We start from the raw sequence: 45,593 nt of genomic DNA on the forward strand, positions 1-45,593 counted from the left end.
GCTCCCATGCAGAACCTGGCCCATAGTGCATCCTTTGATTCGGACGACAATGATGAACCATCAAAGCCTGGGATCAAACATCTAGTCTCGTCCGATGTTCCAGACGCTCGTCGAATTTCAGCGCACGATCTATCTGACGCTCGGCGAACAGATCAAGCTGCTTTCGGCAGGAGGCAATTGGCTGGCGTTCGTGGCCTTCCTGCCGATGGGTGTCGTGTTCGGGGCTGCCCATGCGCTGACGCCGGGTCACAGCAAGGCCGTGCTGGCGACTTATCTTGCCGGTTCGGATGCGAAGGTCTCGCGCGGCCTGCTCGTATCTATCACGCTATCGTTCACGCATGTGACGATTGCCGTTCTGATTGCGGCTCTCTCGCTGCCACTGGTTTCCATAGCATTGGGCAGCGTCGGCCGCGCTCCGCTTCTGGAGCATATCAGTCGCGGATTGCTGGGCCTCATTGGCGTCTGGATGCTCTGGCGCGCTTTGAGCCACAGCCATCACCACAGGCACGAGGGCGAGGCTGTCGGCGTCATGGCAGGCCTGATCCCATGCCCGTTGACGCTTTTCGCGATGACTTTCGCGATCTCCAGGGGTGTTCCGGTCGCGGGCGTCCTGTTTGCCATCACCATGATGGTCGGCGTGGCGCTGACGCTGTCCTGCGTCGCGGTGTTGTCGATCCTGTTTCGGGAACGGCTTGTACAGTTTTTCGCGCGCCAGCCACGGCTGTTCGAAACCATCTCCCGGACCATCGAGGGCGCCGCCGGTCTCGCCCTTGCCGGCGTCGCTGTCTGGCAGATCACATCAACCTGAGAGAAAATATGGTTTCAGCCACTGCATGGCGTCCGGGCCGGTGCAGCGGTTGGAACGAGCCCAGGCGACGTCGGTCATGTCACATCGATGACGACCATCAGCCCGCCGCCGCCCTTTTCCTCGACATTGTTGTTCGTGGTGTGATGCGGGATGTGGCAATGGATCAGCCATTTGCCCGGACGCTGCGCCTTCCAGATCACGTCGTAGCGCTGACCAGGCCCGACGTTGATCGTATCGGCAAGGAAACGACCGGACGCAGGAATCGTTTCGCCGTCGCGGGCAACGACCTCGAACGGTCCGCCATGGATATGCATCGGATGGATGAAGCCGTTGTTGGTGCCGATGAACCGCACCTTGAGCGTCTCGCCGACCTTCATCGGGATCGTCTCGGTCGAGGGATAGGCCTTGCCGTTGATGGTGAAGAAATTCGGCATGCCGCCGTCCATCGGCATCGACGGGTAGGTCAGCCCTTCCCGCACCAGCCATTCCTGAAGCTCGATGACGTAGTCATGGTCGGCCGCGACCTCGTCGGCGGGATTGGCGGGATCGATGATCAGCGCACCGTAGAGGCCGAGTGCCTGGGTCCGGTCGGGCTTCGCATGGGGGTGGTAGAAATAGGTTCCGTGCTGGGTTGCAGTGAATTCGTATGAATAGGATTGGCCGGTTTCGATCGGCGCCTGCGTGATTTCGGCCGGCCCATCCATCTGGTTCGGCAAGATCAAGCCATGCCAATGCACCGTCGTTTCCTCGGGCAGGCCGTTGGTAACGTTGATCCTGACCCGATCGCCCTGACGAATGTGAATTCGCGGACCGGGAATCTGGCCATTATAGGCATAGGCGTCGACCGCGACGTCCGGCAGGATCTGCCAGCGGACCACTGAAGGCCTGAGCTCGAACACCTTGATGCCGTTCTCCATCCGAAAAGGCAGTTCCTGGTCGCCCCTTGCCGTCAGGCCATAAGAGGCGGCCACGAGGCGTGGATCGGTAGCGGCCATGTCGCGCATCGTATCGGCCGGCGTGTCGCGATCCATGATCATGCCTTGCGGCATGATCACCCCGCCGACGTCGCGTGCCGACAGCGTCAGGTTCAGCCAGTTCGCAGGCGCGACCATGCCGATGGCGAGCGCCAGCAGGGAGACGGCACCCAGGGCAGCGACCTGCGGCGTCGTGGCATCTGTCTCCATGTGATGGCCGCCGCCTTTGCCTTTGTGGGAAGCCATATTGTGGCGCTGTCCGCGATGGCCACTGGCGTCGGCCTGCTGCATTTGCATCTGCGCATGTTGCCTCGTTCCAGGCTGCTCTCGACCATCGATGCCGGCTGCCTGCGCGCGCTGTGTCATCAACCCATGCTTCAAGCCGCGGGCGACCAGCCAGACATTGGCCGGGTAGGCAAGCGCAAAGCCGGCGATGACGCCGATCGACATCACGCCCCAGAACAACAGCTCCGTCGGTTCCATCGCGCGCATGTCGCGGCCCATCATCAGAAAACTCATGACCGGCGCCATGCCGGCCATCATGAAGTTCATCGAGATGAACTCGGGCAGGAAGCTCTTGCGTACGTTCTCCCGATAGGTGCCGCCCATCATCGATTTCATGAACAGCGACTGGAAGATGAACAGGCCGAAGGCAAAGCCGGCGAGATATTCGACGATCAGGTCGATCCACATCGGCAGGCCAAGCGCCGCCGTGATGGCGGCGGCAAGAATGATGCCGGTGGCATCGCCTGCGACGCAGTGGATGGTGGAGCCGACGCCCTGCTTCCAGAGCGGCCGGGTGAAGAGTTCATGCTCGCCCGGCCGGGGCTCCTTGTCGGCGAGCACGTAGAGCAGCAAGCCGAGCGGACCCATATAGAGGGTGACCAGGATGAAGCCCCATTTCATCACCACCGGCTCGGGATTGTTGCGATATTGGTCGAAGCCGACATAAAGCGTCGAAGCCAGCGCCAGCGCGAACCAGACGACGAGGAAATAATCGATCGGTTGGATAAGCATCAGGATGAGCCCTTGACCTGCCGCCGCACTACGCTTCCCATCACAGGAAGGTCAAGGGCTTTTGAGCCAGCTCAAATCATCGCTGCTGTGCCGAGGCAGTACATCGAAATTTGCCTCTTGACCTTCCCATGATGGGAACCTTTATGTCGTGTGGCAACTGCCCGGTTGGAGTTGCAAACCCATGACTGCCGTCACTCCTCGAATCCCAGACGAGCCTGTTTCCGCTCCCGCGATTCAGATTGGCACCGAGGGGCATGACCTTGCGCCTCCTGTGTCGCCCGCCCGAAAAGGCGCTGAAGACGGGTGGCATGACGTGACCGAGGCCAATGTCAATCTGGCTACGGAGCGTGCCACCTGAGCTATACCGCGTGCCGACGCGCGTGACCTTAATCTCGGAGACAACACATGAATCGACGCAGTTTTCTGGCGGCAGGCGCTGCCACGGTTCTCGCTAGTCCGCGCGCCATCGCCCAGATGAAGATGGACGAGATGCCCGGCATGGATATGGGGCACGCGGGCCACGACATGGGCGCAGCGCCAAAAAGCGCAGCCATGCTGCCTGAGGGCCAGGCGTTGCGCGAGTTGCCGCTGCTAGCCAATGAAGCCGATACACCCCGCCTGTTCAGAGCGAACCTCACGGCTGAACCCGCCATGGTTCGCTTTGCAGAAGGGCTCGACACGCCAATCCTTGGGTACAATGGCATGAGCCCGGGGCCATTGATCGAGGTGACTGAAGGCGACCGTGTCGAAATTGCATTCACGAACCGAATTCCTGAAGAGACGAGCACCGTCCATTGGCATGGCATGCCGGTTCCGGCTGACCAGGATGGCAATCCGATGGACGCCGTTGCGACGGGCACGGAGCGCAACTACAGCTTCGAACTGCCCGAAGGAAGCGCGGGCTCGTACTGGTATCATCCGCATCCGCACGGCAAGACGGCCGAGCAGGTCTACCGCGGACTTGCCGGCGCGTTCGTGGTCAAGCCGAGGGCCGACCCGATCCCGGCCGAGTATGGCGACACTGTGCTGGTGTTCACAGACCTTCGCCTTGCCGCCGACGGCACCATGCCGGACAACACCATGGTCGATTTGATGAACGGGCGCGTCGGCGATCACGTGCTGGTCAACGGACAGAAAAATCCCGCGCTATCGGTCCCGTTTGGAACAAAGCGGCGATTTCGGTTCTACAACGCGACCAACGCGCGCTTTTTGCGGCTCTCCTTCGACGGCGCACCCATGACGATCATTGGCACCGATGGCGGTCTGCTGGCGGCGCCGGTGGCAGCCAAGGACGTCCTGCTCAGCCCGGCGGAACGCCTTGAACTGATCGTCTCGTTTGAGAAGCCCGGCCCCGTCACCCTGAACACGCTCGACTACGATCGCGGCTGGATGGGCGCAGGCCGCCCCGCCGATGCAGGCCTGACATTGCTTACGGTTAATGTTTCGGACACGCCTGCAGAGACGTTTCCTCCGCTGCCGGAAAGGCTTCGACCAATTGCACAACTTGGCACCCCTGCCGTCAGCCGGCGTTTCGTGTTCACCGAGACGATGACGATGAGCGCGACGGACATGCAGATGGGATTCCTGATCAACGGCGCGGCGTTCGACATGGGCCGCGTCGACGTGGTGTCAAAAACAGGACAGGTCGAGCTCTGGGAAATCGTCAACAAGGCCGACATGGACCATCCGTTCCATGTGCACGGGACGCAGTTCCAGGTGGTCGAGCACGAACGTGGTGGGCAGGTCTCGAAACCGGCCTATCTCGCCTGGAAGGACACGGTCAACGTGGCACGCGGCGAAACGGTGCGGCTTTTGCTGCGCCAGGATCGCCCCGGGCGGAGGATGTATCATTGCCACATCCTGGAGCACGAGCAGCTCGGCATGATGGGCATCGTCGACGTGCAGGCCTAGTCGGTCGTTCGACGTGGCTGCACTGGCAATCTATGGCGTCCTGTTCACCAGCGCATTCCTCGCCGCAACGATCTTGCCGTTCTCGTCGGAAGTTGTGCTCGCCGGCTTGATCGCCGGCGGCCGTGGCGATCCGGTGCTGCTTTGTGCGATCGCCACGATCGGCAACACGCTCGGCTCGGTGGTGAACTGGATGCTGGGGCGTGGCATCGACATGCTCCAGTCCAGGCGATGGTTTCCCGTCACTCGTGAACGATACGAGCGGGCGAGCCGGACCTTTCGCCGCTTTGGCGCGTGCTTGCTCCTGTTCGCCTGGTTGCCGGTCGTCGGGGACGCGTTCACCGTCGCGGCAGGCGCGGCCCGCATCCATCTCGGCGTATTCGTGATGCTTGTCGCATTGGGCAAGGCTGCACGATATGCGGTGATCGTCGCAGGGGGATTGTGGGTGCTAAGATAGTGCCCGATGCTCGCCATCGACCAAAGGGCAGATCCCCCGAGCATCACCACTCGTCGAATACGCGCGGAGCCAAGCAAGGCAGAGAGGCCGTCCGCCGGTCTTGTCCCGAACCGGCGTACAGGATCAGTGCAGGATCTGCGACAGGAACAGCTTCGTGCGCTCATGGCGCGGGTGGTCGAAGAACTCGGCCGGCGTGTTCTGCTCGACGATCTGACCCTGATCCATGAAGATCACCCGGTTGGCGACTTTGCGCGCAAAGCCCATTTCGTGGGTGACGCAGAGCATGGTCATGCCTTCCTCGGCCAGCCCGACCATCGTCTCCAGCACTTCCTTGATCATTTCCGGATCGAGAGCCGAGGTCGGCTCGTCGAAAAGCATGATGCGCGGGTTCATGCACAGCGAGCGGGCGATCGCCACGCGCTGTTGCTGGCCGCCGGAAAGCTGGCCGGGATATTTGTTGGCCTGTTCCGGGATCTTGACGCGCTTGAGGAAATGCATGGCGATTTCCTCGGCCTGCTTCCGCGGCATCTTGCGCACCCAGATCGGCGCCAGCGTGCAATTTTCCAGAATGGTCAGATGCGGGAACAGGTTGAAGTGCTGGAACACCATGCCGACCTCGCGGCGCACCTCGTCGATCTTCTTCAGATCGTTGGTCAGTTCCTTGCCGTCGACTATGATCTTGCCCTTCTGGTGTTCCTCCAGCCGGTTGATGCAGCGGATCATCGTCGATTTGCCGGAGCCCGACGGGCCGCAGATGACGATCCGCTCGCCGCGCATCACCTTTAGATTGATGTCCTTCAGCACATGGAATTCGCCGTACCATTTGTGCATGGCAATGATGTCGATGGCGACATCGGTGGTGGAAATGTGCATCTTGGCGGCATTGACCTTGATCTCTTCCGCGCTGACGGCGTTTTCTATGACCATGACAAGGTCCCCTTTTTAGCGTTTGTGGCCGGTGTCGAGACGGCGTTCCGTGTACATTGAATAACGCGACATGCCGAAGCAGAACAGCCAGAAGATGAAGGCCGCGAACACCAGGCCGGATCTGGCCGTCTGCGGCGTCGCCCAATTGGCGTCGGAGAAGTTCTGCTTGACGATGCCGAGGAGGTCGAACATCGAGATGACGATGACCAGGCTGGTGTCCTTGAACATGCCGATGAAGGTGTTGACGATGCCGGGAATGACCAGCTTCAGCGCCTGCGGCATGACGACCAGACCCATCTTCTGCCAGTAGCTGAGGCCGAGCGAATCGGCGCCCTCATACTGACCTTTGGGGATCGCCTGCAGGCCGCCGCGCACCACTTCGGCCATGTAGGCGGCGGCAAACAGCGACACGCCGATCAGCGCGCGCAGGAACTTGTCGAAGCTGACGCCGGCCGGCAGGAACAGCGGCAGCATCACGCTGGCAAAGAACAGCACGGTAATCAGCGGGATGCCGCGTACCGTCTCGATGAAGACCACGCACAGCAGCTTGACGATCGGCATGTTCGAGCGCCGGCCGAGCGCCAGCACGATGCCGATCGGCAGCGACACGGCTATGCCGACGAAGGACAGGCTGAGCGTCACCAGCAGCCCACCCCAACGCGACGTCTCGACATGCGGCAGGCCGAACATGTCGCCGACCAGCAGAACGAAGGCGACGACCGGCAGCGCCAGGAAGAGAAGAATGGCGTTCAGCCCTTTGCGCGGTACGCGCGGGATGAGCAAAGGCACCAGCAGTGCCACGAACAGGATGGCCACCACGATCGGCCGCCAACGCTCCTCGATAGGATAGGTGCCGAACATGAACTGGCCGAACTTGGCGTTGACGAATGCCCAGCAAGCACCAGTCCAGCCATCCGGCTGGATGCCTCCTTGCGCCACGGTGGCGCAGACCGAGCGGTCCGGTCCGGTCCACTGGGCGTTGATGAAGGCCCAATTGATGATTTGCGGCAGGATCATAGCGACCAGCGCGATGCCGACGATCGTGAGGATGGTGTCGCCCGTGGTGGCAATCAGGTTCTTGCGGATCCAGGCGGTGAGGCCACGCTCGCTCGACGGCGCCGGCTGCGCCAGCACCATCTCCGTCCGCACCCAGGACATGTCGTGTTCCTGCATGGCCCTACCTCTCCACCAGCGCCATCCTGGCATTGACGACGTTCATGATCGCCGACGTGATCAGGCTGAGCGCGAGATAGACAGCCATCATGATCACCACGCCTTCGACCGCCTGCCCGGTCTGGTTCAAGACAGTGCCAGCGGTCGCCGTCAGGTCCGGATAGCCGATGGCGATGGCGAGCGAAGAGTTCTTGGTTAGGTTGAGATACTGGCTGGTCAGCGGCGGGATAACGATGCGCATCGCCTGCGGCACGACGACAAGCCTGAGGATCGATCCCGAGCGCAGCCCGAGTGCCGCGGCCGCCTCGGTCTGGCCCGTGCTGACGCCCCTGATGCCGGCGCGCACAATCTCGGCGATGAAGGCGGCCGTATAGCAGGACAACGCCAGATAAAGTGACAGGAACTCCGGCCTGACCTGAAAGCCGCCGACCAGGTTGAAGGTCGATTGTTTCGGGAATTCGAAGCTCAACGGAAAGCCGCTCAGCGCGTAGGCCAGCAGCGGCAGGCCGACGATCAACGCTATGGATGTCCAGAGCACCGGGAACGGCTGACCCGTCGCCATCTGCCGCTGTCGCGCCTTGCGGGCAACGAACCAGGCCATAGCGATGCCGAGGAGCAGAGCGACCAGGATCAGCCAGGAGCCGTCGCCCCAGATAGCGCGCGGAAAATAGAAGCCGCGCTGGTTGAGAAAGGAGCCGAACAGCAAATTGATGCTCTCGCGCGGCGGCGGCAGCACCGCAAGCACGCCGGAATACCAGAAGAAGATGACCAGCAGCGGCGGGATGTTGCGAAACACCTCGACATAGACCGTGCAGATCTTCCTGATCAGCCAGTTGCGCGACAGTCGGCCGATGCCGACGATGAAACCGATGATGGTGGCGGTGATGATGCCGACGACGGCCACGATCACGGTGTTGATGAAGCCGACCAGGATGGCTCGGAAATAAGTCGAATCTGACGAATAAGCGATGGCACTTTCGCTGATGTCGAAACCGGCGCGGCCCTTGAGAAAGCCGAAGCCGGAGGCGATGTGCAAGCGTGTCAGATTGACGATGACGTTGTGGGTAACCCACCAGACTCCCGCTACCAGCAGGACGAGGACCACTGCCTGAAAGAATATACCGCGGACCCGAGGATCATTGATGAAGGAACCGCGGCTTGGCTCCTCGCGAAGAACTTCCTGCGATGCCATTCGACAGTCCCCTGGAAAGAGAGACCGGAAGGCAGACGATCTGCCTTCCGTATCCATTGTCGATCAGCGGATCGGCGGAGCGTATTGCAGGCCACCCTTGGTCCACAGCGCGTTGATGCCGCGCGCGATCTTCAGCGGGCTGCCGGAGCCGACATTGCGCTCGAACATCTCGCCGTAATTGCCGACGGCCTTGACGATGTTAACGACCCAGTCATTGGAGACACCGAGATCGGTGCCGATCTTAGTGTCGGCTTCCTGGCCGAGCACGCGCTTGATCTCGGGACTGTCCGAGTTCTTCATCTCGTCGACATTGGCCTTGGTGATGCCGAGCTCCTCGGCGTCGAGCAGCGCGAAATAGGTCCACTTGACGATGTGGTACCACTGGTCGTCGCCCTGGCGCACGGCCGGCCCAAGCGGTTCCTTGGAGATGATCTCAGGCAACACGACATGGTCGGCCGGCGCGCCGAGGGTCAGGCGGATACCATAGAGGCCCGACTGGTCGGTGGTGTAGACGTCGCAGCGGCCGGCATCATAGGCGGCGTTGACCTCTTCCAGCTTTTCGAAGACGACCGGGTTGTACTCCATCTTGTTCGACTTGAAATAGTCGGCAAGGTTGAGCTCGGTCGTGGTGCCGCTCTGCACGCACACCGCCGCGCCCGAAAGCTGCAGCGCCGAGTTCACGCCCGGAAGCTTCTTGGCGTTGATCATGAAGCCCTGGCCGTCATAATAAGTCGTGCCGATGAAGTTCAGGCCGAGTGCGGTGTCGCGATTGATGGTCCAGGTGGTGTTGCGCGACAGGATGTCGATCTCGCCCGACTGCAGAGCGGTAAACCGCTCCTTGGCGCTGAGCGGCGTAAACTTCACCTTGGTGCCATCGCCGAACACGGCGGCCGCCACAGCGCGACAGAAGTCCGCGTCGATGCCTTGCCACTCACCCTTGTCGTCCGGCGCCGAGAAGCCGGCCAGACCGGTCGAGACGCCGCATTGGATGAAGCCCTTCGCCTTGACATCGTCGAGCGTGGCCGCCGAAGCCGCCGAAGCCGCGAATCCAAACGCGGCGGCGCCCAAAACGCCGATTGCAATGTGTTTCATGACCCACAGACCCTTTTCTGTTTTTTCCAGGCGAACCTGACTTTTCCCGTGTGAACGCAGCTATGTATCCCGGCCCATTACCGGAATCCCGCATCGTAATCGACGCGCTGCCTCCCATTCACGAACAACATCGAAGGCGATTATTCCTGTGAGGTCAAGGGAAATGACCGAATTCGAAAGACTTTGAAAACCAACCGCCTGAAATGCCTGAAATTGCAGACAAACGCGCCCGCAAATTGGTCAGCGCGCCAATAAAGCCGGCAAAGTCCGACCGTGACTTGCCAAGCACAGCTGGCAGCCGTCCAGAAGAACTACGGCGCATTGCTGAATTGGCATATTCAAGAGCTTGGCCTGGCGAGTGCGCTGCGGTTGCGCGGCCAATGCCGCCGCACTATGGCTAACGACCAACCCATGGGACGAAAAGCAATGGCAAAAGACGGCAGCGAGATGGGCATCAACACGCGGCTCGCCCATTCCGGCAACAACCCGCATGACTATTTCGGCTTCGTCAATCCGCCGGTGGTGCATGCCTCGACCGTGCTCTATCCCAACGCAGCGACGATGGCTTCACGCAGCCAGAAATACACCTACGGCACGCGCGGCACGCCGACCACCGATGCGCTGAATAGCGCGATCGATGCGCTGGAAGGCTCCGCCGGCACGGTCGCGGTGCCGTCCGGCCTGGCGGCGGTGACGTTGCCGCTGCTCGCCTTCCTGTCGGCCGGCGATCATCTGCTGATCGTCGATTCCGTCTATCATCCGACCCGTAACCTCGCCGACACGATGCTGAAGCGGCTGGGCATCGAGGTCGAGTATTACGAACCGCGCATCGGCGCCGGCATCGCGGCGCTGATCAAGCCCAACACCAGGGTGGTGTTCACCGAATCGCCGGCCTCCAACACTTTCGAGGTGCAGGACATACCGGCCATCGCCAAGGCAGCGCATGCCGCCGGCGCCATCGTCATGATGGACAATACCTGGGCGACGCCGCTCTACTTTCGCCCCCTCGACCATGGCGTCGACATCTCAATCCACGCGGCGACGAAATACCCGGCCGGCCATTCCGACGTGCTGCTCGGCACGGTGTCGGCCAATGCGGACTGCTGGAAGCAGCTTTTCGAGACGTTCAACACGATGGGCTGCTGCGCCGGGCCTGACGACGTCTACCAGGTGCTGCGCGGCCTGCGCACGATGGGTGTGCGGCTGGAGCGCCATCAAAAGAGCGCGCTTGCCCTCGCCGGCTGGCTGGAGGGTCAGCCGGGCGTAGCGCAAGTGCTGCATCCGGGGCTGCCCAGCCATCCCGACCACGCCATGTGGAAGCGCGATTTCTGCGGATCGAGCGGCATCTTCTCTATCGTTCTTGCAGGCGGCGGACAGAAGCAGCAGCACGCCTTCCTCGACGCGTTGAAGTTTTTCGGCCTCGGCTATTCCTGGGGCGGCTATGAGAGCCTTGCCGTGCCGGTATTCCTGGGCGACCGCACTGTCGCCAAAGGCCCGTATGACGGGCCGCTAGTGCGTCTGCAGATCGGGCTCGAGGATGTCGAGGATTTGAAAGCCGACCTGGCGCGCGGGCTGGCGGCGGCCGCTGAGGCCTGAGCCAGCACCTTTCCAGGCTGAGTCAGGAAATCGACGTAACAGCCTGGAAAACTTGCGATCCTGAGCGATGTCATGCGACCGATCAGCCGATGAAAACGGTGTCTACAAAATAGAGGCGGCGGTGCGGTGAAGGCGGTAGAATAGCCTATGCCAGTCCTTGACACTGATTGAGGCTGGCCGCGGAATCGGTCGGGAACCTTTTGTCGGCTGATGCATCCAATGTCGCGATGAGAAGCCTATCAGGAGATCGGCCATGCCTGCTGCGTTGACGGCAACGCCCGCCGCTTCTGGCGACATGCAGCTTGTCGGCCGCGCGCTGGCACGTGATGGCGATGCATTCCGTACCATCATCAAGACGCACAACCAAAGGCTCTACCGCATCGCCCGCGGCGTCGTGCGTAACGACAGCGAGGCCGAGGACATCGTCCAGGAGGCCTATGTCAGCGCCTTTGCCCATCTCGAGTCCTTTCGCGGCGATGCCTCACTCGCCACGTGGCTGTCGCGTATCGTCATCAACGAAGCGCTCGGCCGCTTGCGCAAAAGGCGGCGAATGGTAGCGATGCCCGAAAACCCGCAAGCCGAAATCATCCGGTTTCCCCTCAACCCGAGCGACGATCCGGAGCGGACGATGGCGCAACGGCAGATCCTTGAGCTTGTCGAACGGGCAACCGACAGTCTTCCCGATGTCTACCGGATGGTGTTCGTGGCGCGAGTCATCGAGGGATTGAGCATCGAGGAGACCGCTGAACTGCTTGGCGTGCGACCAGAAACCATCAAGACCCGGCTCCACCGCGCCCGTGTGCTAGTGCGCAAAGCGCTGGACGACCAGATCGGCCCGGTGCTGCTCGACGCCTTTCCGTTCGCCGGCCGGCGCTGCGAGCGGCTGACCAATGGCGTGATGCAGCGGCTTGGTCTTTCCGGATAGGCCGCGCCGATTTTCGCGGGAACGTTTGGCGGCGACCTGCATCCAATGAGCATCACTGAAAACGAAGCCCGATGCCGTTCCGCGTCGGGGCGAAGGAGAGCATCATGTTTATTCGATCGACCGCGGCACTGACCGCATTTTTCCTGCTTAGCGCAGCACCCTTGTCGCAAGCTGCCGACAAGCCGACCGATCCGCAGATCGCACATATCGCCTACACAGCCGGCGTGCTTGACGTCGAGGCGGCCAAGCAGGCGCTGAAGAAATCGAAGAACAAGGAGGTCGTGGATTTCGCCAAGGACATGGTGCGAGATCACGAAGCGGTCAACAAACAGGCTCTCGACCTGGTCAAGAAGCTCAAGGTCACGCCTGAGGACAATCCGACCAGCAAGGCGCTGACCAAGGCGGCGGCCGAGGAACGTGCCAAGCTTGCCAAGCTCAAGGGCGCAGCGTTCGACAAGGCCTATGTCGCCAATGAAGTGGCCTACCACAAGCAGGTCGACGGCGCGCTCGAAACACTGCTGATCCCGTCGGCCAGCAATGCCGAGCTGAAGAGCCTGCTGGAAACCGGCCTGAAAATATTCCAGGGCCACGAACAGCACGCCGAACACGTCGCCGGCATGCTGAAGTGAGGATTGAGCCAATGATGTCGAGGCGGCATCTGTGGTTTGCGCTGGCGCTGACCATCGGCGCCGCGCCGGCCAAGGCCGAAACCATCGAGGTGACGATCGACAAGCTTGTGTTTTCGCCGGCAAAGATCGAGGCGAAGGTCGGCGACACAATCAGGTGGGTGAACAAGGACGTGTTCGCCCACACGGCAACCGTCAACGGCGGCTGGGAAGTGATGATCCCGCCGAAGAAGGCGGCGAGCCTGACGGTGAAGAACGCGGAATCGGTCGATTATTTCTGCCGCTTCCATCCGAACATGAAAGGCCATCTCACGGTGACGTCGCCCTGACTGGCTACTGCATGTCGCGCAAAGTGTGCAGCGGTTTTGCCATAACGACATGTATAAAAAGAGCCTGAAGCGCGTCGCATGCGGCCGATCGAATGCGACGCGCTTTTAGGCCGCCAGCCATGCCGTCCCGACAAGAAGCGTGACCAGCGTCAACGGCAGGCCGACCTTGAAGAAGGCGATGAAGTCCAGCGGTTTGCCAGAGACCCGCGCGTGCTCGGCGACAATCAGGTTGGCGACCGAGCCGAGCAGCGTGAAATTGCCGGCCAGCGTCGAGCTCATGGCGACGACCAGCCAGGCCCGGTCGGGGTTTTCCAGTCCGGGCACGAACGGCTTCAGCGCCAGCACGGCCGGGACATTGCTCATGATATTGGAAAGCACTGCGGTGAAGCCAGACAGCCGCCAGACATCATTCAGCCCAAGGTCCTTTGCCGAAGCGACGATGTCGGGCGTAAGCAATGTCTTCTCCGCCCCGGCGACCACGATGAACAGCCCGGCGAACATGAACAGCAGCGGCCCATCGATCTCGCGATAGATGCGCTCAGGCTTGATGGCGCGGGTCAGCAACAGAATCGCGCCGCCGATCAGCGCTGCCTTGGCGACCGGAACGCCGGCAAAGAAGGCGATCGCCAAACCGATACAGACGACCACCGCCTTCAGCACCTGCCCCGGCAGCATGCGGCCGCGATAGACTTCGGGGCTGAGCTCGGCCTTGCGTGAAAATTCAGTGCGGTAGACGATGCGGATGATAACGATGACGGCGACGAGGCCGAACGCCGCGACCGGCGCAAGCGCCGCCGAGAAGGCCGGATAGGAAATCCCCGACAGGGCGCCGATGACCATGTTCTGCGGATTGCCGGTGATGGTGGCGACACTGCCGCAATTGGATGCGGTCGCCGTGGCGATCAGGTAGGGAACCGGGTTGCGGTTGATGACGCGGGTGACATGGACGACGATCGGCGCCATGACCAGGCAGATGGCATCATTGACCAGGAATGCCGACAGGACGCCGGTCAACAGCGTCACCATCACCAGCAGCATGAACGGCGCATGCGCATGCTCGATGGCGAACCCGCCGAGCGCGCGAAAGGCGCCCGACACTTTCAGATGCGCCACGACGATCATCATGCCGAGCAGAAGCGTGATGGTGTCGAAGCTGATGGCGCGGTAGGCGTCTTCCATATCGAGGGCGCCGATGGCGATCATCGCCGCACCGCCGAGCAGCGCGATGCCTGCCCGGTCGAGGCGCAGCCCGGGTATCCTGCCGATGGCGACGCCGGCATAGGTCAGGACCAGGATCAGCAATGCCGCCGCGCCCATCGCTGTCATGTGTCGGAAATCCTGTGCGACTGGCGAGTGAACCTGTCCGGAATGGACCTGGAAATATTGGCGATCCCGACAGGATTCGAACCTGTGACCATCGGCTTAGAAGGCCGGTGCTCTATCCAGCTGAGCTACGGGACCGCTGGCCGGCCGCGTGACCGGCGGATTGTGCCGGCAGGGCCGGTATGGATCAATGCGTCCAGGGCGTCCTGCGGTCATAGCGGAAATTCTCCGCATAGGAAATCTGGCGGCGCTTGATTTCCTTCGGCTCCTCGACGCGGAAAGCCAGCCCTTCCTTCTCGGCATAGGCGACCGCCTCTTCTCTTGTGTCGAAGGTCAGCCTGATCTGGCTTCGCATGTCGCCGGACGTGGTGTAGCCCATCAGCGGATCGATCTTCTTGCGCTGCTCAGGATCGAATTCCAGCACCCAATAGCCGGTCTTGGCCTTGCCGGACTGCATCGCGGTTTTGGCTGGGCTGAAAATGCGGACTGACATGACCACCTCATTGCTGGTTGCAAGCACACGACCCCGAGACCGGATTACTGTTCTCTGGCCATGCACTAGCCCGTCATTACTGCGCAATGCCGCCGGCAGCAAGGCCGATGGCTTTTTACGCTTGCTTTGGCGGGCTGAAATCACTAGGCAACAGACCGTTCGGAGTGTAGCGCAGCCTGGTAGCGCATCTGGTTTGGGACCAGAGGGTCGGGAGTTCGAATCTCTCCACTCCGACCATTCATCAAGCAAATCTCGTCGGCAGGGCAAGCGGATCGCGCTCTAGCGTGTCTCCATCGCCGGTCATGGTTAAGCGACGGACGGACAGCACGAGCCCGCGCTGCCCGTCCGACATGTAAGCCGTCAGCCCTGGATGAAGGCCAGCAGATCCGGATTGATGATCTCCGGGTGGGTGGTGCACATGCCGTGCGGCAGGCCCTTGTAGACCTTGAGCGTGCCGTGCTTCACCAGCTTGGCCGCAAGCAGCGCGGAATCGGCGATCGGTACGATCTGGTCGTCGTCGCCATGCATGATCAGGACGGGAACCTCGATCTTTTTGAGGTCGTCGGTGAAATCGGTCTCCGAGAATGCCTTGATGCAGTCGTAATGGGCCTTGGCTCCGCCCATCATGCCCTGGCGCCACCAATTGTCGACGGCGCCTTGCGAGACCTTGGCGCCCTCGCGGTTGAAGCCATAGAACGGGCCGGCCGGCACATCCCTGTAGAACTGGGCGCGGTTAGCGGCCAGAGCCGCGCGAAAGCCGTCGAAGACTTCGATCGGCAAGCCGCCGGGGTTGCTGTCGGACTCGACCATGATCGGCGGCACCGCGCCGATCAGCACCGCCTTGGCAACACGGCCTCCGCCGCCGTAATGCGCGACGTAACGCGCCACCTCGCCGCCACCGGTCGAGTGGCCGATGTGGATCGCGTCCCTGAGATCGAGGTGCGCCACCAGCGCCGCGACGTCGGCGGCGTAAGTGTCCATCTCGTTGCCGGTCGCGGTCTGCGACGAGCGGCCGTGGCCGCGGCGGTCATGGGCAATGACGCGGTACCCCTTTTCGAGGAAGAACAGCATCTGGTTGTCCCAATCATCGGCGCTCAGCGGCCAGCCGTGATGGAACACGATCGGCTGGCCTTTGCCCCAATCCTTGTAGAAAATCTCGGTGCCGTCATGGGTGGTGAATGTGCTCATTTTCGTAGTCCTTGATCCGAAAATTGGAGTTGCCGTTGGAGGTTTTGGTCCTTCGGCTGGACAAATATTGAAGCACGGTCATTATGGGGATTGGCAAAACGGACATCGGGCATGGCAAAACTGACAAATGAGCGTCGCACGTAAATCGGTCGAGATCGGCCTTGTCCTGTACCCGGGCGTGCAGGAAGCAGCCGTGCTCGGCCTGACCGATCTTTTCATGCTGGCCAACCGGCTGGCAGCCGATCGGTCGCTGGACGCGTTGAGGCTTCGCGTCAGCCATTGGCAATTGGAGAACGCCGGCCAGACCGTAGTCCGCACCTTCGACAGCGACCCCGGCGCCGACAATGAACCAGCCATGGCTATCGTCCCGCCGACCTTGGGAGATCCGATCGCTCGGGAAGCAGCCGCGCCCTATGCCGGCTGGCTCAGGGACCGTCATGCGGCAGGGGCGACGCTCGGTTCGGTCTGCGCCGGCGCCTTCGTGCTTGCCGAGACCGGCCTGTTGTCCGGTCGCGCGGCGACAACGCACTGGGCCTATCGCGACGCGCTGGCGCTACGCTTTCCAGACATCCTGCTCGACGCCGACAGGCTGGTCATCGACGATGGCGACATCATCACCGCGGGCGGCTACATGGCCTGGACCGACCTCGGCCTGAAGCTGGTGGACAGGGTGCTCGGGCCGACCGTTATGATGGACACGGCGCGTTTCATGCTGGTCGATCCGCCGGGCCGCGAGCAACGTTTTTACAGCCCGTTCGCGCCACGGCTGACCCATGGCGACGAAGCGATCCTCAAGGTGCAGCACTGGCTGCAGGCGAACGGCGCGCGTGACGTGACGCTCGGCGCCATGGCAGAGCAAGCCGGGCTGGAGGAGCGGACTTTCCTGCGGCGCTTCCGCAACGCCACCGGCCTCAAGCCGACCGAATATTGCCAGCACCTGCGCGTCGGCAAGGCGCGCGAGATGCTGGAAACCACGATGCGATCGATCGACCAGATCGCCTGGGAGGTCGGCTATGACGATCCCGGCTCCTTCCGCAAAGTATTCGCCAGGATAACCGGGCTTGTGCCCGGCGACTATCGCAAGCGCTTCGGCACGGAACGCGCCGCCCTGTCGGACGGCGGGAACTGAACGTGGCAGCGGTGGCGGCTCGACCCGGGCAGCAAAGCAAAATCGCGCCTATGGTCCTTGCCTTGCTTCCTTAGAGAGCGCTTTCGATATCGGTCCTCGAAAAATCGTCGCCGACATAAAGCAGGCGGCAGGCATGTTCCTTCGCCACTTCATAGGCGAAGCAGTCACCGAAATTGAGCGCGGCCGAGTGAATGCCCTTACCCCATTTTGCGTAGGCCTCGGCAATGCGACGCGCAGAGGCCGGCGTCACTGCCGCGATTTCGAAACCAAGCCCGTCGATCAGGCCGGACAGCTCTTCGCCGACATTTCGCCGCGACGCGACGATCAGCGCTTCTGCCACGGTGCCGGCGGAAATCAGAATTTCGTCTTCGGCCTCGAGCGCCGCGATGCAGACATCAGCCTCCGGCTCGTCAAGAACGATCGCCATCAGCGCCGAGGTATCGACCACGATCATTCAGGCAGGCCATCATCGCCGTAGAGGAAATCCTGGCTTCGCGCGGCAGATGGCCCGGCCTTCGCCCTCGCGGCGCCGGATGCGCGCATCGCCTCCAGCAACGCCCGACGGCTTTTCCTGTCCGGCACTGCCTTGACGGGAACTAGGCGCACGGCCGCATGACCGTGACGGGTCAGAATGATCTCGTCACCTGCCTCGGCACGACGCACCAGTTCGGTCAACTGCCCCTTGGCGTCTGTAACGGATACCTGCATGAGCCGCTCCTCTATGGACCATCCTCTGGTCCATATTTCAGCGAAAATAGACCATTCAACGGTCCATTACAACGGCCACAGGTAAGCTCGCCGGGAAGAGAACCCCAACCGCCTCAACTCCCGGCGAGCCTACTACCTGATTTGATACGCAATCAGGACCGGGATTAGCCGGCAAGCTGTCAGGTGCAAGACAGATGCCAGGTTTGTTTCCCGAAATGAGACACCGGCCGAGGTAAGAACTAGGTATATGCACCTTCCCCGGCCCAGCCAAAAACCATTGGCCGTAGTTCTTCAAGGGCGGCTTGCAGCATTTCGGGAGATGCGTGGCGTTCCTCTCTGTAGCGCTTTTAGGATCCAGCACCGACGCCACAATGGTTACGTTGCCGTTGGCGTCAGGCAAATCGAGCCACAACTGAGCACGACGATTGCCATTCTTGTCGTAAACCCAGATAGAACGGACATCGTCGTCGCGATATTTAGTGGCGACCCGTATTCCGTGCCGATTTGCCCACGACATTAGAAACGGATCAATGATGTCGTATGAACTGAATTCAGATGCCATTTTGTATGCCGTCCCCTAAATCTCGAACTCGCCCTGCCCTTCGTCCATGGCGCTGACGGTCTCGGCGGCGAGCGCCCGCGTGATCGGCGTCTTGCGCTCGAGCGCGGTACGGTCGAGCCGTTCGACCACCCGCATGGCAGTGGCCAGCGAGCGCTCGATGCGGCGCACCAGATATTGCACGACATGCGGCTCGACCTCGACCTGTCGATCGGCGAACAGCTTTGTGATGACGCCGGCCAGCAGAAGATCGTCGGGCTCGTGGATCTCGACGGTCGCCGCGGCCTTGAGCCGCGACGCCAGGTCGGGCAGCCTGACGCCCCAGGCGGAGGGAAAGCGGCGCGCCGTCAACAGCAAGGTCGAGCCGGCGCCGCGCACCGCATTGATCAGGTGGAACAGGCCATGTTCGTCGACCGGGCCGGCATCGACATCGTCGATCAGGGCCGGGCGCGCGCCGAGATTTTCGATGCAGTCGCCGATGCGGCCCGCCTCCACTTTCACCGCACCGGCGCGGGTCCGCCAGATCGAGGCCAGGTGGGTTTTCCCCGAGCCGGCCGGCCCGGCCAGCACAACGACCGGCGAGGGCCAGTCCGGCCAGCGGTCGACAAGCGCAGCGGCCTGGCTGTTGGTGCTGGAGACGACGAGTTCGTCGCGCGAATAGCCGGTGCCGTGGCCTAGATCGAGCGGCAATTGACGCGGCGGATCGATCTTGTCCGGCATATGGCTCAACCGCGCGCGCCCCCGCGGCGCCGCACCTGCAGCGGCGGCACCGGCTCGTCGGAATGGCCCTTGTAGAGCGGCGATTCGAGGTAGCGCGCGATGGCGAAACGCACCAGAACGGCAACGGCGGCGGAAGCCGGTACGGCGATCAGCAGGCCGACGAAGCCGAACAGCGCGCCGAAGGCAAACAGCGCAAACATTAGCCACACCGGATGCAGGCCGACGCTTTTGCCGACCAGCCTGGGCTGCAGGATGTTGCCCTCGATGAACTGGCCGACGAAGAACACGCCGGCCACCGCCGCGATCATGGTCCAGTCCGGCCAGAACTGGACGAAGGCGACGCCGACGGCCAGCACCAGGCCGGTCAGCGAGCCGACATACGGGATGAAGGAGATCAGCCCGGCGAACAGGCCGATGAGGATGCCGAAATTCAGTCCGGTCAGCGTCAGGCCGGTGGCATACATGGCGCCGAGCACCAGGCAGAGCGTGCCTTGGCCGCGCACGAAGCCGGCGGTCGCCGTGTTGATGTCCCTGGCGATCGTCCTGACGGTCTTGACATAGTCGCGCGGCACCCAGCTGTCGACGATTGCCACCATGCGGTCCCAGTCGAGCAGCATGTAGAAGGCGACGACCGGCGTCACCACGAACAGGCTGACGACCGAGACCAGCGCCACGCCGGAGCTCCAGATCGAGGTGAAGACGGTGGTCAGCAGGCCGAAGCCGGAGGTCAGCAGCGAGTTCAAGCCCTCGCGCAGGCCGTTGGCGTCGACGCCGAATTTCTCTTCCAGCCATTTCGGGTCGAAGCTGGTGATCAGGCCCTGCAGACGGGTCAGATAGTCCGGCAGCTTGCTGGCGAAATCGGCCATCTGCGAGGCGAGCACCGGAACCAGGATGACGACGGCCAGCACCAGGACGACGATGAAGGCGATGAGGATGACCACCGTCGCCATCAGCCTGGACAGGCCGAGACGCTCCAGCCGGTCGGCGACGGGGTCGAGGAAATAGGCGAGCACCATGCCGGCGACGAAGGGCAGAAGGATGCCGCTGAAGACATAGAGGAAGACGGCAAGAATGATGGCGCTGACCAGCCAGAAGCGGATCTGCCGTCGAAACGACGCCGATGCCGAAGCCTCCGCCGCCGCGGCTTCAGCCTCGGCGTCGATGGACCGTTCGTCAGGTGCCCGGTGTTCAGGTGCCCGGTGTTCGGGTGCCCGGTGTTCAGGTGCCCCGCGTTCAGGTGCCGGGTGTGGAGCCTTCGCCATAGCCGCTCATATGCCTCAGCCAAGCCACGAGATAGGCCGCGGCCGAAGCCACGGTCAAGACCCCGGACAGCAATATGAGGGCCGGCCTCAGGGGATCGAGACGGATGTCGAAGGCGAGTTCGCCCAACACCACTGCCGCCAGCACGATCTGGATCGCGGTGTTGGCCTTCGACACCAGGAGCGGCTTCATCTCGACGGGATGCGCCATGACGGTGGACAAAAGCACGGCGCAGACGATCAGTGCGTCGCGCGACACCATGGTAACGACCAGCCACAGCGGCAGTTCGCCGCTGAAGCCCAGGACCACGAAAACCGAGACCAGCAGCAGCTTGTCGGCCATCGGATCGAGATAGGCGCCGAGGCGGGAAAACTGATTGAAATGGCGGGCGATGAAGCCGTCGACCCCGTCGGAAATGCCGGCAACGAGGAAGCCGGCAAAGGCCCAGTCCCAGCGTTCCTGCAGCATGGCTAGCACCACGGCCGGCACCAGCACGAAGCGCATGATCGTGATCATGTTGGGGATGGTCAAACGCATATCCCGTCGCTCTTGTTTGTCGATACATGATGGAGATGGAGGGTTACGGCAAGTGAGAAGCGACACACAAGCTGCCAATCTCCCCACAATGAAATAGGTCAAGACCGACGTCGATTTCGGTGAGGCTCATTCGTCTCACGATAGGAAGCCGAAGAAATTCGCCCAGGCAAGGAAACGGACGCGATGACAATCACTATCACAGCATTTGAACGATCGCCTGATGGCGGCAAAGGACTGGCGCGCGATACGCGTGTTCGCTGGGCGCTCGAAGAAGTGGGGCAGCCTTATGAAGTTCGTCTTGTTTCCTTCGCAGACATGAAGGCGCCCGACCATCTGGCCATCCATCCCTTCGGCCAGATCCCCACCTATGAGGAAGGTTCTCTCTCGCTGTTCGAGACCGGCTCGATCGTCTTCCATCTTGCTGAGCAGCATGCGGGCCTGCTGCCGAAGGATCGCAATGCCCGCGCGCGTGCGATCACGTGGATGTTTGCTGCACTTAACACCGTCGAGCCGCCGATCCTCGAATTAACGACGGCAAGAATATTCGAACGCGACAAGCCTTGGAGCCAGGAGCGCTTGCCGTTGGTAAAGGACCGTGTTCGCGCTCGGCTGGACAAACTCTCGGCCCACTTAGGCGTCGCCGACTGGCTCGATGATACGTTCAGCGCGGGCGATTTATTGATGGTATCTGTGCTGCTGCGACTAAGAATGTCCGGGATTTTGGACGAATATCAAAACGTGGCTGCCTATGTAGCGCGCGGGGAAGCTCGGCCGGCTTATATCCGGGCTTTCGCCGCGCAATTTGCGATCAACGCAGAGGGGGCGTGAAGGATAGCCAGCATTGAACTAACCAAATGGAAGCGAGCCCGAAGCTCGCGCGCTCTCCTTTGGCGACGCCGGTCAAGAAAGCTGGTACGTCTCCCGTGTTCGAGGGGCACTATGTCGATCAACATCCATGTCTACTGGGGGCCGAGGAGAAAGGACGCCGAAGAGCTGGTCCCGCAGCTCCAAGGGCATTTCCGGGCCTTGGACGAAGCCGACGACAGGTTCGCGAGGTGGGCCCCGCTCGGCAGATCGCTCAAAAAAGCAATCGCCTCCGAGCCGGTCAACACCTCGTCGCGCGAGGTTCTCCATCGCTGGCTGTTAAAGGGCCAGAACAAGACGGACATGCCTCCGAGACAGCCCGTTCCTGAACTGGGATACAATGTGTCGCTGTGGAACCAGCGCGAGGCAAACACAGAGGCGTCCACATCAGTCCATTGCGGTTCCTTTTCCAAATATCTGTCCGAAGACAGCCAGAACAATGCTTCGCTGGAGTTTAGCTACATAGCTGGAGCCGAACCGGTGAATACAAAGGTTTTGCTCGGCCTATTTCTCAAGTTCATTGACATCTGGGAACCCAGTTGGGGTTCGATCTGGCGGCACGTTCATGAGGGACATCCAGCCGGGACGCCTTGGAACCCAAGACATGTCCAATATGCCTTCTTCCAGTCACCGGGGGACGCGGGCACGATGAACGGTTTATAGGACAGCAGCAGACCCTCCCCAAGGGAGGTCGCCTCTGGACGGACGAAACGGCAGTGCCTTTCCTGGAGGAGACGTAGAGCCCGGTATTCCGCTGCCGTCCTTGCGAGGCGCTGCCGCCCGTGCGAAGAACCACTGAAAGCAATAGCTTATTTCCCCGCTGCCGAACGATGATGGCGCAGAGAATCACAATCGCTTGGCGAGTAACGCTTTGCTATCTGGCCGGACTGACGGAAAGTCTCTTGGTCTTCGCATCGTTCGGAGCTCCGCACCGTAACGTGGCAGCGCAAGATCTTCTGTGGGCCTTCGCTCTTGAGCTGGCCGTGGGCGTGGTCGTCTCTTGGCCCCTCTGGCTGACGGCCGCTGTCGTGGCGTTCGTTTTCGCGAGGTCGGTCGCTGCAAATCCGGGTCTGTGGGCTGCCGCGGCGGCTTTGGTCGCCGCCGGCTTCTCGTATGGAATGCTGCCCTTCGACGGCGAAATCATGTCTCTTGCCACCGTCGGTGGCCTCGCCGCAATTCTGGCAGGGACTTCTTTTTACTGTTGGAGTGTATCGTGCCCGGTTCCGCCGGTATCCAACTGAAAACACCATCATCGCGCGCTTGCCTTGCGGGGCAAAACCGTTCATGCGAAGAGCCCGCAAGCGAATGAAACCAGCGACAGGCAAGCGCAACAGATGAGCAGGCGCCGGAAATGAGCAAGCGCAAGAACGGGCTCACCTATGCCGAAGCGGGCGTCGACATCGATGCCGGCAATCTCATGGTCGAGAAGATCAAGCCGCTGGTGCGCGCCACCCGCCGGCCGGGCGCCAATGGCGAGATCGGCGGCTTCGGCGGCCTGTTCGACCTCAAGGCCGCCGGCTTCAGCGATCCGGTGCTGGTGGCCGCCAATGACGGCGTCGGCACCAAGCTGAAGATCGCCATAGACGCGGGCAAGCACGACACGATCGGCATCGACCTCGTCGCCATGTGCGTCAACGACATCGTCGTGCAAGGCGCGGAGCCGCTATTCTTCCTCGACTATTTCGCCACCGGCAGGCTCGATCCCGACCAGGGCGCTTCGATCGTCGGTGGCATCGCCGAAGGCTGCCGACAGGCCGGCTGCGCGCTGATCGGCGGCGAGACGGCAGAAATGCCCGGCATGTATCACGACAAGGATTACGACCTTGCCGGCTTTGCAGTTGGTGCCGCCGAACGCGGCCAGCTGTTGCCGACCGACGACATCGTCGAGGGCGATGTGCTGCTCGGCCTCGCCTCGTCGGGCCTGCATTCGAACGGCTTTTCGCTGGTCCGCCGCATCGTCGCCGTCAGCGGCCTTGGCTGGAGCGATCCGGCGCCGTTCAATGACGAGGCGACGCTGGCCGAGGCGCTGCTCGAGCCGACGCGCATCTACGTCAAGTCGATCCTCAAGGCGATCCGCAACACGCATGGCATTAAGGCGCTGGCCCATATCACCGGCGGCGGCTTTCCCGAAAACATCCCGCGCGTTCTGCCCAAGGATTTTTCGGCCGAGCTCGATCTCGGCGCCATCGAGGTGCCGCAGGTGTTTTCGTGGCTGGCCAAGACCGGCGGCGTCGCGCCGGAAGAGATGATGCGCACCTTCAATTGCGGTATCGGCATGATCCTGGTCGTCGCCTCCGGCCAGGCGGCGCAGGTCGCCGCCGTGCTGCAGGAGGCCGGCGAGACGGTGACGCCGATCGGCCAGATCGTACCGCGCCGCGATGCCGGCGTCATCTATCGGGGCTCGATCGGCCTATGAGCAGGAAACGCACCGTAGTGCTTATTTCGGGGCGCGGCTCCAATATGACGGCGCTGATCGCGGCGGCGAGCAACCCGGCCTATCCGGCCGAGATCGTCGGCGTCGTCTCCGACCGCGCCAATGCCGCCGGCCTGGGCATCGCCGCGGCGCGCGGCATCGCCACCAGAGTGATTTCGCGGTCCGACCATGCCACCAAGCAAGCGCATGATGAGGCGATCGATGCGGCCCTTGTCTCTTTCAGCGCCGAGATCGTCGCGCTGGCCGGCTATATGCGCATCCTCGGCGCGCGTTTCGTCGAGAAGTGGCAGGGCCGCATGGTCAACATCCACCCTGCCCTGCTGCCTGCCTTCAAGGGGCTGGATACGCACGCGCGGGCCATCCGCGCGGGCCTGCGCATCCATGGCTGCACAGTGCATTTCGTCACGCTCGACATGGATGACGGGCCGATCATCGCCCAGGCCGCCGTGCCTGTGATGGTCGGCGACAACGAGGATACGCTGGCCGCGCGCGTGCTCAAGGCCGAGCACCAGCTCTATCCGCTGGCGCTGGGGCTGGTCGCCGAAGGCAAGGCGCGAATGGAAGGCGGCCGCACGGTCTTTTCGCGCTTCGCCGACGATGCCGACAACGCCACGTCGGTGGTGATCGCGCCCGACCCGATGCGCGAAGAGACCGATCTCGAGCACCTGGCGCGGATCACGCCGTAAGAGTCAGTTCTTGAATCGGGTAGCAAATTTGCTACCGTCTTCGCGAGGAGACGGCTTGATGGCGACAGTCGAAAAAGTCAGCGTAGCGCTTTCCCCGGAACTGCTGGACATGGTCAAAGGCGCGGTGGCCAGCGGGCAGTACGGTTCGGCAAGTGAAGTGATCCGCGAGGCACTGCGCGAATGGCGGCGTCGCCAGCCCTTGCGCGAGGCCGAAGCGGAGCGGTTGCGGAAAGCCTGGACGCAAGGGCTGGAGAACGGTCCGTTTGCGCCGTTCGACATCGAGGACATAAAACAGAAGGCCCGCAGCCGGTTGGGCAACACTAGCAAAAACCGGCGGAATGGCTGACATCCGCGTTGTCCGCAGCCCGGCGGCAGAAGACGATCTGATCGATATTTGGATAGCCCGCTTGCCGCGGACCGCTTTTTGGATGCTATTGCCGAGCGCGTCGTGCAATTGGGGACATTCCCGGAATCCGGTCCCAAGAGGCCCAACATCGCTGCCGATGTGCGGGCGTTGACGATCGGCAATTATCTCGTGCTTTATCGGCTGGCCGAACAGCGCGTCGAGATTGTCCGCATCGTACATGGCGCACGCGATGTCTCGGCGTTGTTTTGATGGATTGCGGACAAGCAAATGGACGTTTTCGACAGCGCGATCCGGACAAAGCGTGATCTCGCCGGCGTCTTCGAGTACGACGAGGCGGACGATCCGAAAAGTGCCACGGCATATTTTTATCTCTGTCGGATCGAGGACGGGCGAGTAGGTCCCGTCGTCGGTGCAATTCACGTTCGATCGGGCGATTGGGCCATTACTGAAGCAGACATTTCGGTCAGTTGGGATAAAGATGAACGGCGTGTAGGCCTGTTCATCTTTGGTACGCTTTGGGCGAGTTTTGATACCGTCACGGGTGCAAGACATGGCGGCGGATATGGGAAAGACTTTCAGCCCGGCATCCCTTGGACTTGAGTTGAATCCATGAAGCAACTGCTGCTCCTGCGTCACGCCAAGTCGAGTTGGGACGATCCCGATCTCATCGACTTCGACCGGCCGCTGTCCGGGCGCGGGCTGAAGGCAGCGCCGCTGGTCGGACGCGAACTGGCCCGGCGCGGCTGGCTGCCGGAGCTGGCGCTGGTATCGCCGGCGCTGCGCACCCGCGACACGTGGCGGCTGCTCTCGGCGGAATTGCCGGCGAAGGTGCAGGCCAAATTTGCCCAGGCGCTCTACGAGGCAGCAGCGGCGGACATCCTCGCCAAGGTGCGGCAAGTAAAGGCGGGAACCGGAACGCTGCTGGTGCTTGGCCACAATCCCGGGTTGGAGGAGTTCGCGCGCGGGCTTGCCGGGGCTGGATCGGATGAAGCGGCGCTGAAGAAGCTGGCGGAAAAATTTCCGACCGCGGCCCTGGCCCGTTTCGACGTCGATGGCGATTGGGCCGGTCTCAGCTTCGGCAGCGCCCGGCTGACGCACTGCATTTGGCCGAAGGATCTTCGCTAAGGAATACCTGGCAGGCCGGGGGATCGCCGACCTTTCGGCCAACCCGGCTTCGCACAAACAAGAGCGGCGGGCCAAGCCCGCCGCTCTTTGTGCTCCGGGATTTGAGGAACTATCGGCCCTAGTTGCCCCGGCCAGATTGCGGCACTACGGGTTGATCCGTGCCGAACCGGGTCGTCGCCCCGGTGTCGACGGCGTTGTGCTCAGCCGTCAGCGGCTTGCGGATGGAACCGGTAAACCCGCTGTCGATAGTGCCGACAGGCGCATTGCCAACAGGCGTGGCCGGCTGGTTGACGCCGTCCGAACCATAATGATCGCTGCCGGCAAAGGCGCTGCCCGTGGCGATGAGGACGATGGTGGCGACGGTAAGAGCAATCTTGGTCATTTCAGGTACTCCAGTGTACTGGTCATTCGTGAGTTGTCGTTGCTTTCGACGCATTCGAGATGAGAGCGCTGTCCGCGCCGACGAATACGCACCCGGCTTTTTTCCGAAGTGCACGTTGCTGGACGATTTCAGCAACCGAGATTGTGGCTACAGATGAAACCTGCAATTCAAAGTATTCGATTGGCGCAGGATGCTATCCGGCGCGCACCCCGTTGACAGGTGAAAGCAAGAGTAGCGGGCCAGGCCCGCCGCTCTTGTATTCCGGGGCCGTGATAATCAGCGGCCCCAGATGCCTTGGCCGGATTCAGGCGCCACCGACTCGGAAGTCGTCTTGGCACCGGTATGCTCGGAAGTAACCGGCCTGCGGATCGAGCCGGTAAACGTGTTGTCGACGTTGGCAGCAGCAGCAGCGGCCGGCTGGTTGACGTTGTCCGAGCCATAGTGGTCGCTGCCGGCAAAAGCAGTGCCGGTGGCAACAAGGAGGGCGGCGGCGGTAAGAGCGATCTTGGTCATTTCGGGTACTCCGGTAGGTCTTTGGTCTGTCCGTCAAGTGGCGTGCCTTGGGAGGAATTCGCGTCGCTCGGACCACCCCGAGATGGGTCGGCAAGCCTGTCGTTTCCAATCACGAAAATTTTGTACGGGTGCGCTAAATTGGCCGCTTGAAATTCGACATGCGGCTCCTGTCGCCACAATGTTCTTATTTCTTTTCAATCGGTTATGCCGACAGGCGCAATTTGCAGTGCTGATCGCGCGGCGAGTAAGAGAGATCGGCACCACCGCCACATGCCGGAATGCAGACAGCGCGATGCCGAGCCTCTCGTGGCGGGAGGGGAGAGAATTTTCTGCCACTTGCGCAATATCGCGCTCTGAACGACCATAGTATTTAGCGCTTGAGGGGAATCAGAGTGGACGCGATTACTTATAACGACGTCAGATCGATTCTGAAGATGAACAGCTACGACCCTGGCGGCCAAAATTCGCGCGAGGCAACTTCTCTTTATGCTCAGCAGCAGACTGAGATTTATAAGGGAATTGTCCAGGCTTTTGCGGAAAGGATGATCCGCCTTAGAAACAATGAGACCGATCTCTATAGCAGCCTTAAGGATTTCACGGATGGCTTGATCAACCATGCCACAACCACTGCGCCTGCCACAGTGCTTGAAGTCGAAGGTCGAAGCGTTCTTTTTTCTGAAATCCCGATCGTTACCAATGACTCGCTCGACGAAGCTGTGAAGCTGAGTAAGTCTCGGCCACAAAGCCCTGAAGACATCGCTGCAGCTTTCGCTGCGGGCCTGATCTACGAGATGGGGCGATTTGTGAAACCGAGTATCACAAACACGCCATTTGCCGTCATCCGGGAGTTGGGCAGTTATTCCGCCTGGAGAGTTGTGGAAGATGCCCCGCTTGATGGAACAGGCATTATTGCTGAGAGGTTGGCTGAGATCACATCCAAATCTAACACCCTCATTGACGACGTAAGAAGCCAAGCAGCGCTGACTTCTAATAACCTTCGAGAAACCACTGAAAGTTTGACCGAGCGCGCGAACGGTGCACTGGAGGCAGCAGAAAATGCCGCGAAACAGGCAGGAGCCTTTGAGAATCGGGCCAAGGATCTCAGCGGGCAGATCGAAGCGTTCCAAGCGGCCATCGACGCTAACACGCAAGATGCAGAGAACAAGCTCTCCAGCTTCCTCGACTCGGCGAAGGCGAGATCTGCCTATCAGGGCGTAAGGATGTATTGGACCGATCGTGCAAGCGCCTCCTGGTGGGCACTTGTGACTTCTGGCTTTGTCCTATTCATTCTTTTGGTAGTACTGCCGGCATGGGCGATTTACGACAATGATGCAGTCATCGTGCTACTAAAGCATCTAACTGAGGCAGCTGGCATTGAAAACAGCGATGTAACGAATCCGTTGTCTTGACTGTCGCCACAGTTAGCCGATTGGTGGTGGTCACAATACCGCTGGCGCTTTATTTTTGGCTGATTAGACTCGTGGTCCGGTTCAATATGCGATCTATGCTGTTGATGGACGATGCGCGTCAGCGAGCCACGATCATTGAAACGTACTACAAGATGATCGAGCAGCAAGCGGCAACGAAGGAGGATCGCGCGTTGATCCTGCAAGCTCTGTGCAGGCCGCCGCCAGGACATGGCAGCGATAGTATCGAACCGCCGAACTTTACTGAGGTCATTGACAAGGCGATAGGGAAATGACGCCGCCTCGATACTGGAGCACATCGAACTGCGAGCTAGCTTGCAGCGCCTGTTGCCGAAGGCTGGCCGCACGGTAGGATCAGGCGGGAGATTTCCGAAATGGAAAGACACGAAGCATGGTTTGTGGCCATTACCTCGGCAGTCATAGGTTTCATCGTGGGAATGGCTTGGTCCGACCTCAACCATCAAGCCAGATGGCTTTACGATTATCAGACGCTTTTCGCGGGCGCTTTGGCAGTCGCTGCAGCGTTCATAACGGTCAATGCCATGAACAAGACCGAAGAGCGCCAGCAGAAACGACATGACGAGTTAATTAAACTCAATTTGCGAAGCGATAGGCTTACAGCAGAACGCGCGGGCTATCTGGCGAACTATTTTCTTGGAATTGCCAATGACGCAGAAAGCGCGGCGGGAAACTACAAAAAGTTCGAAGTCAAATCCCCTCCCCGCCCGACTAGTGAAGAGATTAACAAGCTAAAGATCTTTTGCGATCGTATCGAACTTGGACTTGAGATGAAAGCGATCGAGTCCGGCGTTCGTCTCTTTGGGCCGGAGATGACCTCGAATCTTGAAGTTATGACGCTTATGGTGAGGAATTTCAGGCCGAGATGGGTTCATATCAAGGAACTGATGGGTAAAAAAACGACCGAGGCGGGACGTTCGCTTGCCCATGAACTCAAAACGATCGCCATAGACGCCGTGATAATTCAGAAGCAGGTGCGAAATTTTGCCGAAGGACTGGGAGATCTGGCGAAAATTTACCAATAGCCTCGCCGCTTATCCTTCCCATGTGCATGCCATGGTCGCCCTGCGACTGCCATTCGGTGCGAATGCCGATGCCGCGATAGAAAGTCTCGCCGTTTGATCGAACCTTCTGGAATTGCTTCATCTGACCGTCAGGACCTTCGAAGCTGCGCTCGGCCGATTTGGCGAAGCGCTTTAGGACGTCGAGCGATTGAAGGCGAACACGCCTCCCGCCCCGGGCGAACTTTTCAAAGGCGTGATACAGGTCAATCAGCTTTTCCTTCTCGTCGGCTGCCGGTCACATGGCGGGGTCGCGTCGCTTCCTGCCCAGGCAAAGACCGCGTGGATCTCGGCGCTAGCTAGCGCAACAGTTCCCGGTCGATCGGGTCGCCGATCTGGATCGTCAGGGCACCAGCAAAAGCCGGCACCAGATGCCGTTTGAATCGCCGTCGATTTGCGGCTTCTGGTTTCCGGACAGGACGATCTGTTCTCGATTAGCTGATGCGCCATGAAATCACGCTGCCAGCTCAGTGCCAGCGGCGTCATGCTTGGGCCGCGCGCTGGCCAGAAGCACGACGGGGCAGTTGCAGGCGGCTAAGACAGCGCCGGCGGTTTCGCCGAAGAACAGGTCCTCACCCGGACGTTGGGTGACGCCCATCACGACGATCGCCGCGCCTTTGGCCGCCTCCCGGGTGATCGCCTTGTCGGGTGTGACGCGGGTATGGAACGCTGTGTCGATATGCAGGCCGTAGCGGCCCGCCAGATCGGCGATGTCTTTCAGCACGGCCTCCTCGCGGCTATGCGACACGGATGTCGACCTGCGGCCCTTGGCTGCCCTTTGCGAGACGTAGAGAACCTTGATCCGCGCCCGGTTTGGACGGGCCAGGGCCAGCGCCAAGTCGGCGGCGCGACGCGCCACCTGGGTACCGTTGACGGGGACGAGAATGCTGGTGCCGGCCTTCAGCGTCGGCATCTTTTCGGCAGCATTGCCGCCGTTCAGGACCAGGCAAAGCGGGCCGTCAAATCCTGCGGCAATGTCGTTGAGGGCCGGCGCGAAGGCGCCATCGACGGTCAGCACATTGTCAAGGCCGACCAGCAACAGGCCGTATCCCTTGCGGGCCTCCTCGGCGATCGTCTCACTCGTGGCCTCCAATTCGGTGCGGGCCGTCAGGTGGACTTTATCGACAAGCGTATCTTCGATCCGTTTCACCGCCTGAGCGCTTTTTCTTGCACCCTTCTTGATTTCCTGCAGGGCGCGCTCCTGTCCCTTGCTGTCGGTTGGCCTGTCAATTCGGCCGTCTTTCGGCTGAAGCAAGGTGGTGGGCAGGCGAAGCAAGGTGGTGGGCATGCCGCTGCCTCCACCGACCAGTCCGGCGAGATAGGCAGTGAACTTGCCGATCCTGCTGTCGTCGACCAGCACCAGCAGCCGCTCCAGCCTGGAAATGAAGCCGTATTCGTCCAACGCCTCGCGCTCGACACGCTGCTGCTCGTCATGCCCAACCGGCAGCCGGCCGAGCGCCCACCGCAGCATCGGCGGCATGGCCAATGTGGTGATCACGGCCATGGTGACGATCATGGTGAAGAGATTGTGCGATAGGATGTTCATCGACAGGCCGATGCTGGCGACGATCACTTCGGTCGAGCCGCGCGCGTTCATTGCACTGCCGACGGCGATTGCTTCCTTGAACGACATGGCGGCGAGCTTGGCGCCGATGAACGCGCCGCCAAACTTGCCGATGCTGGCGATCAGCACGAGAGCGCCCGTCAGCATGGCAAGCGTCGGATCGGCGAGCACGGTGAGATCGGCGGAAAGCCCCGCCATGCCGAAGAAGATCGGCATGAACAGCGCGGTAATGACGCCGCGCAGCTGGCCTTCGATATGGCTGGAGAGGATGGGCGATTCACCGACAAGGATGCCGGCGACGAACGCCCCCAGCACGGTATGGACGCCTATCATGTTGGTGATCAGCGCCATCACGCCCATGATGATGAGGATCATGGTGATCACCGCAAACTCGCTGCGGAATTGATCGTTGGTCCAGCGGATCAAGGTGAAGACAAGACGGCGGCCAATGGTGAAGGAGAACACCATGAACAGTGCCACGGCGGCGATGGTGGTCACCAGCGGTACGAGCTGCAGCCTGCCATTGGTGGCGATGCCGAAGGTTACGGCGATGACCAGCCAGCCGATCGTGTCCTCGATGATTGCCGAGGAAATAATCACCTGTCCGAGGTTGCGGCGCATGAAGTTCATCTCGCGCACCACCATGGCGACGATCTTGACCGACGAGATCGACAGCGCGGTGCCCAGGAACAGCCCGGCGACCGTGCGTTGCGTGGGGTCAGGCAGCAATGCGTCCGGCAGGAACTGCGCCAGCGCGAAACCGAAGATGAAGGGCACCACGACGCCGGTAGCCGAAAATGGAAAAACAGGCCGCGCCAACCCGGCGCACCAGCCGCAGGTCCGTCTCCATGCCGGTCAGCAAAAGCAGCATCAGGATGCCGAGCTGCGAGACCGCGTCGATCATGCCCTTTTGCGCGGGATCACTGGGAAATATCAAATGCTGGGCCGACGGCCACAGCCAGCCGAACAACGAAGGACCGAGCAGGATACCGCCGATCAGTTGGCCCATGATTGCCGGCTGGCCGTAGCGCTGCAGCACTTCGCCCAGGCCGCGCCCGACAAGCAGCAGAAGCACGATCTCGGCGACGAAAGCGCCTTCGCCCGAACCACCCATGCCGGAGGCCTTGGTCCCGGCAACGAGCGTCTCCGCCGCCCAGACCGCGCCTGCGGGAACGAAAGCGCAAACCAACAGCGCCAGGCTGGAACGTGTCGGAGCCTGCCAAGCCATGAAACCCCCATCGCCCAATGCACGTGTCCAACAACGCGCGACAGGGCGTTGCGTTGCCAGACAGCCGTTGCGTTGCTAGACGTGGACGTCACCGAAGGAGAGTTCGCCGTCGTCGCTCTCCGTCAGGAAGGCTGTCACCAGCAGGCCGGCATAGAGGACGGCGACCAGCACGACGATGACGGCGCCCGGAATTGGACCCAAGGCAGCACCGGTGACGGCCTCACGCATCGACCCGACGAAGCCAATGCGGACGCCTTCGGTCAGAAGACTAGGGGTCGACAGTTTGAGGATCCAGGCCAGCAGCAGAATCAGCAGCATGTAGATGTAATTGCGACGCAGGCGGCGCGCCAAAGCCACGCGTTGCGAAATCAGGAATTTCGGCGCGCGCAGGCTCTCGCCGACGATCAACAGCCAATCGGACGCGAAGTCCGGCTGCGGCGAGAATATCTGCGCGAAATAGTGCCGTTCGAACTGGCGCACGCGAGCCCGATAGAAGTCGAAGAAGCGATATCGGCGGGCCTCTATCCACAGCAGCAGCAGGACAAGCAGCATGGCAAACAGCAGCACGCCATGGTGAGCGCTGGCTGTCGAAAGCGAGACTGAGAGCATCGCCGCGACAACCGTTATCGCCCAGTTGCTCGTCCGGTCCAGGCGGTCGCGCCACCCGGCCATGCGCGCAATCTCGGCGCGATGAAAGTGCGACATCGTGGTTACGAGTTCGCCGGACGACAGTGTCCTTCCGATGGGATCCGGCGCCGGCAACACTTCTGCCATGACAATGCCTCCACCCGCCACGCGAAAACGGCCGGATGGAGATATCGTTCCGACGCTCAATCCGCCGGGCGCAGCCAGACCTTGTTGTCGTGGAAGGCGGCACCGCCATAGGGCGCCGGCGCATCGGCGCCGGTCAGCACGTTGATGCCCTCGCCACGCTCATGGGCGCTGTTCGGCCAGATGCCTTCGGCGACGACGACGCCGCGCTTGATGCCGTCGAACAGCTTTGCGTGCAGCACTACCTCGCCACGCCGATTGCCGACCTCGACACGGCCGCCGTCGGCGACGCCGAGTGCCGCCGCATCATCGGAATGCAAGAGCAGCTGCGGCCGGCGCTCTTTTGCCTGCGACACCGGCGTTTCGGTGAAGGTCGAATTGAGGAAATTGCGCGCCGGCGAGGTGGTCAGCCGGAACGGGTGCGCCTCGTCCGCCACCTCGATCAGATCGACATGATCGGGGAATTCGGGCAAGCGCGCCACCGGCCCGAACAGGCCCATGCTTTTCGGTGGCCGATTGGGTGACGCCTGGCCCGTCCAGTCAGCACGAAAATGAAACTTTTTGTCGGCATGACCGAAGCCTTCCAGGAAATGCGCGGCCGCGAAATCCGGCTGCAAATCGACCCATTTCTGCTCTTTCAGGCTCGAAAAGCTGCCAAGCACGCGTATGCCCAGAATGATGTCGATATGCTGCTGCTCGGTCATGCCGAAGCCGGGACGGTCGGCGACACCGAGCCTTTTGCCGAGCTCCTCGATGACGAAATGATTGGTGCGCGGGCCTTCCGGCGGCTCGATCAGCTTCGGCCCGAGGGTGATGTGCTGGTTGCCGCCGCCCTTGTAGACGTCGTCATGCTCGAGGAACATCGTCGCCGGCAGCACGACATCGGCGAGCTTGGCCGTGTCGGTCATGAACTGCTCGTGCACGCAGGAAAACAGATCGTCGCGCAGAAAACCCTGCTTCACCAGCCGCTGCTCTGGCGCGACATTGACCGGATTGGTGTTCTGGATCAGCAGCGCAGTCACCGGCGGGCCGCCATAGAGCGCATCCTCAGCCCCGGTCAGCACCGGGCCGATACGCGAGTGATCGAGATGACGGATCGCGGGGTCGCGCATCCGCGTGCCTTCGAGCAGTTCCTGGTTGAGCTTGAAGATGCCCGAATTGGTATGGAAGGCGCCGCCGCCCTCATATTGCCAGCAGCCAGTGACCGCCGCGATCGAGGCCGCGGCATGCATGTTGACCGAACCGTTGCGCTGCCGCGAAAAACCGTAGCCGAGGCGGAAATAAGTCTTCTTCGTCGTGCCGATGAGACGGGCGAAGGCCTCGATTTCGTCGACGGAAAGCCCGGTGATATCGGCGGCCCATTGCGGCGTCCTCGTTTGAAGATGCGCCTCCAGACCATGCGGATCGTCGGTGTATTTTTCCAGATAGGCGCGGTCGGCCATGCCGTCACGGAACAGCACGTGCATCACCGCGCAGGCCAGCGCGCCGTCGGTTCCGGGCTTCAGCACCAGGCCGAGATCGGCCTGCTTCATCGTCGCATTTTCGTAGACGTCGATGACGACGATCTTGGCGCCGCGTTCCTTGCGCGCCTTGATGGCGTGGGTCATCACGTTGACCTGCGTGACCACGGCATTGGTGCCCCAGATCACCACGCAGTCGGACTTTGCCATCTCGCGCGGGTCGGGGCCGCGCAGCGCGCCGGCGCCCATCATCCAGCCGGTCCAGGCCAGATTGGTACAGATCGAGCCGAAGAAGCCGGAGTATTTTTTGGCGTGCCTGAGCCGCTCGATGCCATCGCGCTGCACCAGCCCCATCGTGCCGGCATAGTAATAGGGCCAGACCGTCTCCGAGCCGTATTTTGCCTCCGCCGCGATGAATTTTTCGGCGACGAGGTCGAGTGCGGCCTCCCAGCTCGCTTCCTTCCATACGCCCTCGCCCTTGGCGCCGGCACGGACCAGCGGCTTCAGCAGGCGGTCGGGATGGTGAATGCGATCGGCGTAACGGGCGACCTTGGCGCAAATGACGCCGGCCGTATAGCTGTTGGCCTTGGCGCCATGGACGCGGCCAATACGCCTGGCGTCGAGCAACTCGACCTCGAGCGCGCAGGTCGAAGGGCAATCATGCGGACAGGCCGAATGGCCGATTTTGAGCTTGGCGTGCTGATTCATGGGCGCAAACTAGCCGGTTGTGATAGTGGCGTGTAGGGCCAGTTACACGCCATCAATGCGCTTGAGCAACGCGTTGTAGGCGCCGCATTTCGGGCAATGCATGTGGCGCTCGACATGCGATGATCCGGCTCCGGCGTTGATGACCAGCAGATTGCCGTCTCCACACTCAGGGCATTTTACGACAGCTTCGGAATTGACGGCCAAAACCTTGGCAGCTTCGATCCATAGTTTTGCCGACATGCTCCTACTCCGCCGTGCCTTCTTCATACTCCGACGACATCGACAGCCATTTTTCCTCGTGGCTGGCCAGCTGTTGCGCGAGTTGTGAGCGCTCCTTGGCCAGCCTTGTGGCAGTCGAGGGGTCCTTTTCGTAGACGGCCGGATTGGCGAGTTCGTCCTCGATCAGGTCGATGCGCCTGCGGAGGCGGTCCATCAGCGCTTCGGTGGCGCGGATTTCCTTGGCCAGCGGCTCGAAGGCGGCGCGGCGCGCGGCTGCATCGCGGCGGCGGTCAGCTTTCGAGGCTTTATCCGCCTCGCGCTTGCCGCGGCGGTCGCCGGAGACGCCGGTGACCAGCGTCTTGTAGTCCTCGAGGTCGCCGTCATATGGATTGACCGCGCCGTCCTTGACCAGCCACAGCCGGTCGGCCGTCGCCTCGAGCAGATGGCGGTCGTGCGAGATCAGGATGACCGCACCGGGAAAATCGTTCAGCGCATGGATGAGCGATTCACGGCTGTCGATGTCGAGATGGTTGGTCGGCTCGTCGAGGATGAACAGGTTCGGCCCCTCGAAGGCCGACAGGCCCATCAAGAGCCGCGCCTTCTCGCCGCCGGACAGATCTTTGGCGGCGGTGTTCATCTTTTCGGTGGTCAGGCCGAACTGGGCGACGCGGCCGCGCACCTTCGATTCCGGCGCTTCCGGCATCAGCCGGCGGACGTGCTCGTAGGCGTTTTCGTCGGGCCTGAGGTCGTCGAGCTGGTGCTGCGCGAAGATTGCCACCTTCAGCCCGGGCGCCACCGTCATGCTGCCGGTCTCCGCCTTCAGCCGGCCGGCCAAAAGCTTGGCGAAGGTCGACTTGCCGTTGCCGTTGGCGCCGAGCAGCGCGATGCGATCGTCGGCATCGATGCGCAGCGTCATCTTCTTCAGGATCGGCTCGCCCTCGGTGTAGCCGACGTTGACGTTGTTGAGCGCAATGATCGGCGAGGCCACCGTCTTCACCGGCTCCGGAAAGGAGAACGGCCGCACCGTGTCGTTCACGATCGCGGCGATCGGTTTCATCTTCTCCAGTGCCTTGATGCGCGACTGCGCCTGCCTCGCCTTCGACGCCTTGGCGCGGAAGCGCTCGACGAAGGATTCCATGTGCTTGCGCGCGGCTTCCTGCTTGACGCGGCCCTTCTCCTGCAATTCGCGCTGCTCGGTGTATTGGCGCTCGAACTGGTCGTAGCCGCCGCGCCAGAAGGTCAGCTTCTTCTGGTCGAGATGGACGATCGAATTGACGGCGCGGTTGAGCAGGTCGCGGTCGTGCGAAATCAGCAGCACGGTATGCGGGTATTTCGACACGTAGTTTTCCAGCCATAGCGTGCCTTCGAGATCGAGATAGTTGGTCGGCTCGTCGAGCAGCAGCAGATCGGGCTCGGCAAACAGCACTGCGGCCAGCGCGACGCGCATGCGCCAGCCGCCGGAGAAGGACGAGGCCGGGCGCCGCTGCGCGGCATCGTCGAAGCCGAGGCCGGCGAGAATGGTGGCCGCGCGTGACTCGGCCGAGTGCGCGTCGATATCGGCCAGCCGCATGTGGATGTCGGCGATGCGGTGCGGGTCGGTCGCCGTCTTTTCCTCTTCGAGCAGGGCACTCCGTTCGAGGTCGGCCTTGAGCACGATCTCGATCAGCGGCTCCTCGGTGCCAGGCGCTTCCTGCGCGACCTGGCCGATGCGCGTGTTTTTGGGCAGGCTGATCGAGCCGGTCTCGGAGGCGAGGTCGCCGGTGATCGCCTTGAACAAGGTTGTCTTGCCGGTGCCGTTGCGGCCGACAAGGCCAGCCTTGCTGCCGGCCGGCAAGGTCAGTGAGGCATGGTCGAGAAGCAGGCGTCCGGCCATGCGGAGCGAAAGGTCGTTGATGATCAGCATGGCCGGGCTTTTGCACGGGACAACCATGCTTCGCAAGGGCTTGAGCCCCGGCTCGCCGCATAAGGCGCGAAAACCGGCAGCAAGCAAGTCAGCCTGTCGCGCCGCAACTTCCCGCAAACGCAAAAAGAACCCGCGATCCTGAGGGGGGATAAGGATCGCGGGTTCTTTCGTGAACGGCGGCCTTGGGAGCGTCCGATCGACATCCAAACACGCAGCAGCCTGGTTTGTTCCATGGGAAGAACGAACTATGTGATGAACAAACGCTGCCGTGGCCGACACGTTTGTCCACAGGGGCGTGCCGTCTGTACGCTATCGACCATGACGCTGCGGAAAGACTCGGCTATCCTTGGATGTGCGGCGGGCCTGATCTCCGCCTGGCCGGCGCCATCAGCTTCCTCCCAAGCGGCGCCGGCCCCTCTCCTTGACCGGCGCCGACGCCATTTGAGGCGGTCATTGTTTCGGCGGCGTGCCGGGCTGATCGCCGCCGGTCGTAGACTTCGGCACCGGATTCTTGTCGACCTGCGGGTTCTGCTCGACGGTGTCGCCGGGGGCTTTGGTCGGCTGGATGTTGTTGTCGCAACCCGCAACCGTCAGAGCTGCCATAAGCAGCAGGATTGAGCGCTTTTTCATCGCAGTCTCCTCTCGCCCGACAACGAGGCGTCGGCAATTTGGTTGCGCGGCCGGTGTCGTTCCCGCATTCGCCAAGGGGCCGGGGAACAAAATGCCGCGTCTCCGGTTGCTGCACAATCAATGGAGGAAGGCATGATCCGTCTGCTCATCGCCGGGGCAATCGTCTATGTCGCCTATCGCGTCGCCAAGAAAGTGATCGACGAGGTGCCCGACGATTTCGATCCGCTGCTGCTGCCGCCGCCACAGGACGATCGCAAGGCGCTGCGGCGGCAATCGGCAAGGATGGGCGTCGAACCCGAGCGTTAGTCGACAGGCCTGCCCGCAAGGCTTCTTCGTGCACGAGCCCTATTCCGGCTCCGCAAACCGTTGCGAACAAAGCAGAAACGATGCTTGATGGGCGATGAACCTCGCCGCCCGTGATTCGTCCTTCCAGCCGGCCTATCTGGCGAAGCTCAACGCCGAGCAGCGGCTTGCCGTCGAACATGGCGACGGCAAGATCGCCGGGCCGTTGCTGGTGATTGCCGGCGCTGGCTCCGGCAAGACCAACACGCTGGCGCACCGGGTCGCGCATCTGATCGTCAGGGGTGCCGACCCCCGCCGCATCCTTTTGATGACATTTTCGCGCCGTGCCGCAGCGGAAATGGCCAAGCGGGTCGAGCGCATCGCCGGCGAGGTGCTGGGGCGCGATGCCTCCGTCATCACCGATGCGCTGAGCTGGGCCGGCACGTTCCACGGCATCGGCGCCAGGCTGCTGCGCGATTATGCGCTGGAGATCGGTCTCGATCCGGCCTTCACCATCCACGACCGCGAGGATTCCGCCGACCTGATGAATCTCGCCCGCCACGAGCTTGGGTTTTCGAAGACCGAAGCCCGCTTCCCGACCAAGGGCACCTGCCTTGCGATCTATTCGCGTGCGGTCAACGCACAGGCGCCGCTCGGCGAGGTGCTGGGTTCGGTGTTCCCGTGGTGCGCCGGCTGGGCCGAACAGCTGAAGCAATTATTCGCCCGATATGTCGAGGCCAAGCAGGCGCAGAATGTGCTCGATTACGACGACCTGCTACTCTATTGGGCGCAGATGGCCGGCGAGCCGGAAATCGCCGCGCATCTGGGTGCGCGTTTCGACCATGTGCTGGTCGACGAATACCAGGACACCAACCGGCTGCAGGCATCGATCCTGACGGCGCTCAAGCCCGACGGATCGGGGCTTACGGTGGTCGGCGACGACGCGCAGTCGATCTATTCGTTCCGCGCCGCGGAAGTGCGCAATATCCTGGATTTTCCCAAGCAGTTCGCGCAGCCGGCGGAAGTCGTCATGCTGGAGCGCAACTACCGCTCGACCGAGACGATCCTGGCGGCGGCCAATGCGGTGATCGGCGAAGCGTCGGAGCGTTTCACCAAAAATCTCTGGACCGAGCGCAAATCGGCGGAAAAGCCGAAGCTGGTGAGCGTGCGCGACGAGACCGAGCAGGCGAGCTATGTCTGCCAGGCGATACTCACCGAACGCGAGGCCGGCACGGTTCTCAAAGCACAGGCGGTGCTGTTTCGCGCCTCGCACCATAGCGGCCCGCTGGAGATCGAGCTGACGCGCCGCAACATCCCCTTCGTCAAGTTCGGCGGGCTGAAATTTCTCGACGCAGCTCACGTCAAGGATATGCTCGCCGTGCTGCGCTTTGCCGAAAACCCGCGCGACCGCGTCGCCGGCTTTCGCGTGCTGCAACTTCTGCCGGGCATCGGCCCTTCGGCCGCCAATGCGATCGTCGAGACCATGGCGACGTCGCTCGACGAGACGATGGGGCTTGCCCGCTATCGGCCGCCTCAGCGGGCCGCCGACGACTGGCCGGGCTTTGTCGCGCTCTATAGCGGCCTGCGCGCCGGCGCGCAAAAATGGCCGGCCGACATCGAGCAGGTCAGGCTCTGGTACGAGCCGCATCTGGAACGTATCCACGAGGATGCAACGACGCGCCGGGCCGATCTCCTGCAGCTCGAGCAGATCGCTTCCGGCTATGCGTCGCGCGAGCGCTTCCTCACCGAGCTGACGCTCGATCCGCCGGACGCGACCAGCGACGAGGCCGGCCCGCCGCACCGCGACGAGGATTATCTGATCCTGTCGACGATCCATTCGGCCAAGGGCCAGGAGTGGAAGAACGTCTTCGTGCTCAACACCGTCGATGGCTGCATCCCGATCGATCTCGGCGTCGGCAGCAAGGAGGACGTCGACGAGGAGCGGCGGCTGCTCTACGTGGCGATGACGCGGGCCAAGGACAACTTGCACCTGGTCATGCCGCATCGTTTTTTCGTCCACGGCCAGGCGGCGCGCGGCGACCGCCATGTCTATGCCTCGCGCACGCGCTTCATCCCGCGCTCGATCCTCGGCGCCTTCGAGCAGGTGGCATGGGCCAGCGTCCAGGCCAGGGACGATCCGCGCCGCCAGCCGCAGGTGCGTGTCGACCTCGGCGCCCGCATGCGCGGCATGTGGAAATAGGCACCCGCCTCGCCGCTGGCGCTGCTCGCCCGGCGACCGCTCCCGGAGCCGGCGAAAAAACAGTCCCGGCAACATGGAACCTCGCGCCGTGATCCGCGTTTCTGCCCGACCCCCAGACCGGAGAACGGCGTCCGCCGTGACCTCCGCCCATTCGAGAGGCCAGAATGCACGACAGGACGTTTTCCACCCCGGTCGCCCTAACTGTTGGCGCCGGCTACAAGCGTACAATCGCTTCGTTCTCCGAGATGCACGAATTCCTGACCGAGTTCCCGCCTTCGCGCCGGCGGCTGAGCTATGGTGCGGCGGTAAAGGCCTGCGAGGCGGCACGTGCCGGCGAGATCTCGGCCGAAGCGGCACGCGACGCCCTGATCACCTTCGCCGTGACGGCAGGCATTCTCTGGCCGGCCGCCCAGCCGGCAGTCTCGGTCAAGCCCGTCGCCCGGGGCCTCGGCGGCTACGCCGCCTGACAGAAACGACCATCAATGGACCGTCATCGGGCCGCCGCCCGGCGCGTCGCCCGCTGCCGCGGGTTCGAAACTGACCTGATCGCGGCCGTTCGATTTGGCCTTGTAAAGGTGCTTGTCCGCCACCACGAACATCTCGGCGTAGGTGGTCGGCCCGCTGAACGCCACGCCGCCGATGCTGACCGAGAGAGGACAGGGCCGGCCGCCAGGCGAGAACTCCGCCTCACGGACGCGTCGGCGAATTGTCTCCGCCACCAGCCAGGACTGCGAAGGATCTGCGCCGGGAAGGAAAACCGCAAATTCCTCGCCGCCGATCCGGCCGACGATGTCGGCGCCGCGTAGCTGGCCCTGGATCGTCCTGGCGATCAGCTTGAGCGCCTGGTCTCCGCAGTCGTGGCCGAGGCGGTCGTTGACGGATTTGAAATGGTCGGCATCGACGATCAGCAAGGCGCCGGCATTAACGACGGAATGGCTGCGGGCCTGTTCTAGATAGGCCTCGACGAGCATGGAAAACGCACCCCGGTTGAATACCGCCGTCAGGCTGTCGGTCGCCGCGACGACGGCCAGTGTCTTCTGCGCGATCGCCAGCTGGCGCATTTTCCACATCAGGAAAGAGAAGAACGAGCTGGCCAGGACGAGCGGCAGCAGCAGGTCGGTGAGCTGCGCCCGCCACAGCGCTTCCGGCGACAAATACGGGAAATTGAAGGAATCGACGAAGAACGCGGCTGCAATGCAGACCGCCGTGCCCGCGACGGTAACCGCCACGACCCTGCCCCAGCTCGTCGGGGACAAATCGATCTGCATGCTTTTGCTCCTGCTTCAGCCGGCTACCTTGAAGCAACAGCGCAAACGAAGTCCTAAGACTTTGCTTTCAATTCGATCGCAGTCGAAGCGAACCAGCCGTCGAGATGGCGGCCGGATAAGAAGATCGGTCCTAAATCAGCTGCCTTCTGATGCTCATCCGGGTGACCGCGGTCACAAGAATGGCGCCGATCATGAAATAGATGGTCGCGACAATGTCGCCCTGGTGGAAATAATAACCGGAGTTGAGAAGCGCCAGGACCACGGCGAAGAACGCCACGAGGCGCAAGGGTTCATTGGGCATGCGTGCCAATTCTCGCTGTTGCTGCTGAATGCTGCTGAAGCGGCCGCCCTCACGACCGTGCGCTCCATAAAATGTTTTGGTAGGTTTTGCAATCTCGGCAGATCGTCCACTATCCACCGCTTCACCAGCCGCCCCAGGTTCAGGCGAAAGCCCTGCCCTCCTCGCTGCGCTGGAACATCGTCAGGTCCAGTCCGAGGCTTGGCTTGCCCAGAATGGTCAGGATCGCGTGCGCCTGGCCGCGGTGGTGGGTCTGGTGGTTGAAGAAGTGGTCGAGCGCCGGCGCCAGCCGCTGCGAGACGGTTCGCATGTCCGAGACGGTCATATAGGAGAAGCGGCCCGACAGCGCCTTGTCGCTCAGGCCGTCTACCCAGTGGATGATCCGTTTGTCCTCGGCCTCGCGCGCCAGCCGCAAGCCGGGCAAGGCGCGGTGCAGGATCGCGTCGAGCTTTGCCGGCGCGTCGCCCTCGCCGGTGAAGCGTTTCATCCAGATACGGTCGGCTGCCAGGAGGTGGTTGAGCGTTCCCATCATCGAACCGAAGAAGACGCCGATATTGCGGTCAAACTCTTCCTCGTCGAGATCGGCGGCGGCATCGTAGATGCGGCCATTAGCCCATTGATTGTAGGCCGCAAACATCCTGAAATGCTGTTTCATTCTTCTCTCGACCTGCGAGACCCTGTTTCGCGCGGGTCTGTTTCGGGCATAGTTAGACTGCAAGGACGCTGCCGCCAATGACCATTCTGCTCTATGACCTTGTCGGACGCGACGCCGCCCGCCCATTCAGCCCACATTGCTGGAAGGCGGTGATGGCGCTGACCCACAAAGGGCTCGACATCACCAGCGTGCCGACCCGTTTTCTCGAAGTGCCGAAGGTGGAAGGCGGCGTCTCGAAGCTCGTTCCGGTGATCCGCGACGGCGAGACGGTGGTCGCCGATTCCTTTGCTATCGCGCTCTATCTCGAGGAGGCCTATCCCGAGCGGCCGACATTGTTTTCCGGCGACGGCGGCAAGGCGACGGCGCGCTTCATCGAACGCTGGTCGCAGCTGACCATCCATCCCTACGTCACCACCGCAGCGATACTGGACCTGCATGCAATGCAGGACGAGGCGAACGCCGCCTATTTCCGGCAGAACCGCGAGCAGCGCTTCGGCAAGCGCCTGGAGGCAGTATACGCCACCCGCGACGCCGGGCTCGCCAGCTTCCGCGCCTCGCTGGAGCCGCTCCGCTCGATGCTTGGCTATCAGCCCTTCATCGGCGGCCCGTCGCCGCTGTTTGCCGACTACATCGTTTTCGGCGCGCTGCAATGGGCGCGCATCGCCACGCCCTACCGGCTACTCGACGACAGCGATGTGGTGGCGCAATGGTTCGAACGATGCCTCGATCTGCATGGCGGCCTCGGCCGCACGGTCGCGGCCGCAGCGATCGCCCCACTCGAGAGTTGAAATCGGCAGTTTCATCGGCAACGCCACATTTTGTTCTTGCTTTGTGCCGGCAGCTATGCTACTAATCTGGGTATGGTGCTAATTGGCTCCAACGACCCGCCCGGCTTGCCGAGGCGGGTTTTGTTTGCCGATCAAGGTCCAACGGCGTAGATCGCGGCGATGTCGTCCGGCCTCGGCTAAAGCGCCTCGCGTTCGACCGGCCTCAAGTGGCGCGCTTTAGGTTCGTTTTTTGATGCATGTCGTTACCGCAAACCGCTGCACACCCTCGGATCAAGCCCGAGGGCATGCTTTGGCGCGACATGCATTAGAATTCGCGCCCGGCGAAATGCGACAATGCGGGTAGACGAAGTGTCGCTTGAGGCGCCTCATCACTGCCCGGATCGAAGCAAACAAGACGAAGTCCGGCGAACCGGGCAACCACAACAAAGGCAGCGCGCCATGACCACAAACCCAGAGTTCCCGGCCGACTTTCGCGCCGGGCTCGCCAATCTTTTCCTGTGGCGGCGCGACGTCAGGCGGTTCAAGCCGACGCCGCTCCCCGAAGGGGCGCTGGAGCGGCTGCTCGAGCTTGCCAGCGCCGCGCCGTCCGTCGGGCTGAGCCAGCCCTGGCGCTTCGTCATCGTCGAGAGCGAAGCACGCCGCGCCGCCGTCAGGGCATGCTTCGAGCGCTGCAACGCGGAGGCACTCGCAAATTTTTGCGGCGAACGCGCCGCGCTCTATGGTCGCCTGAAGCTTGCCGGCCTGAATGAGGCGCCCTGCCAGCTTGCGGTTTTCGCCGACCGCGCAACCGAGCAAGGGCATGGGCTTGGACGCCTGACCATGCCAGCCACCATAGACTATTCCGCTGTCATGGCGGTCCACACGATGTGGCTGGCTGCGCGCGCCGAAGGAATAGGCATGGGCTGGGTCTCGATCCTCGATCCGGCCGAGATGGCGACAATCCTGGACGTCCCGCCGGAGTGGACGCTGATCGGTTACTTCTGCATCGGCTACCCGAGCGAGAACCACAGCGTGCCGGAACTGGAACGGGAAGGCTGGGAAACCCGGCGGCCGTCTATCGTGACAAGGCGGTAGTGCAATGGCGGCGCTGCCATCCTCTTTGCAGGGAAGAATGGCTTTCCCCCGCAGGGCTGTGGAAATCATCGATGGTTCGCCGATCGTCAGTATCGCCAACAAGGCAGCATGGCAAAGCCAGTCATGACGGCCTTGACCTGAGGAAGGGCACAGAAATGTTCTGCTATGACATGCAGGCCGAGATCTGGGTCTATCCGGGCAAGGGCGGCTGGCATTTCGTGACGCTGCCGCCGGAGCTTGGGGCCCGGATCAAGACGGCGATGGTGGGGGCGGCAAGGCCCTGGGGCTCGCTTGGCGTCGAAGCCGTCATCGGCCAGACCAGATGGCGGACATCGCTGTTTCCCGACAAGAAATCCGGCAGCCTGCTCTTGCCGATCAAGACCGCGGTGCGGGTTCGCGAAGGCCTCGGGGCTGGCGACACGGCCAACCTGACGATCGAGATGCAGTTATGACGACGTTGGGCCGGGCTGACGACGACGCGCGATAGGGCGCGGCTTCATTCCAGGTTGGGTTCCTCGCCCCACGAAAGTGGGGAGAGGTGGCTCGGCGAAGCCGAGACCGGAGAGGGGACTGCGCTCTACGAAGGCCCCTCTCCGGGGGGGGGGGGGGCCCCACGACCCCCCGATGTGTGGGGGGGGGCCCCCCGGAGGTGGTGTGATTGTGTGAACCCCAACCCACGCACCGGAGCCACCCGGGGGGGGGCCACAGGCAGCCCAACCCCCCCCCG

The 45,593-nt window shown here is 62.1% G+C and carries 51 protein-coding genes, 2 tRNA genes and 1 pseudogene; 28 read left to right on the plus strand and 26 right to left on the minus strand.

Going from position 1 to position 45,593, the window contains the following annotated elements; translation table 11 throughout:
• Positions 1-94 precede the first annotated feature (94 nt).
• Positions 95-808, plus strand: coding sequence for a nickel/cobalt transporter (locus NKJ46_RS29895; protein WP_352670151.1), 714 nt, complete (start codon positions 95-97; stop codon positions 806-808).
• 74 nt (positions 809-882) lie between these two features.
• Here the strand turns inward: NKJ46_RS29895 and NKJ46_RS29900 are convergent, their stop codons facing one another.
• A complete protein-coding gene (locus tag NKJ46_RS29900) occupies positions 883-2,799 on the minus strand; it encodes a multicopper oxidase domain-containing protein (RefSeq protein WP_352670154.1) in 1,917 nt (638 codons plus the stop codon).
• 474 nt (positions 2,800-3,273) lie between these two features.
• On the opposite strand from NKJ46_RS29900, the gene NKJ46_RS29905 reads away from it, so the two are divergent.
• The gene (locus tag NKJ46_RS29905; protein WP_352670157.1) at positions 3,274-4,710 is read left to right on the plus strand and encodes a multicopper oxidase family protein; all 1,437 of its coding nucleotides are present in this window, start codon (positions 3,274-3,276) and stop codon (positions 4,708-4,710) included.
• Positions 4,711-4,723: 13 nt separating this feature from the next.
• A complete protein-coding gene (locus tag NKJ46_RS29910) occupies positions 4,724-5,164 on the plus strand; it encodes a YqaA family protein (protein WP_352670160.1) in 441 nt (146 codons plus the stop codon).
• Positions 5,165-5,287: 123 nt separating this feature from the next.
• On the opposite strand, the gene NKJ46_RS29915 is transcribed toward NKJ46_RS29910, so the two are convergent.
• The 4 genes from NKJ46_RS29915 to NKJ46_RS29930 form a co-directional block, all read right to left on the minus strand.
• Positions 5,288-6,037, minus strand: a complete 750-nt coding sequence (locus NKJ46_RS29915) for an amino acid ABC transporter ATP-binding protein (RefSeq protein ID WP_031212005.1) — start codon at positions 6,035-6,037, stop codon at positions 5,288-5,290.
• A 69-nt stretch (positions 6,038-6,106) separates the two neighbouring features.
• Positions 6,107-7,264 carry an amino acid ABC transporter permease gene (locus NKJ46_RS29920; protein ID WP_352670163.1) on the minus strand — a complete coding sequence of 386 codons (1,158 nt, stop codon included), beginning with the start codon at positions 7,262-7,264 and terminating at the stop codon, positions 6,107-6,109.
• Between the two features lie 4 nt (positions 7,265-7,268).
• Positions 7,269-8,456, minus strand: coding sequence for an amino acid ABC transporter permease (locus NKJ46_RS29925; RefSeq protein ID WP_352670166.1), 1,188 nt, complete (start codon positions 8,454-8,456; stop codon positions 7,269-7,271).
• A gap of 63 nt (positions 8,457-8,519) precedes the next feature.
• Positions 8,520-9,548 carry an amino acid ABC transporter substrate-binding protein gene (locus NKJ46_RS29930; RefSeq protein ID WP_254820740.1) on the minus strand — a complete coding sequence of 343 codons (1,029 nt, stop codon included), beginning with the start codon at positions 9,546-9,548 and terminating at the stop codon, positions 8,520-8,522.
• 426 nt (positions 9,549-9,974) lie between these two features.
• On the opposite strand from NKJ46_RS29930, the gene NKJ46_RS29935 reads away from it, so the two are divergent.
• The 4 genes from NKJ46_RS29935 to NKJ46_RS29950 all read left to right on the plus strand — a co-directional run bounded on the left by NKJ46_RS29935 (position 9,975) and on the right by NKJ46_RS29950 (position 13,024).
• Entirely contained in the window at positions 9,975-11,144 is a 1,170-nt protein-coding gene (locus NKJ46_RS29935) for a cystathionine beta-lyase (protein ID WP_352670169.1), read from the plus strand.
• A gap of 253 nt (positions 11,145-11,397) precedes the next feature.
• A complete protein-coding gene (locus NKJ46_RS29940) occupies positions 11,398-12,069 on the plus strand; it encodes an RNA polymerase sigma factor (protein ID WP_352670172.1) in 672 nt (223 codons plus the stop codon).
• A 104-nt stretch (positions 12,070-12,173) separates the two neighbouring features.
• Complete coding sequence (locus NKJ46_RS29945) at positions 12,174-12,698, plus strand: DUF4142 domain-containing protein (protein WP_352670174.1); 525 nt, start codon at positions 12,174-12,176, stop codon at positions 12,696-12,698.
• 14 nt (positions 12,699-12,712) lie between these two features.
• Positions 12,713-13,024: a cupredoxin domain-containing protein gene (locus NKJ46_RS29950; RefSeq protein ID WP_352670273.1), complete on the plus strand. Its 312-nt coding sequence runs from the start codon at positions 12,713-12,715 to the stop codon at positions 13,022-13,024.
• Between the two features lie 105 nt (positions 13,025-13,129).
• Here the strand turns inward: NKJ46_RS29950 and NKJ46_RS29955 are convergent, their stop codons facing one another.
• From NKJ46_RS29955 to NKJ46_RS29965, 3 genes are all read right to left on the minus strand, one after another.
• Positions 13,130-14,350 carry an anion transporter gene (locus tag NKJ46_RS29955; protein WP_352670177.1) on the minus strand — a complete coding sequence of 407 codons (1,221 nt, stop codon included), beginning with the start codon at positions 14,348-14,350 and terminating at the stop codon, positions 13,130-13,132.
• 58 nt (positions 14,351-14,408) lie between these two features.
• Positions 14,409-14,485 (minus strand) — tRNA-Arg (locus NKJ46_RS29960).
• Positions 14,486-14,534: 49 nt separating this feature from the next.
• Positions 14,535-14,840, minus strand: a complete 306-nt coding sequence (locus NKJ46_RS29965) for an ETC complex I subunit (protein ID WP_352670180.1) — start codon at positions 14,838-14,840, stop codon at positions 14,535-14,537.
• 160 nt (positions 14,841-15,000) lie between these two features.
• Here NKJ46_RS29965 and NKJ46_RS29970 point away from each other — a divergent pair.
• Positions 15,001-15,077, plus strand: a tRNA-Pro gene (locus NKJ46_RS29970).
• Between the two features lie 123 nt (positions 15,078-15,200).
• On the opposite strand, the gene NKJ46_RS29975 is transcribed toward NKJ46_RS29970, so the two are convergent.
• Entirely contained in the window at positions 15,201-16,028 is an 828-nt protein-coding gene (locus tag NKJ46_RS29975) for an alpha/beta fold hydrolase (protein ID WP_352670183.1), read from the minus strand.
• Between the two features lie 127 nt (positions 16,029-16,155).
• Between NKJ46_RS29975 and NKJ46_RS29980 the strand changes: the two genes are divergently transcribed.
• Complete coding sequence (locus NKJ46_RS29980; protein ID WP_352670185.1) at positions 16,156-17,157, plus strand: GlxA family transcriptional regulator; 1,002 nt, start codon at positions 16,156-16,158, stop codon at positions 17,155-17,157.
• 70 nt (positions 17,158-17,227) lie between these two features.
• Here NKJ46_RS29980 and NKJ46_RS29985 read toward each other — a convergent pair whose 3' ends face one another.
• The 6 genes from NKJ46_RS29985 to NKJ46_RS30010 are packed head-to-tail and all read right to left on the minus strand — an operon-like array spanning position 17,228 to position 20,935.
• Positions 17,228-17,611, minus strand: coding sequence for a type II toxin-antitoxin system VapC family toxin (locus NKJ46_RS29985; RefSeq protein WP_352670188.1), 384 nt, complete (start codon positions 17,609-17,611; stop codon positions 17,228-17,230).
• Positions 17,608-17,865, minus strand: coding sequence for a type II toxin-antitoxin system Phd/YefM family antitoxin (locus NKJ46_RS29990; RefSeq protein WP_095483249.1), 258 nt, complete (start codon positions 17,863-17,865; stop codon positions 17,608-17,610). Before NKJ46_RS29990 ends, NKJ46_RS29985 begins: the two co-directional genes overlap by 4 nt.
• Positions 17,866-17,920: 55 nt before the next feature.
• On the minus strand, positions 17,921-18,427 hold the full coding sequence (locus tag NKJ46_RS29995; protein WP_352670191.1) for a hypothetical protein: 507 nt from the start codon (positions 18,425-18,427) through the stop codon (positions 17,921-17,923).
• Positions 18,428-18,442: 15 nt separating this feature from the next.
• Complete coding sequence (hdaA, locus tag NKJ46_RS30000) at positions 18,443-19,144, minus strand: DnaA regulatory inactivator HdaA (RefSeq protein ID WP_352670194.1); 702 nt, start codon at positions 19,142-19,144, stop codon at positions 18,443-18,445.
• A 5-nt stretch (positions 19,145-19,149) separates the two neighbouring features.
• A complete protein-coding gene (locus tag NKJ46_RS30005) occupies positions 19,150-20,406 on the minus strand; it encodes an AI-2E family transporter (protein WP_352670197.1) in 1,257 nt (418 codons plus the stop codon).
• A complete protein-coding gene (locus tag NKJ46_RS30010; RefSeq protein WP_352566705.1) occupies positions 20,378-20,935 on the minus strand; it encodes a CDP-alcohol phosphatidyltransferase family protein in 558 nt (185 codons plus the stop codon). Before NKJ46_RS30010 ends, NKJ46_RS30005 begins: the two co-directional genes overlap by 29 nt.
• A gap of 189 nt (positions 20,936-21,124) precedes the next feature.
• Here NKJ46_RS30010 and NKJ46_RS30015 point away from each other — a divergent pair, with 189 nt between their 5' ends.
• From NKJ46_RS30015 to NKJ46_RS30055, 9 genes are all read left to right on the plus strand, one after another.
• Positions 21,125-21,769 carry a glutathione S-transferase family protein gene (locus NKJ46_RS30015; RefSeq protein WP_352670200.1) on the plus strand — a complete coding sequence of 215 codons (645 nt, stop codon included), beginning with the start codon at positions 21,125-21,127 and terminating at the stop codon, positions 21,767-21,769.
• A gap of 111 nt (positions 21,770-21,880) precedes the next feature.
• A complete protein-coding gene (locus NKJ46_RS30020; RefSeq protein ID WP_352670203.1) occupies positions 21,881-22,468 on the plus strand; it encodes an Imm52 family immunity protein in 588 nt (195 codons plus the stop codon).
• A gap of 239 nt (positions 22,469-22,707) precedes the next feature.
• A complete protein-coding gene (locus NKJ46_RS30025) occupies positions 22,708-23,046 on the plus strand; it encodes a hypothetical protein (RefSeq protein WP_352670205.1) in 339 nt (112 codons plus the stop codon).
• Between the two features lie 110 nt (positions 23,047-23,156).
• Positions 23,157-24,221 carry a phosphoribosylformylglycinamidine cyclo-ligase gene (purM, locus tag NKJ46_RS30030; RefSeq protein WP_352670208.1) on the plus strand — a complete coding sequence of 355 codons (1,065 nt, stop codon included), beginning with the start codon at positions 23,157-23,159 and terminating at the stop codon, positions 24,219-24,221.
• Positions 24,218-24,925 carry a phosphoribosylglycinamide formyltransferase gene (gene purN / locus NKJ46_RS30035; protein WP_352670211.1) on the plus strand — a complete coding sequence of 236 codons (708 nt, stop codon included), beginning with the start codon at positions 24,218-24,220 and terminating at the stop codon, positions 24,923-24,925. Before purM ends, purN begins: the two co-directional genes overlap by 4 nt.
• A gap of 58 nt (positions 24,926-24,983) precedes the next feature.
• On the plus strand, positions 24,984-25,271 hold the full coding sequence (locus NKJ46_RS30040; protein ID WP_352670213.1) for a type II toxin-antitoxin system ParD family antitoxin: 288 nt from the start codon (positions 24,984-24,986) through the stop codon (positions 25,269-25,271).
• Between the two features lie 78 nt (positions 25,272-25,349).
• Complete coding sequence (locus NKJ46_RS30045; protein ID WP_352670216.1) at positions 25,350-25,541, plus strand: type II toxin-antitoxin system RelE/ParE family toxin; 192 nt, start codon at positions 25,350-25,352, stop codon at positions 25,539-25,541.
• Positions 25,542-25,559: 18 nt separating this feature from the next.
• Positions 25,560-25,892: a hypothetical protein gene (locus NKJ46_RS30050; protein WP_352670219.1), complete on the plus strand. Its 333-nt coding sequence runs from the start codon at positions 25,560-25,562 to the stop codon at positions 25,890-25,892.
• Between the two features lie 9 nt (positions 25,893-25,901).
• Positions 25,902-26,417, plus strand: a complete 516-nt coding sequence (locus tag NKJ46_RS30055; RefSeq protein WP_352670222.1) for a SixA phosphatase family protein — start codon at positions 25,902-25,904, stop codon at positions 26,415-26,417.
• A gap of 118 nt (positions 26,418-26,535) precedes the next feature.
• Here the strand turns inward: NKJ46_RS30055 and NKJ46_RS30060 are convergent, their stop codons facing one another.
• On the minus strand, positions 26,536-26,799 hold the full coding sequence (locus NKJ46_RS30060; protein WP_352670225.1) for a DUF680 domain-containing protein: 264 nt from the start codon (positions 26,797-26,799) through the stop codon (positions 26,536-26,538).
• A 276-nt stretch (positions 26,800-27,075) separates the two neighbouring features.
• On the minus strand, positions 27,076-27,312 hold the full coding sequence (locus NKJ46_RS30065) for a DUF680 domain-containing protein (RefSeq protein ID WP_352670228.1): 237 nt from the start codon (positions 27,310-27,312) through the stop codon (positions 27,076-27,078).
• Between the two features lie 434 nt (positions 27,313-27,746).
• Here NKJ46_RS30065 and NKJ46_RS30070 point away from each other — a divergent pair, with 434 nt between their 5' ends.
• The 3 genes from NKJ46_RS30070 to NKJ46_RS30080 all read left to right on the plus strand — a co-directional run bounded on the left by NKJ46_RS30070 (position 27,747) and on the right by NKJ46_RS30080 (position 29,782).
• Positions 27,747-28,721 carry a hypothetical protein gene (locus NKJ46_RS30070; RefSeq protein WP_352670231.1) on the plus strand — a complete coding sequence of 325 codons (975 nt, stop codon included), beginning with the start codon at positions 27,747-27,749 and terminating at the stop codon, positions 28,719-28,721.
• Positions 28,718-29,014, plus strand: a complete 297-nt coding sequence (locus NKJ46_RS30075; protein ID WP_352670234.1) for a DUF6161 domain-containing protein — start codon at positions 28,718-28,720, stop codon at positions 29,012-29,014. Before NKJ46_RS30070 ends, NKJ46_RS30075 begins: the two co-directional genes overlap by 4 nt.
• A 99-nt stretch (positions 29,015-29,113) precedes the next feature.
• Entirely contained in the window at positions 29,114-29,782 is a 669-nt protein-coding gene (locus NKJ46_RS30080; RefSeq protein ID WP_352670237.1) for a hypothetical protein, read from the plus strand.
• A 490-nt stretch (positions 29,783-30,272) separates the two neighbouring features.
• Here the strand turns inward: NKJ46_RS30080 and NKJ46_RS30085 are convergent.
• From NKJ46_RS30085 to NKJ46_RS30115, 6 genes and pseudogenes are all read right to left on the minus strand, one after another.
• Positions 30,273-32,496 (minus strand): annotated as a pseudogene (locus NKJ46_RS30085) (cation:proton antiporter domain-containing protein).
• 189 nt (positions 32,497-32,685) lie between these two features.
• Positions 32,686-33,384 (minus strand): DUF2270 domain-containing protein, encoded by a 699-nt coding sequence (locus tag NKJ46_RS30095; RefSeq protein WP_352492634.1) that lies wholly within the window; start codon positions 33,382-33,384, stop codon positions 32,686-32,688.
• Between the two features lie 56 nt (positions 33,385-33,440).
• A complete protein-coding gene (locus NKJ46_RS30100) occupies positions 33,441-35,549 on the minus strand; it encodes a molybdopterin-containing oxidoreductase family protein (RefSeq protein WP_352670246.1) in 2,109 nt (702 codons plus the stop codon).
• Between the two features lie 42 nt (positions 35,550-35,591).
• Positions 35,592-35,789, minus strand: coding sequence for a hypothetical protein (locus tag NKJ46_RS30105; protein WP_352670248.1), 198 nt, complete (start codon positions 35,787-35,789; stop codon positions 35,592-35,594).
• A gap of 4 nt (positions 35,790-35,793) precedes the next feature.
• Complete coding sequence (locus NKJ46_RS30110; RefSeq protein WP_352670251.1) at positions 35,794-37,671, minus strand: ABC-F family ATP-binding cassette domain-containing protein; 1,878 nt, start codon at positions 37,669-37,671, stop codon at positions 35,794-35,796.
• A gap of 450 nt (positions 37,672-38,121) precedes the next feature.
• Positions 38,122-38,301, minus strand: a complete 180-nt coding sequence (locus tag NKJ46_RS30115) for a hypothetical protein (RefSeq protein ID WP_254820275.1) — start codon at positions 38,299-38,301, stop codon at positions 38,122-38,124.
• 132 nt (positions 38,302-38,433) lie between these two features.
• On the opposite strand from NKJ46_RS30115, the gene NKJ46_RS30120 reads away from it, so the two are divergent.
• From NKJ46_RS30120 to NKJ46_RS30130, 3 genes are all read left to right on the plus strand, one after another.
• Positions 38,434-38,607: a hypothetical protein gene (locus NKJ46_RS30120; RefSeq protein ID WP_352670253.1), complete on the plus strand. Its 174-nt coding sequence runs from the start codon at positions 38,434-38,436 to the stop codon at positions 38,605-38,607.
• Between the two features lie 94 nt (positions 38,608-38,701).
• Positions 38,702-40,783, plus strand: coding sequence for an ATP-dependent helicase (locus tag NKJ46_RS30125; protein WP_352670256.1), 2,082 nt, complete (start codon positions 38,702-38,704; stop codon positions 40,781-40,783).
• A gap of 164 nt (positions 40,784-40,947) precedes the next feature.
• Positions 40,948-41,250 carry a DUF982 domain-containing protein gene (locus NKJ46_RS30130; RefSeq protein WP_352452964.1) on the plus strand — a complete coding sequence of 101 codons (303 nt, stop codon included), beginning with the start codon at positions 40,948-40,950 and terminating at the stop codon, positions 41,248-41,250.
• Between the two features lie 12 nt (positions 41,251-41,262).
• On the opposite strand, the gene NKJ46_RS30135 is transcribed toward NKJ46_RS30130, so the two are convergent.
• The 3 genes from NKJ46_RS30135 to NKJ46_RS30145 all read right to left on the minus strand — a co-directional run bounded on the left by NKJ46_RS30135 (position 41,263) and on the right by NKJ46_RS30145 (position 43,004).
• Positions 41,263-42,051: a GGDEF domain-containing protein gene (locus NKJ46_RS30135; protein WP_352670259.1), complete on the minus strand. Its 789-nt coding sequence runs from the start codon at positions 42,049-42,051 to the stop codon at positions 41,263-41,265.
• Between the two features lie 130 nt (positions 42,052-42,181).
• Positions 42,182-42,352 carry a hypothetical protein gene (locus NKJ46_RS30140; protein ID WP_023677663.1) on the minus strand — a complete coding sequence of 57 codons (171 nt, stop codon included), beginning with the start codon at positions 42,350-42,352 and terminating at the stop codon, positions 42,182-42,184.
• Positions 42,353-42,491: 139 nt separating this feature from the next.
• Positions 42,492-43,004: a DinB family protein gene (locus NKJ46_RS30145; protein WP_352670262.1), complete on the minus strand. Its 513-nt coding sequence runs from the start codon at positions 43,002-43,004 to the stop codon at positions 42,492-42,494.
• 77 nt (positions 43,005-43,081) lie between these two features.
• Between NKJ46_RS30145 and NKJ46_RS30150 the strand changes: the two genes are divergently transcribed.
• From NKJ46_RS30150 to NKJ46_RS30165, 4 genes are all read left to right on the plus strand, one after another.
• Positions 43,082-43,792, plus strand: coding sequence for a glutathione S-transferase family protein (locus tag NKJ46_RS30150; RefSeq protein ID WP_352670265.1), 711 nt, complete (start codon positions 43,082-43,084; stop codon positions 43,790-43,792).
• A 438-nt stretch (positions 43,793-44,230) separates the two neighbouring features.
• Positions 44,231-44,866 carry a 5,6-dimethylbenzimidazole synthase gene (gene bluB, locus NKJ46_RS30155; RefSeq protein WP_352670267.1) on the plus strand — a complete coding sequence of 212 codons (636 nt, stop codon included), beginning with the start codon at positions 44,231-44,233 and terminating at the stop codon, positions 44,864-44,866.
• A gap of 4 nt (positions 44,867-44,870) precedes the next feature.
• A complete protein-coding gene (locus NKJ46_RS30160; protein ID WP_352493224.1) occupies positions 44,871-44,993 on the plus strand; it encodes a hypothetical protein in 123 nt (40 codons plus the stop codon).
• Positions 44,994-45,021: 28 nt separating this feature from the next.
• Positions 45,022-45,318: a DUF1905 domain-containing protein gene (locus NKJ46_RS30165; RefSeq protein WP_352670270.1), complete on the plus strand. Its 297-nt coding sequence runs from the start codon at positions 45,022-45,024 to the stop codon at positions 45,316-45,318.
• Positions 45,319-45,593 lie beyond the last annotated feature (275 nt).

The sequence above is a fragment of the Mesorhizobium sp. M0166 genome, from assembly GCF_040322255.1.
Classification (GTDB): Bacteria; Pseudomonadota; Alphaproteobacteria; order Rhizobiales; family Rhizobiaceae; genus Mesorhizobium.

Excerpts from the sequence above, each read along its gene's own strand:
- NKJ46_RS29895 (WP_352670151.1), top strand. The coding sequence starts at position 95 with ATGTTCCAGACGCTCGTCGAATTTCAGCGCACGATCTATCTGACGCTC.
- NKJ46_RS29900 (WP_352670154.1), bottom strand. The coding sequence starts at position 2,799 with ATGCTTATCCAACCGATCGATTATTTCCTCGTCGTCTGGTTCGCGCTG.
- NKJ46_RS29905 (WP_352670157.1), top strand. The coding sequence starts at position 3,274 with ATGAAGATGGACGAGATGCCCGGCATGGATATGGGGCACGCGGGCCAC.
- NKJ46_RS29915 (WP_031212005.1), bottom strand. The coding sequence starts at position 6,037 with ATGCACATTTCCACCACCGATGTCGCCATCGACATCATTGCCATGCAC.
- NKJ46_RS29920 (WP_352670163.1), bottom strand. The coding sequence starts at position 7,264 with ATGCAGGAACACGACATGTCCTGGGTGCGGACGGAGATGGTGCTGGCG.
- NKJ46_RS29925 (WP_352670166.1), bottom strand. The coding sequence starts at position 8,456 with ATGGCATCGCAGGAAGTTCTTCGCGAGGAGCCAAGCCGCGGTTCCTTC.
- NKJ46_RS29930 (WP_254820740.1), bottom strand. The coding sequence starts at position 9,548 with ATGAAACACATTGCAATCGGCGTTTTGGGCGCCGCCGCGTTTGGATTC.
- NKJ46_RS29935 (WP_352670169.1), top strand. The coding sequence starts at position 9,975 with ATGGCAAAAGACGGCAGCGAGATGGGCATCAACACGCGGCTCGCCCAT.
- NKJ46_RS29940 (WP_352670172.1), top strand. The coding sequence starts at position 11,398 with ATGCCTGCTGCGTTGACGGCAACGCCCGCCGCTTCTGGCGACATGCAG.
- NKJ46_RS29945 (WP_352670174.1), top strand. The coding sequence starts at position 12,174 with ATGTTTATTCGATCGACCGCGGCACTGACCGCATTTTTCCTGCTTAGC.
- NKJ46_RS29950 (WP_352670273.1), top strand. The coding sequence starts at position 12,713 with ATGTCGAGGCGGCATCTGTGGTTTGCGCTGGCGCTGACCATCGGCGCC.
- NKJ46_RS29955 (WP_352670177.1), bottom strand. The coding sequence starts at position 14,350 with ATGACAGCGATGGGCGCGGCGGCATTGCTGATCCTGGTCCTGACCTAT.
- NKJ46_RS29965 (WP_352670180.1), bottom strand. The coding sequence starts at position 14,840 with ATGTCAGTCCGCATTTTCAGCCCAGCCAAAACCGCGATGCAGTCCGGC.
- NKJ46_RS29975 (WP_352670183.1), bottom strand. The coding sequence starts at position 16,028 with ATGAGCACATTCACCACCCATGACGGCACCGAGATTTTCTACAAGGAT.
- NKJ46_RS29980 (WP_352670185.1), top strand. The coding sequence starts at position 16,156 with ATGAGCGTCGCACGTAAATCGGTCGAGATCGGCCTTGTCCTGTACCCG.
- NKJ46_RS29985 (WP_352670188.1), bottom strand. The coding sequence starts at position 17,611 with ATGATCGTGGTCGATACCTCGGCGCTGATGGCGATCGTTCTTGACGAG.
- NKJ46_RS29990 (WP_095483249.1), bottom strand. The coding sequence starts at position 17,865 with ATGCAGGTATCCGTTACAGACGCCAAGGGGCAGTTGACCGAACTGGTG.
- NKJ46_RS29995 (WP_352670191.1), bottom strand. The coding sequence starts at position 18,427 with ATGGCATCTGAATTCAGTTCATACGACATCATTGATCCGTTTCTAATG.
- hdaA (WP_352670194.1), bottom strand. The coding sequence starts at position 19,144 with ATGCCGGACAAGATCGATCCGCCGCGTCAATTGCCGCTCGATCTAGGC.
- NKJ46_RS30005 (WP_352670197.1), bottom strand. The coding sequence starts at position 20,406 with ATGGCGAAGGCTCCACACCCGGCACCTGAACGCGGGGCACCTGAACAC.
- NKJ46_RS30015 (WP_352670200.1), top strand. The coding sequence starts at position 21,125 with ATGACAATCACTATCACAGCATTTGAACGATCGCCTGATGGCGGCAAA.
- NKJ46_RS30020 (WP_352670203.1), top strand. The coding sequence starts at position 21,881 with ATGTCGATCAACATCCATGTCTACTGGGGGCCGAGGAGAAAGGACGCC.
- purM (WP_352670208.1), top strand. The coding sequence starts at position 23,157 with ATGAGCAAGCGCAAGAACGGGCTCACCTATGCCGAAGCGGGCGTCGAC.
- purN (WP_352670211.1), top strand. The coding sequence starts at position 24,218 with ATGAGCAGGAAACGCACCGTAGTGCTTATTTCGGGGCGCGGCTCCAAT.
- NKJ46_RS30040 (WP_352670213.1), top strand. The coding sequence starts at position 24,984 with ATGGCGACAGTCGAAAAAGTCAGCGTAGCGCTTTCCCCGGAACTGCTG.
- NKJ46_RS30050 (WP_352670219.1), top strand. The coding sequence starts at position 25,560 with ATGGACGTTTTCGACAGCGCGATCCGGACAAAGCGTGATCTCGCCGGC.
- NKJ46_RS30055 (WP_352670222.1), top strand. The coding sequence starts at position 25,902 with ATGAAGCAACTGCTGCTCCTGCGTCACGCCAAGTCGAGTTGGGACGAT.
- NKJ46_RS30060 (WP_352670225.1), bottom strand. The coding sequence starts at position 26,799 with ATGACCAAGATTGCTCTTACCGTCGCCACCATCGTCCTCATCGCCACG.
- NKJ46_RS30065 (WP_352670228.1), bottom strand. The coding sequence starts at position 27,312 with ATGACCAAGATCGCTCTTACCGCCGCCGCCCTCCTTGTTGCCACCGGC.
- NKJ46_RS30070 (WP_352670231.1), top strand. The coding sequence starts at position 27,747 with ATGAACAGCTACGACCCTGGCGGCCAAAATTCGCGCGAGGCAACTTCT.
- NKJ46_RS30080 (WP_352670237.1), top strand. The coding sequence starts at position 29,114 with ATGGAAAGACACGAAGCATGGTTTGTGGCCATTACCTCGGCAGTCATA.
- NKJ46_RS30095 (WP_352492634.1), bottom strand. The coding sequence starts at position 33,384 with ATGGCAGAAGTGTTGCCGGCGCCGGATCCCATCGGAAGGACACTGTCG.
- NKJ46_RS30100 (WP_352670246.1), bottom strand. The coding sequence starts at position 35,549 with ATGAATCAGCACGCCAAGCTCAAAATCGGCCATTCGGCCTGTCCGCAT.
- NKJ46_RS30105 (WP_352670248.1), bottom strand. The coding sequence starts at position 35,789 with ATGTCGGCAAAACTATGGATCGAAGCTGCCAAGGTTTTGGCCGTCAAT.
- NKJ46_RS30110 (WP_352670251.1), bottom strand. The coding sequence starts at position 37,671 with ATGCTGATCATCAACGACCTTTCGCTCCGCATGGCCGGACGCCTGCTT.
- NKJ46_RS30115 (WP_254820275.1), bottom strand. The coding sequence starts at position 38,301 with ATGAAAAAGCGCTCAATCCTGCTGCTTATGGCAGCTCTGACGGTTGCG.
- NKJ46_RS30120 (WP_352670253.1), top strand. The coding sequence starts at position 38,434 with ATGATCCGTCTGCTCATCGCCGGGGCAATCGTCTATGTCGCCTATCGC.
- NKJ46_RS30125 (WP_352670256.1), top strand. The coding sequence starts at position 38,702 with ATGAACCTCGCCGCCCGTGATTCGTCCTTCCAGCCGGCCTATCTGGCG.
- NKJ46_RS30130 (WP_352452964.1), top strand. The coding sequence starts at position 40,948 with ATGCACGACAGGACGTTTTCCACCCCGGTCGCCCTAACTGTTGGCGCC.
- NKJ46_RS30135 (WP_352670259.1), bottom strand. The coding sequence starts at position 42,051 with ATGCAGATCGATTTGTCCCCGACGAGCTGGGGCAGGGTCGTGGCGGTT.
- NKJ46_RS30140 (WP_023677663.1), bottom strand. The coding sequence starts at position 42,352 with ATGCCCAATGAACCCTTGCGCCTCGTGGCGTTCTTCGCCGTGGTCCTG.
- NKJ46_RS30145 (WP_352670262.1), bottom strand. The coding sequence starts at position 43,004 with ATGAAACAGCATTTCAGGATGTTTGCGGCCTACAATCAATGGGCTAAT.
- NKJ46_RS30150 (WP_352670265.1), top strand. The coding sequence starts at position 43,082 with ATGACCATTCTGCTCTATGACCTTGTCGGACGCGACGCCGCCCGCCCA.
- bluB (WP_352670267.1), top strand. The coding sequence starts at position 44,231 with ATGACCACAAACCCAGAGTTCCCGGCCGACTTTCGCGCCGGGCTCGCC.
- NKJ46_RS30160 (WP_352493224.1), top strand. The coding sequence starts at position 44,871 with ATGGCGGCGCTGCCATCCTCTTTGCAGGGAAGAATGGCTTTCCCCCGC.
- NKJ46_RS30165 (WP_352670270.1), top strand. The coding sequence starts at position 45,022 with ATGTTCTGCTATGACATGCAGGCCGAGATCTGGGTCTATCCGGGCAAG.